Origin of the sequence: Streptomyces pseudovenezuelae, assembly GCF_001513955.1 — a bacterium.
Classification (GTDB): Bacteria; Actinomycetota; Actinomycetes; order Streptomycetales; family Streptomycetaceae; genus Streptomyces; species Streptomyces pseudovenezuelae.
Window position 1 is genome coordinate 10,532 of sequence record NZ_KQ948147.1, and the last position, 55,634, is coordinate 66,165.

Genomic DNA, 55,634 nt, shown 5'->3' on the forward strand with positions numbered 1-55,634 from the left:
ATCGCCTGAGGGCTGGGGCGGGGCTGCGGGGACAGTGGACTGTGAGCGCCTGGCGTTGGTCCGGCAGGTCTTGAGGGGGTGTGCTGCTGGACTGCGGGGGCTCAGCGTCTGCCGTGTGCGGGGTGCCCGTCCGGGGTGAGGCAGGGGCGAGGTGTTGGGCCGTGGGTGCTGGACTGCGGAGGGGGTGTACGGCTTACGGGAAGGCTCGGCCGCTGCTTTGTGGAGTCGGGGTATCCGTCCGGGGCCGGCTGGGAGTGGTCGGTTCTGGGTGGGGTTCGGCGTCTGCCTTGTGAAGGCCGGGGTGAAAGTCCGGGCGGAGTGAGGGGTCAGGCCTCCACGTCCTCTGTGCCTGCCAGTTTGCCGAAGTCCCGGTCCGGGAACGTCGGTGGGGCGGCCAGGTCGAGGCCGTAGTGGTGGTAGAGCTGGAGTTCCTGGTCGGGGGAGAGGTGGCGGCCCACGCCGAAGTCGGGGGCTTCCTTGATGAGGGTGCGGTCGAAGGGGACGTGCAGGGTGCCGTCGACCAGTTCGCTCGGCTCCAGGGGGACGAAGGCGTCCCGGGAGAAGAGGCCGGTGCGTATGGCGGCCCACTCCGGCACGCCCGTCGCGTCGTCGAGGTAGACCTCGTCGACGGTGCCGATCTTGGTGCCGTTGCGGTCGAACGCCTTGCGGCCGATCAGACTGCGCGGATCGATGTCGGTCAGCACGTGGCCCTCCACTTGGTCGCAAGTCATCCGAAGCGGTCGTAAGCACTACGAAAGAGCACTTCGGGGCGTGCGGCCACTCGAAGACCCGTGCGGTGACCTCGCTGGTAGGCTTGCGAACGGCTGCTGACCCCGCGCGGGAGAGTCCTCCGGACACCATCGGAGGCGCCGAAGGAGCAAATCCTCCCCGGAATCTCTCAGGCTCACGTACCGCACGGACGAGGTCACTCTGGAAAGCAGAGCGGGTGTCGACGGCTTCCGCTCTCACCGACGGTGAAAGCCGGCGGCCTTCGGGCGGTCTGGTGAAGCTCTCAGGTTGAGATGACAGAGGGGGAGGCCGTCGGGGTACCCGCGCCGGGGTACCCCTCGAAGGTCGCGTCAGACCAGGAGGCCTCCGCAATGACCGCCCACCGCATTCCGCTCTCCGAGCTCGAACAGGGCATCCCCTTCGAGCAGCGTCACATCGGCCCCGATCACGAGGCTCGCGCCAAGATGCTCGCGCAGGTCGGCTACGGCTCGCTGGACGAGCTCACGGCCGCCGCCGTGCCGGATGTGATCAAGAACGCCGATGCGCTGGAACTGCCCGGTGCGCGCACCGAGGCCGAGGTGCTGGCCGAGCTGCGGTCGCTGGCCGACCGCAACCAGGTCCTCGACTCCATGATCGGGCTCGGGTACTACGGCACCTTCACCCCGCCCGTCATCCTGCGCAACGTCATGGAGAACCCGGCCTGGTACACGGCCTACACGCCGTACCAGCCGGAGATCTCGCAGGGACGGCTGGAGGCGCTGCTCAACTTCCAGACGATGGTCGCCGAGCTCACCGGGCTGCCGACCTCAGGCGCCTCGCTGCTCGACGAGGGCACCGCGGCGGCCGAGGCCCTGGCGCTGTCCCGCCGCATGGGGAAGAACAAGAAGGGCCTCTTCCTCGTCGACGCCGACACCCTGCCGCAGACCATCGCCGTGATCCAGACCCGTGCCGAACCGACCGGGGTCGAGGTCGTGGTCGCCGACCTCAGCCAGGGCATCCCGGCCGAGATCGCCTCGCGCGAGATCAACGGCGTGCTCGTCCAGTACCCCGGCGCCTCCGGTGTCGTACGGGACATCAAGCCGCTCATCGACCAGGCTCACGAGCTCGGCGCGCTCGTGACCGTCGCCGCCGATCTGCTCGCGCTGACCCTGCTGAAGTCGCCGGGTGAGCTCGGGGCGGACATCGCGGTCGGAACCACGCAGCGGTTCGGTGTGCCGATGGGCTTCGGCGGGCCGCACGCCGGATACATGGCCGTGCAGGAGAAGTTCGCCAGGAGCCTGCCCGGGCGGCTCGTGGGCGTGTCCGTGGACGCCGACGGCAACAAGGCCTACCGGCTCGCGCTGCAGACGCGTGAGCAGCACATCCGCCGGGAGAAGGCGACCAGCAACATCTGCACCGCGCAGGTGCTGCTCGCGGTGATGGCAGGGATGTACGCCGTCTACCACGGCCCCGACGGGCTGAAGGGCATCGCGCGGCGGACGCACCGGTACGCGAACATCCTCGCCGCGGGGCTGACGGCCGGCGGGGTCGAGGTCGTGCACGGGTCCTACTTCGACACGCTCACCGTGCGGGTGGCCGGGAAGGCCGCGGAGATCGTCGCCGCCGCCCGGCACAACGGCGTCAACCTGCACCTCGTCGACGCCGACCACGTGTCCCTCGCGTGCGACGAGACCACCGCCCGCGCCCAGGTGGCCGCCGTGTGGAACGCGTTCGGGGTCGAGGCCGACATCGAGGCGCTGGACGCGGCCACCGGGGAGGCGCTGCCGGACGCGCTGCTGCGCGACGACGACTTCCTCACCCACCCCGTCTTCCACCAGCACCGCTCCGAGACCGCGATGCTGCGCTACCTGCGCCGGCTCGCCGACCGCGACTACGCGCTCGACCGCGGCATGATCCCGCTGGGCTCCTGCACCATGAAGCTCAACGCGACCACGGAGATGGAGCCGGTCACCTGGCCCGAGTTCGGGCAGCTGCACCCCTTCGCGCCCGCCGAGCAGGCGCAGGGCTATCTGACGCTCATCCAGGAGCTGGAGGAGCGGCTCGCCGAGGTCACCGGTTACGACAAGGTGTCCCTGCAGCCCAACGCCGGGTCGCAGGGCGAGCTGGCCGGGCTGCTCGCCGTACGCGGGTATCACCGGGCCAACGGGGACGAGCAGCGGACCGTGTGCCTGATCCCGTCGTCCGCGCACGGCACCAATGCCGCGAGCGCCGTGATGGCGGGCATGAAGGTCGTCGTCGTGAAGACCGCCGGGGACGGCGAGATCGACGTCGAGGACCTGCGGGCCAAGATCGAGCAGCACCGGGACGAGCTGGCCGTGCTGATGATCACCTACCCGTCCACGCACGGCGTGTTCGAGGAGCACGTCGCCGACATCTGCGCCCAGGTGCACGAGGCCGGCGGTCAGGTGTACGTCGACGGCGCCAACCTCAACGCGCTGGTGGGGCTGGCCAAGCCCGGCCACTTCGGCGGGGACGTCTCGCACCTGAACCTGCACAAGACCTTCTGCATCCCGCACGGCGGCGGCGGTCCGGGCGTCGGTCCGGTCGGCGTACGGGCCCACCTGGCGCCGTATCTGCCGAACCACCCGATGCAGCCCGCGGCCGGCCCGGAGACGGGCGTGGGGCCCATCTCGGCCGCTCCCTGGGGCTCCGCGGGGATCCTGCCGATCTCGTGGGCGTACGTCCGGCTCATGGGCGGTGAGGGGCTCAAGCGGGCCACGCAGGTGGCGGTGCTCTCGGCCAACTACATCGCCAAGCGGCTGGAGCCGCACTACCCCGTGCTCTACACCGGCCCCGGCGGGCTGGTCGCGCACGAGTGCATCATCGATCTGCGGCCGCTGACCAAGGCGACCGGGGTGAGCGTCGACGACGTGGCCAAGCGGCTGATCGACTACGGCTTCCACGCGCCGACCATGTCGTTCCCGGTAGCCGGGACCCTGATGATCGAGCCGACGGAGTCCGAGGACCTGATCGAACTCGACCGGTTCTGCGAGGCGATGATCGCCATTCGTGGGGAGATCGAGAAGGTCGGCACCGGGGAGTGGGCCGCCGAGGACAACCCGCTGCGGAACGCTCCGCACACCGCCGGTGCGCTGGGTGGTGCGTGGGAGCACGCCTACACGCGCGAGGAGGCCGTGTTCCCGGCCGGGGTGTCGGTGGCGGACAAGTACTGGCCGCCGGTACGACGCATCGACCAGGCCTTCGGTGACCGGAACCTGGTGTGCTCGTGCCCGCCGCTGGACGCGTACGACGACTGACCCGACGTGACGAGGGCCCCGCTTCGGCGGGGCCCTTTTTCTTTGCGCCGGTTCCTTTGCGCCGCGGACCGTTCCCTCGGGGCACTGCGTCGGGTCTGCGGGGTCAGCCGGTGTGGACGCGGGGGCGGCGGGTGCGGTCGGGTTCGGCCTCGCGGAGGACTTCTCGGGTGACGGGGGCGACTTCGCCCTGTCCGAAGAGGAAGAAGCGCAGGAAGTTGTGGAAGGGGCTGCCTTCGGTCCATTCGAAGTAGATGTGCGGGGTGCAGCCGGTCTCGTCGCGGACGTGCAGGAGGAGGGCGGCGAGGGCGTTGGGGATGGAGGAGGACTCCAGGGTCAGGACGCGGTAGCGGCCGTGGAGGACCTCGCCGCGGACGGTGAGGCTCGCCTCGAACTCGGACGGGTCCAGGACGGTGACCTCGACGAAGACGAAGTCCTCGCCGGGGATGTCGTTGTCGGCGCGGATCTGCTCGATCTTGTCGCGGTATTCGGCTTTGTCGCGGCTGTCGGGCTGGTTGGCGATGAAGCGGATCTTGCGGCTGGCGATGTCCCGGATGAATCGTTGGGCCATCGGGTCGAGGCTCACGCTGGTCACGCGGAGTTCGAAGGCGCGGGCGAGGCGGGAGAGGAGGGAGACGAGGATGATGCCGGCGATGAAGCAGGCGCCGATCTTGACGCCGTCGGGGCGTTCGATGACGTTCGCGACGGTGACGTAGAGGAAGACCGCGGAGATGACGGCGAAGCCGATGCTCCAGCCCTGTTGGCCGGCTTTGCGGGCGGCGATGGTCACCGCGATCGCCGCGGAGCTGATGAGGACGAGGACGCCGGTGGCGTAGGCGCCGCCCTGGGCGTCGACGTCGGCGTTGAAGATCCAGGTGACGAGGAAGCCGATGAGGGTGAAGACGATGACCATGGGGCGCACGGCGCGGGCCCAGTGGGGGGCCATGCCGTAGCGGGGGAGGTAGCGGGGCATCAGGTTGAGCAGGCCGGCCATCGCGGAGGCGCCGGCGAACCAGAGGATGGCGATGGTCGAGATGTCGTAGACGGTGCCGAAGGCGCCGCCGAGGTAGTGGTGGGCGAGGTAGGCCAGGGCGCGGCCGTTGGCGGGGCCGCCCGACTCGAAGTCCTTTTCCGGGATGAGCAGGGTGGTGATGAAGCTGGTGGCGATCAGGAAGACGCTCATGATCAGGGCGGCGGTGGTGAGCAGTTTCTTGGTGTCGCGGATCCGGCCGGCGGGGTTGTTTTCGGTGTCGCCCTGGTCGCCTTTGACGTGGGGCATGACGGCGACGCCGGTCTCGAAGCCGGACAGGCCGAGGGCGAGCTTGGGGAAGACCAGCAGGGCCACGCCGACCATGGCGAAGACGTTGCCGTGCTCGGCGGTCAGGGCGTGGGACCAGTCGGTGACGACATGGCCCGCGGTGACGACGTGCCACAGCCCGACGCACACGACGACCACGTTCAGGGCGAGGTAGACGCCGACCAGCGCGACCGCGACACCGATCGCTTCCAGGAAGCCCTTGAGGAAGACGGCGCCGAGGAGGGCGACCAGGACGAGGGTGATCAGCATCTGCTGGTTGTGCAGGGTGCTGGTGAGGTGGGGGTTTTCGACCAGGTGGGTGGAGGCGTCGGCCGCGGAGAGGGTGATGGTGATGAGGAAGTCGGTGGCGGCGAAGCCGAGCAGGGTCAGGACGAACAGCTTGCCCTGCCAAAAGGACAGGAGGCGTTCCAGCATGGCGATGGAGCCCTCGCCGTGGGGGCTTTCCTCGGCCACCCGGCGGTAGACGGGCAGGGCGCCGGCCAGGGTGACGAGGACGAGGACGATGGTCGCGATCGGGGAGAGCAGGCCGGCCGCCAGGGCGGCGATGCCGGGCTGGTAGCCGAGGGTGGAGAAGTAGTCCACGCCGGTCAGGCACATCACCCGGTACCAGCGCTGGCCCTTGTGCGGGGGCTCGGGTTCGGCGTGCGGGCCCACATGGCCGCCGCCCTTGCCCATGTCCGACAGACCTTCCAGCATCCAGGAGCGCAGACGACTTGGGGGAGGGTGCTCGGTGACAGCCATCGGGGGCGCTCCTAGGTACGGCTCAGCTCGGGTCCGGCCGCCCGTCCGACGGCGGGACCAGCGTAAGCGGAGAGTGACGCTTGGGCCCGCGATGGGAGGCCGCGGAGGCGTCAAACTTCCGTTAAGACTCGTCCTGTGGGGCGTCGCAGACGCGTGACGGGCCAGTTGAGAGGGTTTTCCCTCCCTGGCCCCCACGGTGGGGTGAGCGGGCCGCGGTGGACACGCAGCGTCATGCCGGGTCGGGGTGGCAGGGGCCCGCTGCGGCGCCGAGGCGCGGCGGGGAGTGCCCGATCGGCGCCCGGCGTCGTGATGCGACCGGGTGTCCTGCGCCTCGCCGTCGACCTGCTTCGTAATGTTCGCCAGTGCTACCGAATGTTTCGGCACTTCAGGGCGTCGAGCGGACACGGGGTGTCACGGCACGGTCGTGGGAGGCTACCCCCGCTCCGTGCGGTGCGATCCGCCCCGGCACGGAGCAGTTGTCCTGCGGATCCGGCGGAGGTGGCGATCGGTCCGTACCGGCCCCTCTTTCCCAGCTTCCGGGTCCGGACGGCGATGCCGTGTCCGGCCCGTCGCGGGCCGGGCCGACGGGGGATCGACAGGAGGTGCCGATGTCCCGGCGCCCCGTCGCCGGAGGGGGCCGAGCGGGGCGCTCCGGATCGGCGCCGTGGGGCGAGTGCCCGCACCGCAGGCGGTCCCTGGCTCCCGACGCGAGGCCTTTCGCGACGAGTTGGCGGTCAATCCCTGAACATTCCCCGTGCACAGGGGGTTGCCACCGTTTAGTAGCTGTCTCTAGGGTGCGGCAGCAGCGAAGCTTTCTGGATCTACTCCGAAACTTTCGGACATCAGGACGGACAAGGACGGCTCCGTCCCGTACCCAAGGAGCGCATCATGGGCGACCCGGCACTGTCCCGCCGTGGTTTTCTGGCGGCGTCCGCCGCGGCCGGTCTTGGCATGACGGCACTGACCGGTTGTGGCGGCGACTCGGACGGAGGTTCGTCCGACGGGACGACCACGGTGGAGTGGTGGAACATCTCCACCACCGAGCCGGCGAAGAGTGTCTGGGCGGCCCTCGCCAAGAAGTTCGAGGCCGCGAACCCCAAGATCAAGATAAAGATCGTCCAGCTGGAGAACGACGCCTACAAGTCGAAGATGACGGCGCTGACCGCCTCCGGGAAGCTCCCCGACATCTTCCACACCTGGGGCGGCGGCGTTCTCAAGCAGCAGGTCGACGCGGGTCTCGTCGAGGATCTGACCGACCGGACCAAGCCGTGGGCCGACGGACTGCTGAAGGTCACCAAGGAGCCGTACATCCTCGACGACAAGGTCTACGGCATTCCGTTCGACATGGGCATGATCGGCTTCTGGTACAACAAGAAGCTCTTCCAGCAGGCCGGTGTCAGCGAACCGCCCACCACCTGGGGCGGGTTCCTGGAGGCCGTGAGCAAGCTGAAGTCGAAGAACATCACGCCCATCGCCCTGGCCGGCAAGGAGAAGTGGCCCGGCATGTACTACTGGGCCTACCTCGCGATGCGCACCGCGGGCATCGACGCCCTCCAGAAGGCCAGCGAGGACAAGGACTTCACCGGCGCCGGGTTCGTCGAGGCCGGCCGGCACCTCAAGGAACTCGTGGACCTCCAGCCCTTCCAGAAGGGCTTCCTCAACGCCGCCTACTCCACCCCCACCGGCCAGGCGGCCGCCGTCGGCAACGGCAAGGCGGCCATGGAGCTCATGGGCCAGTGGGCCCCGTCCGTGGAGGCCGACTCCGGCAAGGGACTCGGCAACGACCTCGGCTTCTTCCCGTTCCCCTCGGTCGAGGGCGGCAAGGGTGCCATCACCGAGGTGTTCGGCGGCGGCGGCGGACACGCCCTGCGCCGGGGTGCCCCGCAGGCGGCCGTCGAGTTCCTGAAGTTCTTCGCCTCCGAGGCCACCGAACTGGAACTGGTCAAGAAGACCAGCATCCTTCCCGTGCTCCCGGACGCGGAGAAGGCCATGACCGACCCCAACCTCAAGCTCGTCCAGGCGCAGTTGAAGGCCGCCACCGGATTCCAGCTCTATCTCGACCAGGCGTACGCCCCCGCCGTCGGCCAGGAGGTCAACGACAGCGTGGCCGCGCTGATCGCCGGCTCCAAGTCCCCCGAGCAGGTCGCCCAGTCGATCACCCAGACCGCGAAGGAAGAGCAGTAGCCCGCGATGACCTCCACGTTCCTCGCAGACAAGCGGAGCGGTCCGGGCACCGATCTCCCGCCCCCGGAATCGGTCAGGGCCCGGGGGCGGGGCCGCCGGCGCGTACTGCACTGGCTGACCGCGGTGAGCTTCCAACTGCCCGCCCTGGTGTTGTTCATCGGTATGGTCCTGCTGCCGATGCTGTTCGCGCTGTACGCCGCCTTCTTCCGGTGGGGCGGCTTCGGCATGCCCTCCGACTACGTCGGCACCGACAACTTCACGGATCTCTTCGACAACCCGGTCTTCCTGGGCGACCTGTGGCGCTGTCTCGTCCTGGTCGTGCTCTCGCTCGCGTTCCAGCTGCCGTTCGCGCTCGCCATGGCGGTCCTGCTCAACCAGAAGTTCCGCGGCCGGGCCGTCTACCGGATGCTGTTCTTCGCGCCCTACGTCCTGTCCGAGGCGATCACGGGTGTGCTGTTCAGCATGGTCTTCGCCCCGGACTCCGGGCTGGCCGACCACATCTTCGGCGCGGTCGGGCTCGACGGCCTCGGCGGCCTGTGGTTCGCCGACCCCTCCTACGTCATGGCGACGCTCTTCCTGGTCATGATGTGGAAGTACTTCGGCTTCCACATGATGCTCTACCTGGCCGGACTCCAGTCCATCCCGCGGGAGTTGACCGAGGCGGCGCTCATCGACGGCGCCAGTGCCTGGCAGCGGTTCCGCAACGTCACCCTGCCGCTGCTCGCGCCCACCCTGCGGATCAGCGTCTTCCTGTCCGTCATCGGCTCGATCCAGCTCTTCGACCTGGTGTGGGTGGTCACCCAGGGCGGGCCCGACCACCACTCCGAGACCATGGCCGTGACCATGTTCCAGTATGGCTTCAAGCGCTACCAGGTCGGCTACGCCAGCGCGATCAGCGTGGTCATGTTCGGCATCTGCCTCGTCTTCGCCCTCGCCTACCAGCGGTTCGTGCTCCGCCGCGACCTCGAAGGGGCCACCACGACGATGAGGGGGGACGGCAAGTGACCGCCCGCAAGACCACCGCACGGACCCTGCCCCTGCACGTGATCCTCGTCGCCGTCGGCGCGGTGATGGTCGTACCCCTGGTGTACGCGGTCCTGTCCGGGTTCAAGTCCACCGACGAGCTCTCCAGCAACCCCTTCGGACTGCCGGAACACTGGCGGACCGGCAACTACACCGACATCCTGGCCGGCGGCGACTTCTGGCGGCTGCTGGGCAGCAGCACACTGATAGCGGTCGGTACGACCGTGCTGGTGGTCGCCGCGTCCGCGCTGGCCGCGTTCTCCTTCGCGCGGTTCGCCTTCCGCGGCCGGGAGGCGCTCTTCACGCTCTTCACGATGGGGCTGATGTTCCCCTTCGCGGTGGCGGTGCTCCCGCTCTTCCTGCTGTTGCGCTCGCTCGGACTGCTGGACAACCCGCTGGGCGTGATCCTGCCGCAGGCCGCCTTCGGGCTGCCGATGACGATCATCATCCTGCGCGCCTTCTTCCGGGAGATCCCCGGCGAGCTGGAGGAGGCGGCCACCCTCGACGGGTGCAGCCCCTTCGGGTTCTTCTGGCGGGTGCTGCTGCCCATGGCGCGGCCCGCGCTCGGCACGGTCTCGGTGCTCGCCGTCGTCACCAGCTGGAACAACTTCATGCTGCCGCTGCTGGTGTTCACCGACAACACCTGGTGGACGCTCCCCATCGGGGTGCAGCAGTTCCAGGGGCAGTACTCCGCGGAGTACGCCCGGGTCTTCGCCTATCTCGTCCTGGCGATGGTGCCCGCCCTCGCCTTCTACTCGGTCGCCGAGCGCCAGCTCGTCGGCGGCCTCACCGCCGGTGCCACGAAGGGCTGACGGCGGCCCGAAAAGTACGGCTCACCCACCCGCCCCCGCACGTGAGGAGTCGCCCCATGCGCAAAAACCGTCTCAGACTCGTCGGAGTCCTGGCCGCGGCGCTGGTCGTCACCGGCCTCGGCGCACCCGCCCAGGCCCACGGGAAGCCGGCCACACTGGCCGACCTAGCCCAGCGCCACGGCCGCTACTTCGGCAGCGCGACCGACAACCCCGAGCTCGTCGACGAGCCGTACAAGAAGCTCCTCGGCAGCGAGTTCGACCAGATCACGCCGGGCAACGGCATGAAGTGGTACGCCACCGAGCCCCAGCCGGGCGTCTTCGACTTCTCCCAGGGCGACGAGATCGTGAAGCTGGCCCGCTCGCACCACCAGAAGGTGCGCGGCCACACCCTTGTCTGGCACAGCCAGTTGCCCGACTGGGTCACCTCGCGCGAGTGGACGGCGGACGAGCTGAGGCCCGTGCTGAAGAAGCACATCCAGACCGAGGTACGGCACTACCGGGGCAAGGTGTTCGCCTGGGACGTCGTCAACGAGGCCTTCAACGAGGACGGCACCTACCGGGAGACCGTCTTCTACAAGACGCTCGGTCCCGGGTACATCGCCGACGCCCTGCGCTGGGCCCGCCAGGCCGACCCCAAGGTGAAGCTGTACCTCAACGACTACAACATCGAGGGGGTCGGGGCGAAGAGCGACGCCTACTACAACCTGGCCAAGGAGCTGAAGGCGCAGGGCGTTCCGCTCGACGGCATCGGCCTGCAGACCCATCTGGCGCTCCAGTACGGCTATCCGACCACCCTGGAGGACAACCTTCGCCGCTTCGCCAAGCTCGGCCTCGACACCGCGCTCACCGAGGTCGACATCCGGATGATCCTGCCCGCGACCGAGGAGAAGCTGGCCCAACAAGCCCAGTGGTACGCCGACTTGACCGACGCGTGCCTCGCGGTGCGGCGGTGTGTCGGCATCACCGTCTGGGACTACACCGACAAGTACTCCTGGATCCCGGCGTTCTTCGAGGGACAGGGAGCCGCGCTCCCCTGGGACGAGCAGCTCCAGCCGAAGCCGGCGTACTACGCGATCCGGGATGCGCTGAAGTAGGGGGCTACTGAAGCAGGGGCACGGGAGAGGGCCTCGGCGGATGCGGCGGTTTTCCGTTGCCCTGCCGGGGCCGCGGTCTTTCTTCGCCTGACGCGGCACGCTCCGGGTGACTTGGATCAGGGGTGCCGAGGGGCGGTCGGGAAGTCCGGCTGTGTTGGCGGCTCGGCCGGTCGGGCGGGCGCCGGGAGTGGGGGAGGGGGCGGGTCTGGTTGCTGTGCGGGGCGGTGCGGATGTCGGGGGGATCTCGCTGCGGCGCGACTTTGAGGTCCTGTCCGGTTGGGCCAGCGTGGGAGTTGCCCGGTCGCGCTGCATGGGAGGAGGAGGCCGGTTCAGTCGGGTTGGTGTGGCGGTTGTGCGTTCGGGCTGATTGGGCGGGTGGTCGTGCCCGGTGGGGCTGGTGTGGGCGTACCCGCTCGCACGAGCTGGCTGGGAGGGGGCGGGTTGGGTCCGGTTGGGCGGGTGTGGGAGCGGTCGTCCACTCGTACCGCCTGGGGTGGGAGGCGCTCGGGGCGGCTGCGCGGGCTGGTCGCTCGTGCCCTGGGGTGGGGGACGAGCGGTCTGGGGCGTTGTCACTCGTGCTGCCCAGGTGGGAGGGGCTGGGGTTGGTTGGCGGGTCGGGCTGCGTGGGACGAGCCGCTGGGGGGCAAGCTGCGCGGGCTGGCCGTTCGGGCCCTGGGCCGGGGACGAGCAGTCCGGCACGGCACGGCCCTGGAGGGGCCTGGCGGCGGCTCTGCCGGGGTGGGGGTGCCTGGTGAAGGGCTAAGTGGGCCGCCGGGTTGGCTGGTGAGGGGCTTTCGGGGCAGCGTTCGGTGTGTCAGGGCGTGGGTGGTGGTGCGGTGCTTGAGCGGATGACCAGGTCTGTTCCCAGCTCCACGCGTGGGGAGTCCGGGCGTTGGGCGCGGGCCAGTTCGAGGACGGTGCGGACGGCCAGTTTGCCCATGTCGGCGAGAGGTTGGCGGACGGTCGTCAGCGGGGGTGCCGACCAGCGGACTTCCGGAAGGTCGTCGAAACCCACCAGGCTCATGTCCTCCGGAACCCTCAGCCCGCGCCTCCTGAGCGCCTCGATCGCGCCGAGGGCCATCTGGTCGCTGGCCGCGAACACGGCGGTCGGCGGCTCGGGCAGGTCGAGGAGCTTCTCGCAGCCCGCGAAGCCGGACTCCGGGTGGAAGTCGCCGGGCACGACCAGCGCCTCGTCGAACACGAGCCCGGCGCCTTCGAGGGCGGCGCGGTAGCCGTCGAGACGGGCCCGCGAGCAGAGCAGCCGGGGCGGCCCGGCGATCAGGCCGATCCTGCGGTGACCGAGGGACAGCAGGTGCTCGGTGGCGGCCAGCCCCCCCGACCAGTTGGCGGCGCCGATGGTGGGGGCGTCCAGCGCGGGGGAGCCGGCCGGGTCGACGACCACCAACGGGACGCCCAGCACGCGCAGTTCGTCGTGGAGGACCATGTCCAGCGCCGAGGTGACCAGGATGACCCCGTCGGAGGCGCGGGCGCGCAGGTTGCGCATCCACTCGCGCGCGTCGCCGGAGCGGCCGTGGATCGCGGAGACCACGGTGCCGACGCCCTCCGCGTGGGCGACCTCCTCGACGCCGCGGATGATCTCCACGGCCCAGGGGCTGTCGAGGTCGTTGAAGACCAGGTCGAGCAGGGCGGCGCGGGTGCCGGGGGCCGCGGGGCGCTTGCGGTAGCCGTACCGCTGGAGCAGTTCCTCGACCCGGGCGCGGGTGTGCGGGGAGACGTCCGACCGGCCGTTGACCACCCGGGACACCGTCGGTACCGAGACCCCGGCCTGCCGGGCGATCTCCGTGATGGTGACTCTGCCCCGGGGCTCGGCTCCGGCCTCGCGTGCTGTCACTTGCCCACCTCCGCGTCGGAGCCCCGAAAGCGTCGGGCTCGAAACTTCCAGGAGTCTTCCGGAAAAGTGGGCCCATACACAAGGCGTCACAGGGAGTGATCGCCGACGGACATGCGTCGGGGCCGGTGCGCAGACGTCCGCTGCGAGCCGGCCCCTCAAGGTCCCCGGGCGGTACGGCGGCCGCCGCCCGGTCGTGCTCAGGCGGCCGTGGCCGCCGCGAGCGGGCGGTGCGGGGCGATGACCCGACCGTCGGGCAGGAGCTCACCGGTGTCCTCGAAGAGCAGAACGCCGTTGCACAGCAGGCTCCAGCCCTGTTCCGGGTGGTGCGCCACGAGGCGGGCGGATTCCCGGTCGGCGGAGTCGGCGGTGGGACACGGTGGCTGGTGCTGGCACATTGGTGGGATCTTTCGCTGTGTTGTGGTCATGACGTCCCCCGTTGCGATAACTCAGTCGGAACCCAGTGTTGCCCTACGGGCGTCAATCCGCAGGGATTTCGCATCACCACTTCTTCACAGGTTGGAGACGCATCACCCGGTCGGACGGTTCAGCCCAACTGCACTGTCCCTTCGGGTGGTTCGAGGGGGCCGGAAAGAGCTAGTCCACCCGGAACCCGTCCAGCAATCGGCTCGTCGGAGCAATTGTGTGCTCGTACGAGCAAATGCTTTCCGTGTGATCCCTGAGGATTGCGTACGACCTTAATGGTGCCCGAAACGGAGTCGTACCCCGCTACCCGGAATGCGGGGCGGGGTACGAGGATGCCGGGCCGTCGTCAGGCGGGTGAGCCGAGCAGCGGGGCCGGAGTCACCCGATGGGTCAGTACCGGAAGCAGCTCGGCGGCGCGGTGCGGGCGGTGCGCGGCGATGCCCGGCGGGGCCGGTGCCAGCGGGACGAGGAGGTCGGTGGCGGCGAGGCGGCCCGCGCCGGCGTCCGCGGCGCAGTCGCCGTGCAGCCACAGCGCGAGCATGTACAGGCCCGGGATGGACAGCAGGCGCGGCTGGTAGGGCTGCTGCATCACCTCGGCCTGACGCACCGCGCGCTCGGTGGACGCGATGTAGGGACCCTCGAAGAAATGCGAGAACGCCCAGCCGTCCGGGGTCAGCATGGTCTCGGCCGCGGCCACCGAGCGCTCGCCGCTGCGGATCAGAAACCGCCATCCGGCCAGCCGCGTGGCGGTTCCGTCCAGGACGTGCACGGGTAGCGGGAGCTCGGGTGTGACGGGCCCCTGGGCGCGCAACAGGGAAGGGGTCCGGGCCTCGCGGACCGCGGTGGGCGACGCGAGTGCGGTGAGGACGGAGCGAAGTGCTGGTGCGGGAGCCGGGGGGACATGCAGCGGCATGGTGGGTCGCCTCTCATTCGACAGGCACGGTGGCGCGAGGGCGGGGGCGGACGACGCTGTCAGCTCAGGGGGGCCAGAGAGGCGGGGGCCGGGGTCCGGTGACGCAAGTGCGGGTGAGGACTGCGATACGTCACCTGACGGCAGGATCCAGGACCGCGGGTGCCAACCCTCTGCCTTGTTCGCGGAGTTTATACGACATGTGTTCAGACGATGTTTCGTCTAGCCGTTTCCGCCGTTTCGGGCAAGGGGTCATTCGGTCGGCGATACGCGGGAATCATCCCGATATCGCGGCCACTTCGCGGCGGTGACCTCGGGGAATGCGCGGGGAGCGGTCGGCCCATTCTCGTCGGCGTTTTTCACGAGTTCTTCTGGGCACTCGAAACTGCTGACAGCTCCATGCCGAGTGAATGTGCCACCGGTCACATCCAACAGCGTAGCGGGCTCGGGGCCGCGGCGGGACGTTACCGATCGTTTCGGCTGGGCATCATCCCACCTGAGTCATGACGCTACGAGGAAGGACCCTTCGATGGGGGAGAAGGTCGTGGCAGGCCAGTTCGACCTGTCCGATCGCCAGCGCTACCGCGACAAGCTCCGCAGGTGCCTGACGGGGCTGGAGCGGCTTCTGGCGGAGCAGCGGTTCGATCGCCCCAAGAACCTGATGGGGTTGGAGATCGAATTGAATCTCGTGGGCGCCGACGGTATGCCGAAAATGTTGAATGGTGAGGTACTGGAACGGATCGCGAGCCGCGACTTCCAAACAGAACTCGCCATGTTCAACCTGGAAGTCAACATAGCCCCACACCGGCTGGGCGGGCGGGTATTCGACCGGCTCGCGGAGGAACTCCGTACCTCGCTGGCATATGCCGACCGTAAAGCGGGCGAGCTCGACGCGGGAATCGTCATGATCGGCATTCTGCCGACCCTGGACCGGGACGACCTGGTCTCCTCCAACCTGTCCGACGTCGACCGCTACACCTTGCTCAACGACCAGATCGTGGCCGCCCGCGGCGAGGACTTCGTCCTCGACATCGACGGGGTGGAGCGCCTCACCTGCACCTCGAAGTCCATCGCCCCCGAGGCCGCCTGCACCTCCGTGCAACTGCACCTCCAGGTCACCCCGGGACGCTTCGCCGACGTGTGGAACGCCGCGCAGGCGGTGGCCGGCGTGCAGATCGCCGTCGGGGCCAACTCGCCCTTCCTGTTCGGCCGCGAGCTGTGGCGCGAGTCCCGGCCGCCGCTGTTCCAGCAGTCCACGGACACCCGTCCGCCGGAGCTCCAGGCCCAGGGGGTGCGGCCGCGCACCTGGTTCGGGGAGCGGTGGATCTCCTCGGCGTACGACCTCTTCGAGGAGAACCTGCGCTACTACCCGGCCCTGCTGCCGATCTGCGACGACGAGGACCCGCTCGAGGTGCTCGACGGCGGCGGGGTGCCCTCGCTCGCCGAACTCGTCCTGCACAACGGCACGGTGTATCGCTGGAACCGGCCCGTGTACGGCATAGCCGACGGTGTCCCGCACCTGCGTGTCGAGAACCGCGTGCTGCCCGCCGGCCCCACCATCACCGACGTCATCGCCAACGCGGCCTTCTACTACGGCCTCGTCCGCGCCCTCGCCGAGGAGCCGCGCCCGGTGTGGACCCGGATGCCCTTCGAGGCGGCCGCGGCCAACTTCGACGCGGCCTGCCGGCACGGCATCGACGCGCGCCTGACCTGGCCCCGGCGCGGCCGGTACGGCGGCACCGTCGAGGTCGACGCGGTGAGCCTCGTACGGGACGAACTGCTGCCGCTGGCCGAGGCGGGCCTCGCGGCCTGGGGCATCGAGTCCGCCGACCGGGACCTGTATCTCGGGGTGATCGAGGAGCGGTGCCGGCGCCGGGCCAACGGGGCCTCCTGGCAGGCGGCGACGTTCCACCGGGCACAGGAGGCGGGACTGTCGCGGGACGCGGCGCTGGCGGCCACGACGCGGCGGTACGGCGAGCTGATGCGCACGGGAGAGCCGGTGCACACCTGGCCGGTGGGGCTGCCGGAGCCGGCGCCGCTGGGGTGAGGGACGCCGCCGGGCGAGGGGTCAGCCGCTGTTGCCCTGGGCGCCCGCGGCCACGATCGCCTTGAGGATCACCGTGTGGATCTGGGCCGGGTCGTTGACCTGCTGGCCGGAGCCGCCGGTGGCCTCGGCGAGCTGCTCGGCCTCCGCGCGGTCGGCGTCGGGTCCCACCGCGATCACGATCAGGGGGACCGGGCGGGTGGGGCTGGAGAGCTTCTCCAGCGCGGAGACCAGCGCCGCACGCGAGATGCTGCCGGGGTCCTGGTTGACGCCGTCGGTCAGCACCACCAGCGCGTTGAACTTCCCCTCGGCGTAGGAGGAGGTCGCCGCCTTGTACGCGGCGAGAGTGGTGTCGTACAGCCCCGTCGCGCCGCCCGGCACCGGCTCCAGGCCGCCGAACGCCGCCGACAGCCGCTCCCGTTGGGTGCCGCCCGCGGCCGTGCTGTCGCCCAGGCGGTCCGTCGGCACGAGGATCTTGTAGTCCTTGTCGCCGTCCAGCTCGGTGGAGAACTCCCACAGACCGATCTCGTCCTCCTGGGTGAAGGTGGCGAGGGCCTGCAGGAGGGACGCCTTGGTGACGTCCATCCGGGAGCGGCCGGTGCCCGGCACGGCCTCCGACATGGAGGAGGAGGCGTCCACGACCGTGGTGATCCGCGCGCTCTGGACGGTGATGGTCCAGGTGCCGAGGGCCTCCTGGAGCGCGGTCGCGGAGGCGGGCTCACCGGCCGCCGCCGCGTACGGCTGCGGCGCCCGGCCCCCGGCCTTCGCGACCAGGGAGGCCGACACCTGGTCGTCGGAGGTCCTGAACCCCTGGTCCGTCAGCAGCTGTTCCTGCTCGGGCTTGCGCAGATACGTCATGAAGCGGATCGCCGCCCGGCTCTCGTCCGTGCTCAGCCGGGTCTCGTCGACGAGCGCGAACGGATAGTCCAGCCGCGGTGAACCGTCCTTGGGGTAGAAGAAGTCCAGATCGTCCCCGGACTCGGCCGAGGAGTTGTGCGCGAAGGCCGCCTGCTCGGACACGACCAGTGCCTGGTTGCGCTTGGGATTGCCCTGCTCGGTGCCCGAGGAGTCCCGCGGCAGCGTCTCCACCAGCTGGCCGTCGTTGTCGGAGATGCGCTGCGAGAGCGACTTCATCATCGCCGCGGCCTGCGTCGCCCCGCCCTCGACCTGGCCCGCCGCGCTGCTGAGCTGGGTCAGGGCGAGCAGCCCGGACGCGCTGCGCGCGGGGTCGGCGGCGCCCAGCTTGAGGGAGTCGTCCCGCAGCGTGGCACCCGCCAGCTCCAGCCAGCCGTACGTCTTCTTCGGCCAGCCCAGCGACTTCGCGGCGCTCGGCACCATCGCCATCCCGACCGGACTGGAGGCCACGTTGCCCACCCGGGCCACCTTCGTCGCGCCCGCGTCCGCGGAGATCTGCTCCAGCCACACGTCCGAGTCCGGCACCCACACCTGCACCCCGGGGTCCTTGCCGGCCCCGAGGGTGTCCCTGACCTTGTACGACTCGCGCGCGGTCACCGAGATGTCGAGGCAGCGCCCGTCGGAGGTGAGGTTCTCGTCCCGGGCCCGCTCGGCCGCGGCGCGCAGCGCGGGGGCCACGTCGGGGGAGGCGGCGACCTCGATCCGTACCGCCTCGTCCCGGCAGGAGGAGCCGAAGGAGAGCAGACCGCCCTGGACGGCGGCGGCCGTGCCGCCGGCGACGGTCAGGACGAGTACGGTCGCGACGGCCACGGTGCGGCGGCGCGTGCGTGGACGGGGGTCGCTGCCGCCCGCCCCATACTGATCGGGCAAGCTGTGACGTCCCATGACGGTGGTGCCCTCCCCTGGTCCTCGTGCCGGCACAGCCTCGGCGGCAGGAAGGAGGGAGGTACGCCCCCGTACGGCGTCCGTCCCCCCGACGGCCTTGCGCACGATCTTCGTAACTTCTTTCGAAGGACCCTAGCGGGGCGGGGATACGGATGAGGCTGGATTACTCAACTGGAGGCAGGTGTGCAGGCGGAGGAAGGGGCAGTGGCCGATTCTTTTCCGCAGAAGGCGCTCTCACGGAAGTTCTTCCGTGACGAGACGCTGCTCGTTCTGGGGCTTTCGCTCGGTGCGAGCGGTGTGTCCGCGCTGATCAGTTTTGTCGGATCGGTCACCAAACCAGGCGGTCTCAAGGACCAGGCGGCGACCCTCAACGCCTCGGCCGCGCCCGGCCGTCCCTGGCTGGATCTCGCCTGGCAGCTCTTCGGGATCGCGTCGGCCCTGGTGCCCGTGGCCCTGGTCGCGCACTTCCTGCTGCGCGAGGGGCAGAGCATGCGGACCATCGGCTTCGACCGCACCCGGCCCGCATTCGACCTCGTCCGCGGGGCCGGGATCGCGGCCGTGATCGGCAGCACCGGGATCGCCTTCTACCTGGCCGCACGCGGCCTGGGCTTCAACCTCACCGTGGTGCCCGAGGCGTTGCCCGACGTGTGGTGGAAGTACCCCGTGCTGATCCTCTCGGCGATGCAGAACGCGATCCTCGAAGAGGTGATCGTCGTCGGCTATCTGCTGCGCCGGCTGAACCAGTTGGGCTGGACCCCGGGCACCGCCCTGGTGGCCAGTTCCGTACTGCGCGGCAGCTACCACCTCTACCAGGGCATCGGCGGCTTCCTCGGCAACATGGTCATGGGCGTGGTGTTCGTCTACCTGTACCGGCGGTGGGGCCGGGTGGGCCCCCTGGTGGTGGCGCATTCCCTGCTCGACATCGGGGCGTTCGTGGGTTACGCGCTGCTCGCGGGCAAGGTGGGCTGGCTGCCCACCGCGTGATCAGGCGAGCAGCTCGCCCTCGATGACCGTGACCGCGCGGCCCGTCAACAGGGTCCGCTCACCGCACAGTTGCGTGCGCACCCGGCCGGAGCGGGGCGAGGCCTGCAGCCCGGTGAGATCCGTACGGCCGAGCCGCTGCGCCCAGTGCGGCGCCAGCGCGGTGTGGGCGCTGCCGGTGACCGGGTCCTCGTCGATGCCGACGTTCGGGAAGAAGCAGCGGGAGACGAAGTCGTAGCCCAGGTCCGGGTTCTCGGCGCGGGCGGTGGCGATGATCCCGCGCTCGGAGTAGGCGGCCAGGGCCTTGAGGTCGGGGCGCAGGGCGTGGACGGTCTTCTCGTCGGCCACTTCGAGCAGCAGGTCACCGATGTTCGCCCCGGTGTCGAAGGCGGTCAGCGGCTCGGCGCCCAGCGCCTCGGCGACCCCCTCCGGAAGGGCGACCGGCGTCAGCGGAGCGGTGGGGAAGTCCAGGGTGATCGAGCCGTCCTCGCCGGGCGTGGCGACGAGGACCCCGCTGCGGGTCGCGAACCGCACCGGGCCCCGGTGGGCGCCCGTGCTGTGCAGGACGTGGGCTGTGGCGAGCGTGGCGTGTCCGCACATGTTCACTTCGGTGGCGGGCGTGAACCACCGCAGCGCCCAGTCGGCCTCGCCGCCCGCGGGGAGCCGGTGGGCGAAGGCCGTCTCGGCGTGGTTGACCTCCAGGGCGATGTTCTGGAGCCGGTCGTCGTCCGGGAAGGCGTCGTCCCGGAGCAGGACCCCGGCCGGGTTGCCGGCGAACGGGCGGTCGGTGAAGGCGTCGACGATTCGGATACGCATGCGCTGACGGTACGGCGTGGCTTCGTGGCCGGGACAAGGCCAATCCGCGGTCGCTGGACCGATTTCCCGCCTCCGGAAGTGATCTGGGTCACAGGCTGTCGCGGCGTCCGCCCACCCGGTGTCTCGAGGCCACTCTGTCGCCGACCGAGCGTGCCGTGTTCGTGCTGCGGGAGGTCTTCGACGTCGACTACGACGAGATCGCGGCCGCCGTGGAGAAGGGCCCCGACGCGGTGCGCCAGATCGCCCATCGCGCCCGCCGGCACGTGGACGCCCGGCGGCCCCGCAGGACGGCGTCCGCCGGCGAGACGCGTGCGGCGGTGGAGTCGTTCCGGCGCGCGCTCGAGACCGGGGCCTCCAGGGGCTGCTCGACGTGCTCGCGCCCGATGTCGTCCTGGTCGGCGACGGCGGCGGCGTCAAGCAGGCCGCGCCGCGCCCGATCGTCAGCGCCGACAAGGTGGCCCGCTTCATCAGGGGCGGGATCGCCAAGTTCACCGTCACCCTCACCGGCGAGGCCGCCGAGGTCAACGGCAGCCCGGCGCTCGTCCTGCGGGTGAACGGCGAGATCGACGGTGTCCTCGCGGTCCGGGTCGAGGACGGCCGTATCACCGGCATGTACTACGTCCGCAACCCGGAGAAGCTGACCCGCGTCACGGCGGAGGCTCCGCTGACGCTCCGGTCGGCGCCGACGGCGGAGTGAGGCGCCGCCCATTGCGCTCCCGGCGACGAGCATCCATCATCAGGATTCCTGTTAGTTTAATCTTGCAGCGATGGGTGCTCAGTCATGCCGCTCAGCTCCGGAATCAAGGCCAGGGGAATCCAGCTCCTGCTCGGCCGTGTGATGTCCCGTGTACACAAGGACCTGCGCTTCACCGACGTCCCGGCGCGCACCGAGACGCTCCGGGTGGAGACCGGTTCCGGGCCGGTGACGTGCACCGTCTACCGCCCGCCGGCCTCCACCGCCACCCCGGCCCCGGTGTACGTCAACTTCCACGGCGGCGGCTTCGTGGTCGCCCGTCCCGAGCAGGACGACCACATCTGCCGCCGCATCGCCGCCACGGCCGGCTGCGTCGTCATCAACGTCGACTACGCGGTCGCGCCGCAGCGGCCCTACCCCGCGGCGGTCACCCAGGCCTACGACGTCACCGCCTGGGTCGCGGCGAACGGCGCCGCCGGTGGCTGGGACGGATCGCGGCTCGCCGTGGGCGGACACAGCGCCGGGGCCAACCTGACCGCCGCGGTGTGCCGCCTGGCCAGGGAGCGCGGCACCTTCTCGCCCCGGCTCCAGATCCTCGACTCGGCACCGCTGGACCAGGTCGCCGACCCGGCCACCAAGCGGTCCCTCGTGGCCAAGCCGCTGCTCACCCCGCAGCTCATGCGGATCTTCACCGCCGCCTACGTCCCTGACCCCGCCGACCGGGCCCTTCCCCTCGTCTCGCCCGCCCTCGCCGACGATCTCGCCGGACTTCCCCCCGCCCTGGTCATCACCGCGGAGAACGACCGCCTGCGCGACGAGGGGGACGCCTACGCCAAGGCCCTGGAGGCGGCCGGCGTCCCGGTCACCCACCGCGTCTTCGAGGGGGTCGACCACTACTTCACGCACACCGGTCCGGTCGCGGCCGGAAAGGAAGCCGTCGACCTGATGGCCGGCGCGCTGCGCGACGCCCTGAGGTGACCCCGATCAAGGGGTGCGCAACCTGTTACGACAGGTTGGTCGACGCACGGGCCCCCGGCTCGTAGCCTCTCGCTGTGATCGACACGACCGAGGCCGACGGCGCTTTCCAGAACCGGTGCGCGAACGCGGCGCGCGCTCTCGCTCCGTGCGTGGGCCATGTCGTCCATCGCATCGCGTTCGACGCCTTTCCCGAGGCCGACTCGTTGGAGATCACGCTCCGCGCGGGGCCGCACAGGCCCGACGTCGTGATCTCGCTCGGCGGTGTGCGCTACGTCTCGGTCGCGAAGGACTCCGACGTCGAGGGCTTCGTCGACGAGATCTCCCTGATCCACCTTCCGAGGACACCGTGGCCCTGGCCCGCCGAAACCGCCGCGATGGTCGGACGGTTCGGCGGACTGCCGGAGCTCGCGTGGCTGAGGATCGTCGGTCCCGTCGAGGTGGACGTCGTCGCGTCGATCGTGACCGTCTACTCGGCCATGAGCGACGACGAGGCCTCGGTGGACCGGAGCGCCTGAGAGGTCCGGCGAACCGGAACGGATCAGCCGTGAGCGCCGGCATGGCCTTGATCGGTGCGCCCGGCTGTCCGGCGGACGGGCCCACGGCGACGCGAGGGGTACCTGCCCGGCCGGTCAGTTGAGCAGGGCGGCCGTGAACGTCCGGCGGTGCTCCACCAGCCAGGTCTGCATGCGGTCCCAGCGTTCCCAACCGCCGCGCTCGGCCAACGCCTGGAGGTGGACGGGGTCACCGTCGGCCACCCGGCGGGTGACGAAGTCCCGGCAGACCTCCGTGGCCTGCTCGATGACGCCGGGCAACTCGGCGCGGTCCGCCGCCGGGAGGCCGTAGCCGTCGGCGAGAATCCGCAGCCGTGCGGCCGCGTCCAGCCCGGGGGGATGGAACGCGGCCGCGGACCCCGGATCGAGCATGGGCACCCAGTAGCGGGCGGTCATGGCGACGTCCCAGAGAGCACGGCCCGGGGCCGCCAGGTCGAAATCGATCAGGGCCGCGGCGCGACCGTCGCGGAAGACGACGTTCTCCGGGCACACGTCGTTGTGGCACAACAACGTGCCCCCCTCGGGGTCGGCGAGGTCCCGGGGCCATGCGGCGCGGGTGTCGACCGCGACGGCCGCGCCGGCCTCATGGAGACGCCGCAGCAGGCTCCCCACCGATGCGAGGGCGGAACCCGTCATCGCCCAGTCCGGGAACGGCGGCAGAGGCACGTCTCCAGGTACGAAGGTCAGCTGCTCACGGCCGTCCGAGGTGAGAGCGACAGGAGTCGGCGCCGCGTCGAAGCCGTGCTGCTTCAGCGCAAGGAGATAGACATGGAGGGCGCGCGCGTTGCGCGGAGCCGGTCGCTCCACCAGGTCCCCTCGGCGGAAGACTGCCCCCGCGTTCGCCATGCCGCCGGTCAGCACCTCGTCCTCAGCCGTCATGAGGATCACGCTAACGCCCGACCGACCCCGCGCGGGCCGGGCCGCACACGACGTGGATCAGCGCGCGACGGAACGCGCGACGCGGAATCCCACGTCGTCGACCTGGAACGCCGGGTGGCTGCGGCGCCGCGCGGAGGCCCGGCAGCTCCAGTGCTCATCGAGCCGGCCACCGCCGCGGAGTGATCTGTGCGTACCACGCCTGGGTGACCGGGGATGCCGCGAGCCGGCCGAAGAGGAGGGTCTTGCCATGCGATCGGTTCCGATATATCGTTGAGGCATCGCGACAGATCAACGATGGAATGGAGTGATTGCGATGCGTTCCCACGGATTCGAGCGTGGACATGGTGGAGCCGGTCGTCGGGGCCGTGGTGCCGAGAGCCTGCGGGGTGCCTTCGGGCCCTTCGGTCCGGGCGGTCCCGGTGGCCCCGGCTTCGGAGGGCCGGGCTTCGGCCCCGGGCCCTGGGGGCCGAGGGGGCGGGGCGGACCCAGGGGAAGGGCGCGGCGCGGTGACGTGCGTGCCTCGATCCTGGCCCTGCTCAAGGACCGGCCCATGCACGGCTACGAGATGATCCAGGAGATCGCCGAGCGCAGCGGCGGCGCGTGGAAGCCCAGCCCCGGCTCGGTGTACCCCACCCTCCAGCTACTGGAGGACGAGGGGCTGATCGCCAGTGAGACCGAGGGCGGCAAGAAGCTGTTCGCGCTCACCGAGGCCGGCCGTACCGCGGCCGACGAGGGCCCCGAGGCGCCCTGGGAGGAGGCCTCCCGCGGCATCGACTTCGAGGCGCTCGGTGAGATCCGGCAGGCCGGCTTCGGTCTGATGGAGGCCTTCGGCCAGGTCTGGAAGACCGGCAGCAAGGAACAGCGCGAGAAGGCGGTGGCCGTCATCAACGAGGCCCGCAAGAAGCTGTACCTCATCCTCGCCGACGAGGACTGATCGCCGGCGTACGGCGACGACAGGCGCCCCGGGAAGGGATTCCCGGGGCGCCTTCGTGTGCGCCGGGGGTCAGGACACCAGTGCGGCCAGCTTCCGCAGCGACTCGTTCAGCGCGGCGGTCCCCGAGTCCTTCAGCTTGCCCGCCATCAGGGAGACGGCGGCGCCCGTGAACTCGCCGTCGATGCGGACCGTCGTGGCGTCCCCGTCGGGGGTCAGGGTGTAGCGGGTGGCGACACTCACCGCCATCGGACCCTTGCCCCGGATGGCGAACAGCCGGGCCGGCTCCACCTGGTCGATGGTCCACTCGACCTCGGCCGGGAAGCCCATCAGCTTCATGTTCTCCTGGAATGTCCCGCCCGGTTCGAGAGCGGTGGGACCGCCGTTGGGGAAGCTGGTGTGGGTCGTGTTCCACTCCCCGTACGCGGACCAGTCGGTGAGCTGGGCCCAGACCTTTTCCGCGGGTGCCGGGATGCGTGCCTCCGCGCTGATTTCCGCCATGCGGCCACCTCTTCGTGTCGGGCTGTGGTGTCGCGGAAAGTAGCCGCACGGGGCGCAACATTCAATACTGATGAACCGTCAGAAAGTGGGGGAGGGGCGCTCACCCCACCCGCCGTATCAGCGCCGCGTCGAACACGTCCCACGCGCGCGGGTACGCGCTCTCGTCGTGGCAGTGCCACGCCTGCCAGAACAGGTCGGCGAGCAGCGCGTTCTCCGGGGCGTACACCCGGTACACGTACTGCCTGCCGTCCACGGCCGGCAGTGCCACCAGCCAGCTCCTGCTCTCCACGCCTGTGTGGGACGAACGGCGTCGCGCGGCGGTTGCGCGAGGGGCGCACGGCAAGGCGGCGCGCGCCCACCGGGGCGGAACGGCGTGATCTCATCCGCAAGGAGGAGATCCTGGCCGCGGGGTCCGCTCTTCGTGGGACACGAAGATGCTTCCCCTCGGGGATGCCCGGATTCGGTGGGACTGATGGGGTGGGGGATGTGCACCCCCGTATCCCCCGGCAGTCGGCCCGCGAGCAGGGCGGCCCGCCACCGGTCCGCCCGGACAGCGATGTCAGGCTCAGCGAAGAACTGGCAGCGGTGGTGTCCGGTGCCCGCAGGCGGGCACTGCGGGACGGGGACCGGCAGATCGACACGGCCCATCTTCTGCACTCGCTGCTGGACGCCGACGCCGAGGCGTACGCCGTCCTGGACGCGGACCCCCAGCTGCCGCGCCTGCTCGGGTATCTCGTGCAGCGCAGCATCGGCTACGGCCTGCGCTGGCAGGGCACGGTCGAGGACTCGGGCGCGGTCCCCGTGGTGCCCGCGGCCGAGGGTTTCTCTCCGCTCGCCGCGGGCGCGATGGAATACGCCCGCGCCCGGGCCGAGCACCGTGCCGACGGGCCCGCCCGCGGGATCGACCTGCTGGCGGCGATCCTGGTGGACCCCGGGTCGCGGGCCGTCGAGGTGCTGACCCGTGCCGGAATCGATGCGCCGGCCGTGTCGGCGAGGATCGACGACCGCCTGCCCGGGGGCCTGTGGGGCGGGCCGCCGCGGTCCAGCCGCTGAGACAGGAGTCATCGGGGGTGACGCTCATGTCGTGCCCTGTCATCATGGGCCGGTGCATACGTCTGAGAGCAGCAGGGCCGGTGGCGGCAAGGGTGTCGGACTCGGTCTCGCGCTGGTGTCCGCGCTCGCCTTCGGAGGATCGGGAGTCGCGGCCAAGCCGTTGATCGAAGCGGGCCTCGATCCGCTCCACGTGGTGTGGCTGCGGGTGGCGGGCGCCGCCCTGGTGATGCTGCCGCTCGCCGTCCGCCACCGCGCGCTGCTGCGCAGCCGCCCCGCCCTGCTCGCCGGCTTCGGGCTGCTCGGCGTGGCGGGCGTCCAGGCCTTCTACTTCGCCTCGATCTCCCGCATCCCGGTCGGTGTCGCCCTGCTCGTGGAGTACCTGGCCCCCGCCCTGGTGCTGGGCTGGGTGCGTTTCGTGCAGCGGCGGCCGGTCACCCGTGCCGCCGCGCTCGGCGTGGTCCTCGCGGTCGGAGGGCTCGCCTGTGTCGTCGAGGTCTGGTCGGGCCTGAGCTTCGACGCCCTCGGGCTCCTCCTCGCGCTCGGCGCCGCCTGCTGCCAGGTCGGTTACTTCGTCCTGTCCGACCAGGGCAGCGACTCCGGCGAGGCCCCCGACCCGCTCGGCGTGATCGCCTTCGGCCTGCTCGTCGGCACCGCCGTCCTGACGGCCGTGGCCCGCCCGTGGACCATGGACTTCGCCGTCCTGACACGGGCCGCCGACATGAACGGCACCCCGGTCGCGGCCGGACTGCTGCTCGGCTGGATCGTGCTGATCGCCACGGTCCTCGCCTACGTCACCGGCGTGGTCTCGGTCCGCAGGCTCTCACCGGCGATAGCCGGGGTCGTGGCCTGCCTCGAAGCGGTCGTCGCGACCGTCCTCGCCTGGGTGCTGCTCGGCGAGCACCTCTCGGCCCCGCAGATCGTGGGCGGCACGGTCGTCCTGCTGGGCGCCTTCATCGCGCAGTCCTCGACCCCGGCCAAGGGCTCGGTGGAACCGGTCGCGGTCGGTGGCACCGAAAGTCGCTTGTCCGCCCGGGAGAACGCCGCCTAGGCTCCCGGATCATGCATACGCGCACCCTGATCGTCTCTCCGCCGGCCGCCTGAGGCGGGCCCTCCGGAGACCACGCCCGGCCTGTCGCCGGGCTGAACGGTGCTGCCCGCAGACGAAGTCCGCGGACCCCGCCCACGAGCGGGCGTCCTCTTCCGAACTTCCGCGCCTCGGCGCGACTGCGGAGAGAACACGTGTCGCATGCTTCCTCAGGCCTGCCCGTCGGGCGAGGCCTCGTCTATCTGATCGTCGCCGGTACCACCTGGGGCACCGCGGGAGCGGTCGCCTCCCTGGTCTACCGGACCAGTGACCTGGGCCCGGTGGCCCTGTCCTTCTGGCGCTGCGCGGCCGGGCTGGCGGTACTGCTCGCGGTCCGTCCCGTACGGCCACGCGCGCGTACGGCCGTCTCGGAACCGCTCGGTCGCCGGGCCCTGCGGATCGGCGCGTCGGGCGTCGGGCTCGCGGTGTTCCAGACCGCCTACTTCGCCGCCGTACGGTCCACCGGGCTCGCCGTGGCCACCGTCGTCACCCTGGGAGCGGGTCCCGTGCTCATCGCCCTCGGGGCCCGCCTCACCCTCGGGGAGCGGATCGGGCGCGGCGGAGCCGTCGCCGTCACCGGAGCGCTCGCCGGACTCGGGGTACTGACACTGGGCGGCGCGGACGCGGCGGTCCGCCCCCTGGGTGTGCTGCTCGGACTGCTCTCGGCGGCGGGCTGCTGTGTGATGACCCTGATCACGCGGGCTGCCCGGGCGGAGTCCTCCGGAACGTCGGTGGCGGTGTTCGCGGTCACCAGCCTCTGCCTGCTGCCCCTCGCGCTGGACGAGGGACTGCTGCCGCACACGGCCCGACCCGCGCTGCTCCTGGGCCTGTTGGCGTACCTGGCGATCGTCCCGACGGCTCTCGCCTACACCCTGTATTTCGCCGCCGCCGCGGTCGTCCGCTCCACCACCGTCTCCGTGATCATGCTGCTCGAACCGGTGAGCGCGGCGGTGGCGGCCGTCGTGCTCTTCGGCGAGCGCCTCACCCCGGCCGTCCTTGTCGGCACCCTGCTGATGCTGGGCGCGGTCGCGGGGCTCGCGGTGACGGAGACGCGCGTGGCCGCCTGACGAGAGAACGGGGCCCTTCTCGACGAAGGGCCCCGTTCGCCGTCTCAGGCGCGCTGCCTCCGCAGCAGGTGCTCGCGTGCCGCCGCGTCCCCGGGGCCGTCCCGGTCCGCCAGCCGGTCCGCGATCCGCTCCCGCACTTCGGCGTCCCTCTTGCCCGCGTACTTGAACTTCGCCCGCACACCGGTCACTTCCAGCCGCAGCCCGCGAATCCCCGACAGCATCCGCCCGTACGGCACCTCGCCCACCGCCACCCGTGCGGAACCGCCCTCCGGCTGGAAGTGGCCGACCTGGCGGTTCAGGAGCGCGGCCTTCTCCGCCGGGTCGTCCACCAGGTACGCCCGGCACCGCAGTTGGACCGCCGCGTAGAAACTCGTGGGCGTACCGTGCTCGGACGGTCCGTCCGGGTCGGCCTGCCACGGGCCCGGGACGTACGCGTAGTCGTCGACCACGCTCAGCAGGCAGTCCGGGTTCGCCTCCAGCGCGGCCCACAGCGGGTTGGGCCGTGCGAGATGGGTGAGGACCTCGCCCCGCGCGGGGTCGTGGACGAAGTGCAGCGGCTGCACGAACGGCGGCTCGCCGGCGGGGCCGTTGACGGCGAGCTGCCCGAAGTCGTGGACGGTGAGCCACTGGTGCCACTCGGCGTCGTCACGGGCCGCGTCCCAGGGGTGGATCAGCATCACAGCGCCGCGAGGTAGTCCGGGACCTCGGTGCCGGGGTCCAGGTGTGAGTCGGCGATCGGGGTGCCGTAGCCCTTGCGCAGCGGGAGCAGGCCGGCCCAGTGGGGGAGGGCGAGGTCCTCGGGTTCGTCGTTGACACCGCCGGTGCGGAGCTTGGCGGAGACCTCGTCGAGGTCGAGGCGGATGACGGCGGTGGCGGCCAGTTCCTTCTTGTTGGCGGGGCGGGAGTCGAGAGCCCGCCCGGGGACCACGTGGTCGACCAGGGCGTCGAGGGCGAGGCGCCTCTCCTCGGGGTCCGTCACGTCGTAGGCGAGTCCGTGCACCACCACCGAGCGGTAGTTGATCGAGTGGTGGAAGGCCGAGCGGGCCAGGACCAGGGCGTCGACATGGGTGACCGTCAGGCACACCGGCAGCCCCGGGTCCGCCTGGCCGGTCATCCGCAGCGGGCGCGAACCGGTCGAGCCGTGGACGTAAAGACGCTCGCCCACCCGGCCGTACAGCGTGGGCAGCACCACCGGGGCGCCGTCCCGCACGAAGCCGAGGTGGCAGACGTATCCCTCGTCGAGTATCGAGTGCACCAGTTCCCTGTCGTACGAGGCCCGGCCGGGGGAGCGCGTCGGGACGGTGCGGTCGGTCGGTGCGTAGGCGGTCGGCTCCGGCGTGGTCGCGGGGGGCCCCTGCATTGCGGTCTCCATTGCACTAGTGCATAATCTGCTTTGTGCTAGGAGAATATCGGATCGAAGGGCGACGCGCAGCGGAGATTGCGGCGAGCGTCGAGCAAGCGGTGGGTGCCGGGGAGCTGCGGCCGGGTCAACTGCTGCCTCCTATGCGGGAGTTGGCGAACGAGCTGGGCGTGAATCCCAACACGGTCGCGGCGGCGTACCGCACCCTGCGCGAGCGCGGGGTCATCGAGACCGCCGGCCGCAGGGGCAGCCGGGTCCGGCCGAAGCCGGCGACCACGGGCCGCGAGGACATCCGGGTGGAGGTGCCGGAGGGGGTGCGGAACGTGGCGAACGGCAACCCGGACCCCGCGCTGCTGCCCCCGCTGGCGCCCGCCTTCGCGGCGGCCGCCGAACAGGGCGACCGGGAGCCGGTCCTGTACGGGGAAGCGAGCGTCGACCCGGAGCTGGCCCGCCTGGCGCGCGAGGCGCTCGACGCGGACGGCGTCCCGGCCGGCCCGCTCGCCGTCGGCTCCGGATCGCTCGACGTGATCGAGCGTGTCCTGGCCGCCCACCTCAAGCCCGGCGACACGGTCGCCGTGGAGGACCCCGGCTGGGGCAGCCTCCTCGACCTGGTCCCGGCACTGGGGCTGCGGATCGCCCCGGTGGGCGTGGACGACGAGGGGCCGCTGCCCGACGACGTCCGCAGGGCCCTGGATGCGGGCGCCCGGGCTCTGATCGTCACCGACCGGGCCCAGAACCCGACCGGCGCCTCGGTGACCGCCACGCGCGCGCGTGCTCTCCGCGCGGTCCTCGTGGACCACCCGGACATCCTCCTCGTCGAGGACGACCACGGCCACGGCATCGTCGACCTCGCCCTGCACCCGCTGGCCGGAGACACCCGCCACTGGGCCTTCGTCCGCTCGGTGGCCAAGGCCTACGGCCCCGATCTGCGCCTCGCCGTCCTCACCGGCGACGAGGTCACCGTCGACCGCGTCCACGGCCGTCACCGCCTGGGCCCCGGCTGGGTCAGCCGCATCACCCAGCGGGCGGTGGTGCACCTGTGGGCGGACGGCGTACTGGACACCGCGAAGGTGGCGGCCGCCTACCGCGAGCGCCGCGACCGGCTGATCGACGCGCTGGCGGAACGCGGCGTCGAGGCCCACGGCCGCAGCGGCCTCAATGTGTGGATCCCGGTCCCGGACGAGACGGGCGCGGTGTCCCGTCTCCTGCACGCGGGCTGGGCGGTGGCCCCGGGTGCCCGCTTCAGGATGGGCGCACCGCAGGGCATCAGGGTGACCGTGGCCGCGCTGCGGGACGCCGAGGTCGCCCCCTTGGCGGACGCCGTCGCAAGGGCGCTGGGCCCGGCGCGACCCGCGGGCACGTACAGGTGAGTCGCCTGAGGGGCCCGCTGTGGCGCCGCCCCTCAGGCGCGTCGGCGCACCTGTGTGAGCGCGGCCCCCGCCAGCACCACCACCGCCCCCACCGGCGTGGACCAACGCAACGACTCCCCGAGCACCGCGACGCCCGCCGCCGTGGCGATGACCGGAATGAAGTACGTGACCATCTGTGCGGTGGTCGGCCCGACCTCGGCGACCAGCCCGTACTGCAGGAGCACCGCCAGTCCCGTGCCGAGCGCCCCCAGAGCGGCGACGGCGAGCAGGGGCAGCAGGTGCACGTGGGTCGGCACACCGGCGAACAGCGGGGTCACCAGCGCCAGTTGCAGGGTCACCAGCAGCAACTGCGCCCCCGTCAGGGATATGTGGGAGTGCCCGACCCCGGCCAGCGTCCGGCGCACGTAGATCCACCCGACCGGATAGCTGAGCGAGGCCAGCAGGGCCATCGCCGTCCCCCTGCCGTCCAGTCCGCTGAAGCCCTGCCATGCGCCGAGAACCGTCAGCACCCCCAGGAACCCGAGCCCGAGCCCCGCGACCCGCACGCGCGTGGGCCGGTCCTCGGACAGGGCGACGAGGGACAGGGCCATTCCCCACAACGGCGAGGTCGCGTTGCAGATCCCCGCCAGCGTGGAGGGGATCGTCAGTTCCGCGTAGGCGAAGAGCGAGAACGGCAGCGCGTTCAGCAGGAACCCGGCGACCGCCAGATGCCCCCATGTCCGCCCCCCGCGGGGGAGCCGCTCCCGCTTCACCGCCATCGCGGCGGCGAGCACCAGCGTCCCGAACACCAGGCGCCCGAGCGTCACCTGGAAGGGGGCGTACCCCTCGGTGCCCACCTTGATGAGGAGAAAGCTGAACCCCCAGATCAGCGAGAGCACACCGAAGCGCAGACGCCAGTCGAGGGCGGGACGGCGGGCGGCCAGGACGGGGGCCTCGGTGGCGGTCGCGGTGGTCATACCGGCCACGATCCGGCAAGCGATCTCGTAGCACAAGCGAGTATTTCCGCGAGATATCTCGTAGTATTGCTTACATGTTGAACCTGGAGCGCCTGCGCACCCTCGACGCCCTCGCCCGGCACGGCTCGGTCAGCGGCGCCGCCGAGGGTCTGCACATCACCACCTCGGCCGTCTCGCAGCAGATGTCCAAGCTGGAGCGCGAGGTGGGCCAGCAGCTCCTCGCCAAGAACGGCAGGGGAGTGCGGCTCACCGACGCCGGCCGGCTCCTCGCCGACCACGCGGCGCGCATCCTGTCCCAGGTCGAGCTCGCGCAGTCCGATCTGGAGGCCCAACGTGGGCAGGTGGTGGGGGAGTTGCGGCTCGCCGCGTTCCCGACGGCGGCGCGGGGGCTGTTCCCGGCCGCGATCGCCGGGCTGCGTGCGGCGCATCCCGGGCTGCGGATCGGCTCGCGCGAGATGGAGCCGGAATCCGCGGTCCAGGCGGTGATCCGCGGGGACTTCGACCTCGCGGTCGTCCTGGACTGGTACAACAAGCCGCTGCCGATGCCGGACGGACTGGTGAAGGCCTCGATCGTCGACGACACCGCCGACGTGGCGATGCCCGCGACCCACCGCCACGCGCACCGCGACGAGGTCGACCTGGAGGACTTCGCCGACGACGACTGGGTCACCTGGGGCGAGAGCGAGTTCTGCGACGAGTGGCTGATGCACACCCTGCGCTCCAAGGGGATCGAACCCCGAGTCGCGCACCGCGCGGAGGAGCATCCGACCCAACTCGCCCTGGTCGGGGCCGGACTGGGCGTGTGCGTGGCGCCCCGGCTCGGACGCGGGCCGGTCCCGGAGGGGGTGCGGACCGTGCCCGTGCGGCAGTCGGTCAGCCGGCACATCTACGCCGTGTGGCGCGCGGACGCCGACCGCCGCCCGTCGATCCGGGCGGCGGTGGAGGCGCTGAAGTCGGCGGCGGAACAGGCCGTCTGAGTCAGGCGGAGCCCAGCTTGCGGAAGTCCCAGGAGACGATCTTCTCGGGGGTCAGCCGTATCCACGCGTGCCGTCCGTCGTGCGGCATCTCCTCCAGGCGGAAGTTCTTGCGGGCGAACAGCGTCTCGGGGACGTCGAGTTCGGCGCGGAGCTCGCCGGTGCGCGGGGCCTCGCCCACGAAGTCCACGGTCCCCGACAGCTCCACGCCGCGCAGTTCGTCGTACTCCTCACCCGTGTCCACCACGATCGCGACCCGCGGATCCCGCCGGAGATCCGTCCAGCGCTTGCTGCGCACCACGGAGTACAGCCACATCGAGGTGCCGTCCCAGGCGAACCAGAGCGTGCTGACATGCGGAGCGCCGTCGGTGGACACCGTGGCGACCCGGCAGGTGCGCTGACTGGTGAGGAACTCGTCCAGTTCACCCGGCGTCATCATGATCTTCCGGCCCCGGCGCTGTGTGACGGTCATGCGTCCCCCTCTTTCTCTCACGTCGTGTCAGAGGAGAGATCCTCTGACATCACGTCAGAAAAGGATGGGTCGTCTTCCGTCCGCACGCAATGGTGGCTACTGTCACCGGCTCCGGGCCGTCGGCGACGAGGGGGAACCGTGCCGTCGTACGAACAACTCAGCGAGCTGATCGATCCCGAGAGCACCGTCCTGCTCACCGTCGAGTGCCAGCAGGGCGTGGTCGGACCCGAGAGCGCCCTGCCCGAACTCGCCCGTGCGGCACGGACCTCGGGCGCTCTCGCCAACATCGCCCGGCTGGTCGCCGCCGCGCACGGGAGCGGGGTCCAGGTGATCCACGCGATCGCCGAACGCCGTCCGGACGGACGCGGCGCGAACCGCAACGCCCGCCTCTTCCACGCCGCCGAGCGCCTGCCCGTCCAGCAGCTGACCGGGACCACCGCCGTGCGGGTGGCGGCCCCCATCGAGGTGGGCGAGGAGGACATCGTCGTACGACGGCTGCACGGCCTCTCGCCCATCCAGGGCACCGAGGTCGACGCGCTGCTGCGCAACCTCGGCTGCCGCACCCTCCTCGTCACCGGGGTCTCCGCCAACGTGGCGGTGCCCAACGCCGTCTTCGACGCGGTGAACCGCGGCTACCACGCCCTGGTGGTGACGGACGCCGTCGCCGGAGTGCCCATCGACTACACCCCGGCGATGATCCGCCATACGCTCGCCCTCGTCGCCACCCTCGCGACCACGGACGAGGTCCTGGGCTGTCTCCGACGGCCCCGCCGCGCCTGACATCTCATGCCAGGGTGATCGAGTCGCCGCTGACGGTGATCTTCTCCTCGGGCAGCGGCTGGGTCGCCGGCCCCTTCTTCACGCTGCCGTCGGCCACCGAGAACTCGCTCTTGTGGCACGGACAGGTGATGACCCCGTTGGCGATGCCCGACACCGCACACCCCTGGTGGGTGCACTTCGACGAGAACGCCTTGAACTCGCCCGCCGTGGGCTGGGTGACCACCACGCCCGAGTCCTTGAAGATCTTGCCGCCGCCCTCGGGGATGTCCGAGGTCTTGGCGAGCGCACTGCCGGCTCCGGCTCCGGCTCCGGCCGCGTCCGACGCGGCCGGAGAGGGGTCGTCCTCGGACCCGCACGCGTTCAGGGTGAGGGCGAGCCCCGCCGCGCCGACCGCCGCCACGACGACCCTGCGACTGGGGGCCGATGCGGGATGAATCGATTCGCTGGCCATGCTGACGTCCCCTTCCACGGATTCTCCGAACTGCCCTGAGGTACGGCCCCGGAGTGCCCGTTGTTCAGACACCCCCCAGTAACCTGGGGCGATGCTCAAGGAAGCCATCGCGACCCGCTTCATCACGCCCCTGCGTGAGGGCGGCTCGCTGCCGGGGCTCGTCGAGGCCGACGACCACGGGACGTACGTCATCAAGTTCACCGGCGCCGGACAGGGCCGCAAGACGCTGGTCGCCGAGGTGGTGGCCGGGGAACTCGCCCGCCGGCTCGGTTTCCGGGTGCCGCGGCTCCTGACGCTCGACCTCGACCCGGACCTGGGGCTCGGCGAGCCCGACGAGCGGGTGCAGGGGCTTCTCAAGTCCAGCGGCGGCACCAACCTCGGCATGGACTTCCTCTCCGGAGCGCTCGGCTTCGACCCGCTCGCCTTCCCGGTGAGCCGCGAGGAGGCCGGCCGGATCGTCTGGTTCGACGCGCTGGTCAACAACGTCGACCGCTCCTGGCGCAACCCCAACCTGCTGTGGTGGCAGCGCGAGGTGTGGCTCATCGACCACGGCGCGACGATGATCTGGCAGCACAACTGGCCCGGCGCGGAGAAGTCCGCCGCCCGTCCCTACGACGCCTCGGACCACGTCCTGAAGCCCTTCGCGCCGGATCTCGCCGGCGCCGCCGCCGACCTGGCTCCCCGCGTCACCGAGGACCTCCTCGCCGAGGTCACCGCCGAGATCCCGGACGCCTGGCTGGCGGACGAGCCCGGCTTCGAGTCGCCGGACGCCCTCCGGCGGACCTACGCACGGCCGCTGCTCGCCCGCGCGGCCGTCGTTCACGAGCGGATCGAGGGGATCAAGTGACCGAGCGCCACATCATCAGGGGCGGACGCACCGACGACCGCGAGGTCTTCGAGTACGCCCTGCTGCGGGTCGTTCCCCGGATCGAGCGCGGCGAGGGCATCAACGCCGGGGTGCTCGTGTACTGCCGTGCCAAGGCGTACGTCGGGGTGCGCACCCACCTCGACGAGGGCCGGCTGCGGGCGCTCGACCCGGACGCGGACGTGGCCGGCGTCCGGGCCGCGCTGCAGGCCGTCGAAGGGGTGTGCGCCGGTGGCGAGGCGGCCGGGCAGGCCGCGCACGACGACGCCGGGCGGCGCTTTCGCTGGCTGATCGCGCCCCGCTCCACCGTCGTCCAGCCGGGCCCCGTGCACACCGGGCTCACCACCGATCCGGCCGCCGAACCGGAGCGTCTGCTCGACCTGCTGGTCAGGTAATGGATCACACCCGGCTCGTGTGGCGTTGACACCGCGTGCCATGGCTTCTAGCGTCACGTCTGCTGAAGGTACTAAGCGGTCGCTCACCACACGGGCCGTGCAACCCAGGTCGATTTCCCCAGGGCGATTTCTCAAGGGCGAGGAGAACCAGCAATGTCCACCACTGAGCAGCGGGTAGCCGTGGTCACGGGTGCCGCGCGCGGCATCGGCGCCGCCACCGCCGTACGACTGGCGGCCGAGGGCCGTGCGGTCGCCGTGATCGATCTCGACGAGGCCGCCTGCAAGGACACCGTGGAGAAGATCACCGCGGCCGGCGGCCGGGCGATCGCGGTCGGCGCGGACGTCTCCGACGAGGCCCAGGTGCAGGCCGCCGTCGCGCGCGTGGCCGAGGAGCTCGGCGCGCCGACCATCCTCGTGAACAACGCGGGCGTGCTCCGCGACAACCTGCTGTTCAAGATGAGCGTCTCCGACTGGGACACCGTCCTGAACGTGCACCTGCGCGGGTCCTTCCTGATGACCAAGGCCGTCCAGAAGCACATGGTCGACGCCGGCTTCGGCCGGGTGGTCAACCTGTCCTCCTCCTCGGCGCTCGGCAACCGCGGCCAGGCCAACTACTCCGCCGCCAAGGCCGGTCTGCAGGGCTTCACCAAGACCCTCGCCATCGAGCTCGGCAAGTTCGGCATCACCGCCAACGCCGTGGCCCCCGGCTTCATCGCCACCGACATGACCGCCGCCACCGCCGAGCGCGTCGGCATGGGCTTCGAGGAGTTCAAGGCCGCGGCCGCCACCCAGATCCCGGTCGCGCGCGTCGGCGAGCCCGACGACATCGCCAACGCCATCGCCTTCTTCACCGGCGAGGCGGCCGGATTCGTCTCCGGCCAGGTGCTGTACGTCGCCGGCGGACCGCTCGACTAGGGAAACGGGACCATGACTTCGCAACTCCCCGAGCTTTCGGGCAAGGTCGCGCTCATCACGGGCGCCAGCCGCGGTATCGGTTACGGCGTCGCCGAGGCGCTCGTCGCGCGCGGTGACCGGGTGGTCATCACCGGCCGCACCGAGGACGCGCTCAAGGAGGCCGTCGAGCAGCTCGGCGCCGAGCGTGCTGTCTACGTCGCCGGCAAGGCGCACGACGAGGAGCACCAGAGGGTCGCCGTCGAGCGCGCCATGGACGCCTTCGGCCGCATCGACTACCTGGTCAACAACGCCGGCACCAACCCGGTGTTCGGGCCCATCGCCGACCTCGACCTCAACGTGGCCCGCAAGGTCTTCGAGACCAACGTGATCTCCGCGCTCGGCTTCGCCCAGCGGACCTGGCACGCCTGGCAGAAGGACAACGGCGGCGCGATCGTCAACATCGCCTCCGTCGCGGGCATCGCGCCCTCGCCCTTCATCGCCGCCTACGGCGTCAGCAAGGCCGCGCTGATCAACCTCACCCAGCAGCTCGCCCACGAGTTCGCGCCGGGGGTGCGGGTCAACGCGATCGCCCCGGCCGTCGTGAAGACCAAGTTCGCGCAGGCCCTGTACGAGGGCCGCGAGGCCGAGGCCGCCGCGTCCTACCCGCTGGCCCGGCTCGGCGTCCCCTCCGACATCGGCGGCGCCGCGGCCTTCCTCACCTCCTCGCAGTCCGACTGGGTCACCGGCCAGACGCTCGTCGTGGACGGCGGCATCTTCCTCAACGCCGGCGTGGGCTGATCCTCGTCACCTCGGCACGGGCGTCCGTTGACAGCGACGGCGCCCGTGTCGACGCACAAAAGCCTCACAGGTGCACTACAGGGTCATCACCGATGAGACGATCAAACAGCCTGTGACCGAACCGGTTGAGTGTGCGTGGCGCTGCGGTATGTTTTGCCGACTCTCGGCACGGCATTTCGAGGAGCAAGCGCGTGTTCAAGCGGAACCGATACCTGCCACCTCTCGCGGCACTCGTGTCCATATCCACGGTGGCCGGATGCGGTGTGTTCTCCTCGGACTCCTCCGACAGCGGGAAGCCGATCGTCGTGGGGACCACCAGCGCCCCCGCCACGCTGGACCCGGCGGCCTCCTGGGACAACTCCTGGGAGCTGTTCCGCAACGTCTACCAGACGCTCCTCAACTACTCCCCGGGTGTGTCCGACCCCGAACCCGACGCCGCCGAGCGCTGTGAGTTCACGGACGCGCAGAGCACCGTGTACAGCTGCACGCTGCGCGAGGGCCTGAAGTTCTCCAACGGGCACACCCTGGACGCCAAGGCCGTCAAGTACTCGTTCGACCGCATCAAGAAGATCAACGTCAACGGCGGCCCCGCGGGCCTGCTGGGAACGCTGTCCCGGGTGCAGGTGAAGGGCGACCGCGAGGTGGTCTTCCACCTCAGCCAGCCCGACGCCACCTTCCCGCTGGTGCTCACCACGCCGGCCATGTCGATCGTGGACCCCGAGGAGTACTCCGCGACCTCGATCCGCAAGGACGGCAAGATCAGCGGTTCGGGGCCCTACAGCCTGGACTCCTACCAGGAGGGCGAGAAGGCCGAGCTCGTCCGCAACGACAACTACAAGGGCATAGCGGACCTCAAGAACAAGGCCGTCACCATCCGCTACTTCCAGCAGTCGGACGAGTTGGTCAAGGCCCTCAAGGACAAGGAGATCTCGGTCGTGTACCGGGGTCTGGGCGCAGCCGACACCGTGGACATCGAGGTCAACCAGCAGAAGGAGGGGCTCCAGCTCATCGAGAACCCCACCACCGAGATCAGTTACCTCGTGTTCAACCCCAGCGACCCGTGGTCCGCGAAGCCCGCGGTCCGCAAGGCCGTCGCCCAGATCGTCGACCGCCCGGCGCTGGTGCACTACGTCTACAAGGACACCGTCGAGCCGCTGTACTCCATGGTCCCGGCCGGACTCACCGGCCACACCACCGGCTTCTTCGACGACTTCGGGGACCCCAGCGTCGCCAAGGCCAAGAAGTACCTCACCGAAGCGGGGATCACCGAGCGCGTCCCGCTGACCCTCTGGTACACCAGCGACCGCTACGGCTCCACGACCAAGCCCGCCTTCCAGGAGCTGAAGCGTCAGCTGGAGGCCTCCGGCCTCTTCACGATCACGCTCAAGAGCCGTCCCTGGAAGACCTACGTCGAGGGCTACCAGAAGGGCGAGTACCCGGTGTTCGGGCGCGGCTGGTTCCCCGACTTCCACGACGCCGACAACTTCATCGCGCCCTTCGTGGGCAAGCAGAACGCGCTGGGCACCCCGTACGACGCCCCCGAGATCACCGGCAAGCTGCTCCCCGAGTCCCGCGCGGAGAGCGACCGCGGGGCTGTGGCGCCGCAGATCAAGGAAGCCCAGCAGGTCTTCGTGGACGACGCCCGGCTGGTGCCGCTGTGGCAGGGCAAGCAGTACGTGGCCGCGAACGAGGAGATCGCGGGCCTGGAGAAGGTCATCGACCCGGCGACCATGATGACGATGTGGGAGCTGTACTGGAAGACCAGCTGGTAGGTCGCCTCGCGGCAGCGATTGTCAGTGGGCGCCTGTAGGTTCTGAAGCCTGCAAGTGACCGCACATCGTGAGGAATTGACGTGACCGACACCGCCATGCTGCCCGAGTCCTGGCGCGGGGTTCTGGGCGACGAGCTGCAGCAGCCCTACTTCAAGGAGCTGACGGAGTTCGTCGAGGAGGAGCGGGCGAAGGGTCCCGTCTACCCGCCCCGCGAGGAGGTCTTCGCCGCCCTCGACGCGACGCCCTACGACCAGGTCAAGGTCCTGATCCTCGGCCAGGACCCGTACCACGGCGAGGGCCAGGGACACGGCCTGTGCTTCTCGGTCCGCCCGGGTGTGAAGACCCCGCCCTCCCTCCGGAACATCTACAAGGAGATGAAGGAGGAGCTGGGTCTGGAGATCCCGGACAACGGCTACCTCATGCCGTGGGCCCGGCAGGGCGTCCTGCTGCTCAACGCCGTGCTCACGGTCCGCTCCGGCGAGGCCAACTCGCACAAGGGCAAGGGCTGGGAGAAGTTCACCGACGCGGTGATCCGCGCGGTGGCCGAGCGGCCCGACCCGGCCGTCTTCGTCCTGTGGGGCAATTACGCGCAGAAGAAGCTCCCCCTGATCGACGAGAGCCGCCATGTGGTGGTCAAGGGCGCGCACCCCTCCCCGCTGTCCGCGAAGAAGTTCTTCGGCTCCCGCCCGTTCACGCAGATCAACGAGGCGGTCGCCCAGCAGGGCCACGAGCCGGTCGACTGGACGATCCCGAACCTCGGCTGACCTCTCCACCGGGCCGGTGCCGCACCGACCGGCCCGGTCCCGCCCGTCCGGATTGGTGCCCGGCGTCCACGCGGGTCGAACCGGCACCCGACGACGGCGCCGCAGATGGGCGTACCCGGCCACGCGCCGCCGACACGATCCGCCGGACAGGCCCTAGCGTCGGGGGGACAGCGACGAACGCCGACGAAGGCCCGGAGGACGCTTTGACGGAGCGACAGGAGCAGACGGCGCCGGATGCCGTGATGACACGGATCGGGCAGGTCGTCATGCTGTGTCACGCGGGGGACCGCGAGGAGGCCCGGCACCGCTTCCTGGAGCTGTGGGCGGAGATCGGCGAGGACGGCGACCCGCTGCACCGCTGCACCCTGGCCCACTACATGGCCGACGCCCAGGACGACCCCTGCGACGAACTCGCCTGGGACCTCAGGGCGTTGACGGCCGCCGAGGAGCTCACCGACGACCGGCCGGCCCGGCACGCGAGCGCGCTCGCCGTGCGCGCCCTGTATCCCTCGCTGCACCTCAATCTGGCCGCCGACTATGTGCGTCTCGCCCGCTCGGACGCCGCCCGCACCCATCTGCGCCGGGCCCGCCGGGCGGCGGACGCCCTGGGGGAGGACAGCTACAGCGACGGGGTGCGGGCGGCGATCAGCAGACTGGAGCTGCGGCTCGGCGAGGGCGGATCCGCCGGAGACGGAAGGTGGGGGCCGCCGCGGCAGCGGCCCTGAGCGCAGGTCGCCTCACCGCCCGTAGTTCTGGTCGCAGATGACCGACTCGGGGCTGCCCTCCTGCCAGCGGCCGTACTTCCTGCCCAGCGCGCAGACGTCCTTGGGGCCCTTGGGAACCGACTGGGGGACCGATCCGGCCACGTCCGGGATCTCGACACGCGGCTTGCGGTGGCGCGGGACGTCCGGGTGCCACGGCTCCGGACGGGCCGGACGCTCCGGGTGCTCCGGGTGCGCCGGATGCGCGTGGGCCGGCTGTCGGTGCTGCGGCCGCACGGGAGCCCCGGCGGCCCCCGGGGCCCTGCCGTGCGGCGCGGTTCCCCCGGGCTTCGCGGACGGGGACGGGTCGATCATGGACAGCGCCTCCTGGGCCGGAGCCTGCACGATCTGCGGCTCCGCCTGACCGTCCGGACGGGCGTCGGCCGGTCCCGGCAGCCGCGACGGTGCCGTCGCCGGCGGCCCGGACACGGGGGGACGCTGGACCGTCACACAGCCGGTGAGGGCCGAGACAGCCACGGTGACCAGGAGCGTTGCGGTAGTCGTGGTTCGATGCACCCGCGTCACTCTGCTGGTTCGGGCGACCCCGGCGACAGCGGACGAGCGGAGGTTGCCCCGCACGGGTGATCTCCGCCCCCGTACGGCGTGCTCAGGTCACCCGGTGCTGACGTCAGTCGCCCGCGGCGCCGTCGATGCGCTCGCGGATCAGGTCGGCGTGGCCGTTGTGGCGGGCGTACTCCTCGATCATGTGGGTGTAGAGCCAGCGCAGGTTGTACCGCTCGCCGGTCCGGCGGTGCTTGCCCACGGTCAGGTCGTCCAGGCCGAAGCGGGCGGTGTTCTCCCGGGCCCTGGTGATCTCGGCCTGCCAGGTGCTGTACGCCTCCTGCCAGGTGTCCGCCTCGGTGAGACGGAACTCGCCGTCCGGGTCGGCCTCGCTGTAGTAGATCGGCCCCGCGTCCTCGTCGGCGAGGACCCGGCGGAACCAGCTGCGCTCCACCTCCGCCATGTGCCGCACCAGGCCCATCAGGGAGAGCGTGGAGGGTTCCACCGAGGCCGTCCTGAGCTGGGCGTCGGTCAGGCCCTCGCACTTCCAGGCGAGGGTCTGCCGGTGGTAGTCCAGCCAGCCCTCCAGCATGCTGCGTTCGTCGGCGGTGGTCGAGGGTTCGGAGCGCTGCGTCGTCATGCTCGCATCCTGACCCACCTCGCCCCTGACCACCAGCGAGTTCCCGGCCGCCGGCCGGGGCCCGTCGCAGCCGCCGTATGCTTCCGGCAAGGCCCTGGCCAGACAACTGAGGAGTCCACGTGAAGGTCGGCTGCATCGGACTCGGTGACATCGCGCAGAAGGCGTATCTGCCGGTGCTCGGCGGTCGGCCCGGCGTCGAACTGCATGTGCAGACGCGGACCCCGGCCACGCTGACCCGGGTGGCCGACGGTCTCCACCTGCCCGCAGGACAGCGGCACCGGGACCTCGACTCGCTGCTCGCCGCGGACCTCGACGCCGCCTTCGTGCACGCGCCGACGATCGCGCACCCCGAGATCGTCGGCCGGTTGCTGGAGGCGGGCGTCCCGACCTACGTCGACAAGCCGCTGGCCTACGAGCTCGCCGACTCCGAACGGCTGGTGGCGCTCGCCGAGCAGCGGAACCTGAGCCTGGCCGTCGGCTTCAACCGGCGGTTCGCGCCCGGCTACGCGCAGTGCGTCGAGCATCCGCGCGAGCTGATCCTCATGCAGAAGAACCGGATCGGGCTCCCGGAGGAGCCGCGCGCGATGATCCTCGACGACTTCATCCACGTCGTCGACACCCTGCGATTCCTGGTGCCGGGGCCGGTCGACGACGTGACGGTACGCGCGCGCGTGGAGGACGGCCTGCTGCATCACGTCGTGCTCCAGCTCGCCGGGGAAGGCTTCACCGCGCTCGGGGTGATGAACCGGCTCAGCGGCTCGGCGGAGGAGATCCTCGAGGTCTCCGGGCAGGACACCAAGCGGCAGGTCCTCAACCTCGCCGAGGTCGTCGACCACAAGGGCCAGCCGACCGTGCGACGGCGCGGCGACTGGGTGCCGGTGGCCCGGCAGCGCGGCATCGAGCAGGCGGTGCTCGCCTTCCTCGACGCCGTGCGCGCGGGAAAGGTGCTCAGCGCCCGGGACGCGCTGGCGACTCATGAGCTGTGCGAGCGGGTGGTACGCGCGGTGCGGGAGCGGACCGCCTGAACCGCCGGCCCAGCAGGCCGGCGCACCACACGGCGAGGACCAGCAGGGACGCGTGCACCGGCCAGTCGCCGAAGCGGACATAGAGGGTCGTCCCGGTCGCCAGCGGTACGTCGTACACGCGGGAGGTGCTGGCATCGGTGCCGACCCACGGTCCGACACGCTGTCCGCTCGCGTCGTAGACGGCGGAGACACCGGTCAGGGTCGAGTGCACCATCGGTCGGCCCGTCTCGGCGGCGCGCAGGGCGGCGAGCGAGGCGTGCTGCTCGGGGGCCCAGCTCTGCTGGAAGGACGAGGTCGCCGACTGGGCGATCAGCACCTGGGAGCCGTCCTCGGCGAGATGACGGCTCATGTCGGGGAACGCCGACTCGAAGCACACCATGGGACCGATCTTCAGCCCGTGGCCGACGTCCATCACGACCTGCTCGGAGCCGTGCCGGCGGTTCTCGGCCGCCGCCTTGCCCACCGAGGTGGCCCAGCCGAGCAGCGAGCGGGCCGGGATGTACTCGCCGAAGGGGACCAGGCGCATCTTGTCGTAGCGGTCGCCGGTGAGCCCGCCGGGGCCGACGAGCACCGAACTCTTGTAGATGCCGGGCTTGTCGGAGCGGCGGGCGTCCACGTTGACGAGGATGTCGGCGCCGGTCTCGGCGGAGAGCGCCGCGATCCGCTGCGACAGGTCCGGCCGGTCCCCGAGGTCGAAACCGACACTGCTCTCGCCCCAGACGATCAGGTCGACGTCCTGCCCGGCGAGGTCGCGGGTCAGCTGCTCCTCACGGGCGAAGCGCCGGTCGGGGCCGTCGATCACACCGGGCTGGACGACGGCGATCCGTGTGCCTCCGTCCGTGTCGGGACGCGGCGACCACATCCAGGCCGCCGAGGTCACGGCGGCCGTGGCGACCAGGCCCGCCACCGCGGGGACCCGGGACCCGCGGACCGTCACCAGCACGGCGAGCGCCACATTGACGGCCACGATCAGGAAGCTGACCAGCCACACCCCGCCCACCGAGGCCAGCCGCAGCGCCGGCGCGACCTCCCACTGGCTGGCGCCCAGCACGCCCCAGGGGCCGCCGAGCCCCTGCCAGGAGCGCACGAGTTCGATGCCGAGCCAGCCCGAGGGCAGCACGGCCAGGGCGGCGGCGATCCGGCCGCGCGAGGGCGTCCCGGCCAGGAAGTGCCGTACCAGCGCGCCCCAGGGGGCCCACAGCGCGCCGAGCAGGGCGCCGATGACGAAGATGAACACGCTCAGGCTCGGCAGCAGCCAGTGGTGCATCCCCACCATGAACCCGAAACCGCCTGCCCAGCCGTCGTACGCCGCCCGTTTCGCCGTCGGGGCCGAGCGGATCAGCGCGATCCAGGGCACGAGGGCGACGTAGGCGAGCCACCACAGGGACGGCGCGGGGAACGCGAGGACGGGGAGGGCGCCTGCCAGCACGGCGACGGTCGAGCGCCGCCACGGGGAGGCGAGCCAGTGGCCGAACGAGTTCATACGGCGCCTCCTACCCCGTGCGGGTGACCAGTGTGCGTGTGTTGACCACCCGAGGGTGTCCGATCAGTTGATCACACGAGTGGGCCGGGGGTCGGGCAGACGCCGCCACTTCTCCCGTACGACGACCTCGCGCAGCCGCCAGCCCTCGTCCGTGCGCAGCAGGGCGAAGGCGTAGCGCCCGCCGCAGACGAAGTCGGGGGCGGTGGAAGGGGCCTCGTCGGCCAGACGCATGGGGTTGATGTAGTCGGCCTGGACGCGGGCCGTGTCACCGGTGTCCTGGTCCAGGGTGCCGAACCGGACGCGCCGGTTGACGATCAGATGCTGGCGCATCGAGAACAGCCGCAGGCTCTCCGCGAGCCATGCGGCCACGTGGTGCGCGTCCCCCTCGATCCCTCCCGCGGAGCGGTAGTCGGCCCGCCCGTCCGAGGTGAACAGACCTCGGTACGCCTCCCAGTCGCCGTCGTCCACGGCCACGGCGTAATCGGTGACGAGTGCGTCCACGGTCAGCCGGTCCATCACGGTCGCGAGCTCCACACGCTGCGTCATCGGCTCAGTGTTGGGCATGGGGCGGGCCGAGCCAAGGGGCGTGCGGGGACATTCGGAGGGCGGGGCGGGGGACGGCCGGGACGGCCGGTGAGTGGGGCGGGCAATCAGTTGCGGACGTCTGTCGCGGGGCCGTCCGGTATGGGGTAGTCGTCGGCGGGGGCGGAGGTCGCGTGCACGGTGGTGGGCGGGGTGGGGACGATCGGCACGGCCGGTGAGTGGGGGCGGGCGGTCAGCCGTCGGCCAGGACGTCGAGGGGCCAGGCGGCCGAGTGCGGGCCGAACCGGTTCTCGGCCGCGAGGGCGACCATGCGGGCGTTGCGGGCGTCCGCCTCGGGGCCGTCCGGCAGGTGGTAGTCATCGCCGGCGCGGGCGGAGCTCCGCTGCACGGTCGTGGCCGCCGGGGCCCGCCGGCGGACGTACCGGTCCAGCGCGTCGGGCACCTCGTCCGGTGCCCGGTCGGTGAGGCACTCGCCGAGGACGGCCGCGTCCATGACGGCCTGAGCCGCCCCCTGGGCCTGGAACGGCACCATCGCGTGCGCGCTGTCCCCGAGCAGCGTGACCCGGCCGAGGTTCCAGCGCGGGAGCGGGGCGCGCGTGTGGATGCCGTAGCGGAAGACCTGGCCGGCGCGGTCGAGGACGGTCAGCAGCCGGGGGTCCCAGCCGGCGAAGGCGCGCAGCGGCTCACCGGGTTCCGCCTGCACCGTCCACGACTCCTGGGCCAGTTGGTCCGTCGCGAACACGGCCACCATGTTGAGGAGTTCGCCGCGGCGCAGCCAGTAGTGCACGACATGGCGGCCGGGGCCGAGCCAGCCGGCGTACTCCGGGAGGTCCAGGTCGGCCACCTCGGCGGCGGGGAGGAGGGCCCGGTAGGCGGCGGTGTGCGAGAACACCGCCTCGTCCGCGCCGAAGAGCCACTGGCGGGCGGCTGAGCGGATGCCGTCGGCGGCCACGACGAGGTCGGCGGCCAGGCGTTCACCGCTCGCCGTGGTGACATGGGCCGCCTTGTCGTCCTGGTCGATCCCGACGACGGCGGTGGCCGGGCGCAGCACCTCGGGCGGTACGGCGGCCACCAGGGCGCGTTGGAGATCGGCCCGGTGGAGCTGGAGGTACGGCGCCCCGAACTCCTCCTCCGCCTCGCGGCCGATGACGTAACGGCAGATCTCGGAGCCGTCGGACCAGGTGCGGAAGCTCATGTGGGCCGGGCGCGTGGAGTGTTCGGCGACGGTGTCGAGCAGCCCCAGCCGGCGCAGTACGCGGGTGGCGTTGGGGGCGAGCTGGATGCCGGCGCCGATCTCGGTGAGCCGCCGCGACCGTTCGACGAGGGTCACGTCGTGGCCGGCCCGGCGCAGGCTCAGTGCCGCGGTCAGTCCGCCGATGCCCGCGCCCACGACGATCGCTCTCATGGCCTGACCTCACTTCGAGGGATGTGCCATTTCCGGGCGGGGCTCAGGCCGCCCTGATGACGTCACTGCGGATCGCGGCCGCCCATTCGACCACCAACAGCTCGTACTCCGCGCGCTCCTGTGCCGACAGTGTGCCGCCGGCGCGCATCCAGAGCGCCCTGATCTGCTCGTTCACTTCAGCAGCAGACCGCACGGAACCACGGGTCACGGAATCGGGGGACATGCGCACAAGCCTAGGCGCAAGCACTGACAGTGCGCTACCGGACGGCTACGCACAACGTATGTGATGGGTCACGGATTCCGGGGCGGGCGCCCTGTTGCGGGGCCGGGGCCGGCGGATTCCGTGCGTCAGCCCGCCGACTCCGCCGCGTGCGGGCTCAGAACGCCCATCGTGACCAGGGCGATGATGACGATGCCGAGGGCGATGCGGTACCAGACGAAGGGCATGAAGCTTTTGGTCGAGATGAACTTCATGAACCAGGCGATGACCGCGTACCCGACGACGAAGGCGATCGCCGTGGCGAAGATCGTGGGGCCCCAGGAGACGTGGTCGCTCTCCAGGGCGTCCTTCAACTCGAAGAGCCCGGAGGCGAGTACGGCCGGGATGGCGAGCAGGAAGGAGTAACGGGCCGCGGACTCGCGTCGGTAGCCCATGAAGAGGCCGCCGCTGATGGTGGCGCCGGAGCGCGAGACGCCGGGGACGAGGGCCATGGCCTGGCACAGGCCGAAGATCAGCCCGTCCTTGACGCCGAGGTCCTCAAGTCCCTTGCGCTGCTTGGGGGCGCGGTGGCGCCCGCCGGTCTCGTCGCGTGCCGCCAGCCGGTCGGCGACACCGATGATGATGCCGACGACGATCAACATCGTGGCGGTGATGCGCAGATCGCGGAACGGCCCCTCGATCTGGTCCTTGAACAGCAGCCCCAGCACGCCGATGGGGATGGACCCGACGATCACCAGCCAGCCCATCTGGGCGTCGTGGTCGGCGCGCAGCTCCTTCTTGACCAGGGAACGGCTCCAGGTCGAGACGATCCGCCCGATGTCCTTGCGGAAGTAGATCAGCACGGCGGCCTCGGTGCCGATCTGGGTGATCGCGGTGAAGGCCGCCCCGGGGTCCTTCCAGCCCGAGAAGGCGGCCGTCAGGCGCAGATGCGCGCTGGAGGAGACGGGAAGGAACTCGGTCAGCCCCTGGACGAGTCCGAGGATGAGTGATTCGAACCAAGACATGAAGTTACGGCGTCCAAGTGCTGGTCGTGTGACGGGAGTCGGGCGCGCCGCCTCACCGGGCGCGGTGATCGGGGTGCGAGGGCAGCGTAACGCCCCGCGGTGACGGCCCGGCCACAGGGGCGGTCAGGCCGCCGTCGGTCCGGTCACCGTCCAGCCGGGGGCCTGGGGGTGAGCTGTCAGGTCGTCGTGGTGGACCGTGTCCCCACAGGCGGAGCAGGTGACCACGGGCAGCAGTTCGTTGCCGCAGCTGTGCTCGACGACCATGGGCCGGTCCTCGTCCCCCCGCACGTGCCGGTCCCCCCAGGCCATGAGGGTCAGCAGCACGGGTTCCAGTTCGAGTCCCGCCTGCGTGGGCCGGTACTCGAAGCGCTGCGGCCGCTCGCTGTAGATCCGCTTGGTCAGGATCCCGGCGTCGACGAGCCGGCGCAGCCGGGTGGCCAGGATGTCGCGCGGGGCCCCGATGTTGCGCACGAGCTGGTCGAAGCGGCCGTTGCCCAGACAGGCCTCCCGCAACACCAGGAGCGAGTACTTCTCACCGACGAGAGCCAGAGTGTCGGCGATCGAGCAGGGGCGCGGGTCTTTGGTGGCGGCCATGAAAGTCAGTCTAGGTCAGGGTTGGATTTTCCAACGTACCGAACTATGGTGAGTTCAGATTTCCTACTCACCGGTAATCTCCCGCACTGATGGAGGCCCGCACCATGCGTGACGCAGTCATCGTCGAAGCCGTACGCACCCCCGTGGGCAAGGGCAAGCCGAACGGCGCCCTCGCGCACGTGCACCCCGTCGAACTCCTCGCCCACACCCTGCGCACCCTCGTCGAGCGCTCCGGCGTCGACCCCGGGCTCATCGACGACGTCATCGGCGGCACCGTCGACCAGGTCGGCGAGCAGGCCATGAACACCACCCGCTACGCCGCCCTGTCGGCCGGGTTCCCGGAGACGGTCCCGGCGACCACCGTGGACCGCCAGTGCGGTTCCTCCCAGCAGGCCGTGCACTTCGCCGCGCAGGGCGTGATCGCGGGCGCGTACGACGTCGTCGTCGCCTGCGGGGTCGAGTCGATGAGCCGTGTGCCGATGTGGTCGAACGTCCCCGAGGGCAAGGACCCCTTCGGCCCCGGGGTCGCCGCACGCTACAAGGAGGGCCTGGTCCCGCAGGGCATCAGCGCCGAGCTCATCGCGGCCAAGTGGTCGATCGGCCGCGAGCAGATGGACGCGTTCGCCGTCTCCTCGCACCACAAGGCCGCGGCGGCCTGGGAGAAGGGTCTCTTCGAGGCCGAGGTCGCTCCCCTGGAGGGCGTCTCGCGCGACGAGTGCGTCCGCCCGGGCAGCACCCCCGAGATCCTCGCCGGCCTCAAGCCCGCCTATTACGACCCGAACTTCGCCGAACGCTTCCCGCAGATCGAGTGGAACGTCACGGCGGGCAACGCCAGCCCGATCAACGACGGCGCCTCGGCCGTCCTCGTCATGTCCGGCGAGACCGCCGCACGCCTGGGGCTGCGCCCCCTGGCCCGCCTGCACAGCTTCGCCGTCACCGGTTCCGACCCGGTCCTCATGCTCACCGGCGTCATCCCGGCCACGGAGCAGGTCCTGCGCCGGGCCCACCTCACCCTCGACGACATCGACCTCTTCGAGGTCAACGAGGCGTTCTCCAGCGTGGTCCTGGCCTGGCAGCAGGAGACGGGAGCGGACCTGTCCAAGGTCAACGTCCACGGGGGCGCGATCGCCATAGGCCACCCCCTGGGCGCGAGCGGCACTCGTCTGACGACGACGCTGGTGCACGCGATGCGGGAACGCGGGGCCCGTTACGCCCTGCAGACGATGTGCGAGGCGGGCGGCCTGGCCAACGCGATGATCCTCGAGAGGGTGTGACGAGGGCCCTCCAGGGGCGGGCGCGATCGGCGGCCCCGCCCGGTCACACGTTCAACGGCGGCGCAGATGATGCCGCTTGCGCCACGCCACGATCGCTCCCGCCAACCCGGGCAGGGCGATCGCCGCCATGGCGATCAGGAAAGCGGGCGACGTCGGCGCCGAGGCCCGCGCCCCGGCGACCACGTACGCGGCGGTGTTCGGGATCGACCCGAGCGCCGTCGCCACCAGGAAAGGGACGTACCCCATCCGGGAGACCGCGGCACAGTAGTTCGCGGCCCAGAACGGCACTCCGGGGAACAGCCGGGCCGCCAGCATCGACCGGAAACCGTGCCGGCTGAGCTGTCCGTCCGCCGCCTTCAGCCACCGCCCCCGAAGCAGCGGCCGCAGCGCCTCCTGCCCGAGCACCCGGCCCAGGCCGAACGCGATCCCCGCGCCGAGCACCGTGCCGGCGAGCGCCGAGGCCAGCCCGAGCTGCGAGCCGAAGAGGGCGCCGGCGGCGAGGTTCAGCAGCGGCCGCGGCACGAACGCCACCGTGCACAGCCCGTACGCCACCCCGAAGACGACCGCGGCCGCCACCCCGCCGAGCTGGGGCGGCCAGCCGTCCGAGAGCAGTCTCTGCGGCTCGAACAGCAGGACCGTGGACGCGGCGCCCGCGAGCAGCGCGACGAGCAGGGAGAGCCGGGACCACGGCGACAGCAGCACTCTCGTGCAGCGGGCGGTGAGACCCGCCGGAGCGGGGGCGGGGAGAGCGAAGTCCGTGGCGATGGCCGGGGGAGTGGCCGTGGCGGTGCCCCCAGAGCGGGTGGTGGCATCGAGCATCCTGTGACGGTAACCGACACCGATGTGTGATCGCCGTACGGGTGCCGTCCGTTGTGCGGGCCGGCGGCGGCGGGCGGCCACAAAAAACCGTTCGACGTGGGACGACGCGTCGGACATGATCTGCGTCATGTTCCGGTACGCCTTCGCTCTCGCAGCATCCGCAGTCGCGGATGCGCCGAAGGCTGCCGTTCCCGTGTTCCTGGCCGCCGCAGACGGCGCCCGAAGCTGACCCTTCCCGGACAGTCCGGCGGACCCCGCAGGGGGAGGGTCGGCGAGTCCTTGGGGTCCCCGTTCTTCCACGAACACGAAGAGGCTTCGAGGTACAGCCATGTCCAAGACCGCTTACGTGCGCACCAAGCCGCACCTGAACATCGGCACGATGGGGCACGTCGACCACGGCAAGACCACCCTGACCGCCGCCATCACCAAGGTGCTGTCCGAGCGCGGCAGCGGCACGTTCGTGCCGTTCGACCGCATCGACCGCGCCCCGGAGGAGGCCGCGCGCGGGATCACCATCAACATCGCGCACGTCGAGTACGAGACCGACACCCGGCACTACGCGCACGTGGACATGCCGGGCCACGCCGACTACGTCAAGAACATGGTCACCGGGGCCGCACAGCTCGACGGGGCGATCCTCGTCGTCTCCGCGCTCGACGGGATCATGCCGCAGACCGCCGAACACGTGCTGCTCGCGCGGCAGGTGGGCGTCGACCACGTGGTGGTCGCCCTCAACAAGGCGGACGCGGCCGACGAGGAACTGGTCGAGCTCGTCGAGCTGGAGGTCCGCGAGCTGCTCACCGCGCACGGTTACGGCGGCGACGCCGTGCCCGTCGTACGGGTCTCCGGGCTGAAGGCGCTGGAGGGGGACCCGCGGTGGACGGCGTCGATCGAGGCGCTGCTCGACGCGGTGGACACCTACGTGCCCATCCCCGAGCGGTATCTGGACGCGCCGTTCCTGATGCCCGTCGAGAACGTGCTGACCATCACCGGCCGGGGGACCGTGGTGACCGGAGCGGTCGAGCGGGGCACCGTGCGGGTCGGCGACCGGGTCGACGTGCTCGGGGCCGCCGTGGAGACGGTGGTGACCGGGGTCGAGACCTTCGGCAAGCCGATGGAGGAGGCGCAGGCCGGGGACAACGTGGCCTTGCTGCTGCGGGGCGTCCCCCGGGACGCGGTCCGGCGGGGTCATGTCGTGGCCGCGCCCGGCAGTGTGGTGCCCAGCCGTCGCTTCACCGCGCAGGTGTACGTGCTGTCGGCGCGGGAGGGCGGGCGTACCACGCCTGTCTCGACCGGGTACCGGCCGCAGTTCTACATCCGTACGGCGGATGTCGTGGGGGATGTCGACCTCGGTGAGGTCGCTGTCGCCCGGCCGGGGGAGCGGGTGGTCATGACCGTGGAGCTGGGTCGGGACGTGCCGCTCGAGGCCGGGCTCGGGTTCGCCATCCGTGAGGGCGGGCGGACCGTGGGGGCGGGGACCGTGACTGCCGTCGTGTGAGGGTGGTCGCGGTGTGCGGGGGACTGCGGGCCGGTTGTGGTCGGCCGCGCGGTTCCCCGCGCCCCCGAGTCGGCACACTGGGCGTGTGAATGACTCGATACCCGTCGCCAGGGCCACCGACTTCGGCTTCGCCAAGCTCATGCCCGACGTCGACCGCGAGCGGGCCTGGCTGCTGACCGTGGACGGGGCTCCGCAGTCGTACGTCGATCTCGACGAGCCGACGCATCTGGAGTTCGAGTACGCCCAGCGGCTCGGGCACGTCCTCGACGGCATCGGGGAGGCGGGGCGGGCCCTGGACGTGGTCCACCTCGGCGGGGGTGCTCTGACACTGCCGCGCTATCTGGCCGCCACCCGGCCCGGGTCCCGGCAGGACGTCGTCGAGGCGGACCGGGCCCTGCTGGAGCTGGTCGTCGAGCAGCTGCCGCTCCCCGAGGGGGCCGGGGTCGCCCTGCACGCGGCCGATGCGCGGGCGTGGCTGGAAAGCGCCCCCGCGGACTGTGCCGATGTGCTGGTCGCCGACGTCTTCGGCGGGTCGCGGGTGCCGGCGCACCTGACCTCCCTGGAGTACGCCCACGAGGCCGCGCGGGTGCTCCGGGGCGACGGGGTCTATCTCGCGAACCTCGCCGACGGGGCGCCCTTCGCCTTCCTGCGGTCCCAACTCGCCAACTTCGCCCAGGCGTTCGAGGAGCTCGTGCTGGTCGCCGAGCCCGGTGTGCTGCGCGGACGGCGGTTCGGGAACGCGGTGCTCGTCGCCGCGCGTCAGCCCCTCGACACGGCGGCCCTGGCCCGGCGTACGGCGGCCGACGCCTTCCCCGCCCGGGTCGAACACGGCCCCGGGCTGCGGAAGTTCATGAGTGGGGCGCTGCCGGTGCGGGACGCGGAGGCCGTGGCGTCACCCGAGCCCCCCGACGGGGCGTTCGGCATCGGCTGACCCGGGCACCGCGACCTGGGCCACCCGCCTGCTGCCCCGGCGCAGATTGCGGACGTCCGGTACGCACAGGACGGCCGCTGTGACCGCAACGATCAGGCCCGAACAGCCCCACAGGGCGGCGGAGCGTCCGAACGCCGACTCCGCGGGGCCCGCCAGCGCCGCCGCGAGCGGCATGAGGGCGACCGAGCCGAACCAGTCGTAGGCCGAGACCCGGGAGAGCTTGTCCTCCGGTATCTCCTGGTGCAGGGCGGTCATCCAGGAGACGCCGAACACCTCGACCGTCGCGCCGGCCACGAACATCGCCGTGCACAGGAGGGGCACCGGGACCGGTACCGCGAGTGCGGCGGAGGGCAGGGCCATCGGGAACACGCAGAGGATGCCCACGAACAGCAGGCGGCGCGGCTTCCAGCGGGTCATGAGGAGGGCGCCGACGACGGTGCCCGCGCCGAAGAAACCGAGGGCCACGCCCCAGGGGCCCGCACCGCCCAGGTGGTCCCGGGCGACGAGCGGGCCGTAGACCGCGTCGGCGGCGCCCAGGACCGCGTTGGCCACGGAGAACTGGACGACGATGCCCCACAGCCACGGCCGGCCCGCGACCTCCCGCCAGCCCTCCCGCAGGTCGGCGAGCATGCCGGCGCCCGGCTCGCGGGCCGGGACGTGACCGACGTCGAGGAAGCAACGCAGCGAACCGGCGACCGCGAACGCGAGGGCGTCGCCCGCGAGCACCCAGCCGGGGCCCACCGCGGCGACCATCGCACCGCCGAGGGCGGCACCGCCCAGTGCGGCGCCCTGCATCGCCATCCGGAACACCGCGAAGGCCCGGCCGGCCTGTTCGCCGCTCACCGAGGACAGCAGCATGCCCTCGGCGGCCGGGCTGAAGAACGCGTGGCCCGTTCCGCCGAGCGCGGTCAGCAGCATCATCTGCCACAGCCGGGGTTCGCCGGTCAGGACGAGGACGGCGAAGGCGCCCTGCGAGAGGCAGTTGAGGGTGTTGGCCGCGACCATCACACGGTGCCGGGGGAGGCGGTCCGCGACGGCGCCGCCGATCAGCAGGAACACCACCAGCGGGAGGGTGCGGGCGGCGGCCACCAGGCCCACGTCGCCGCTGTCGCCGCCCGCCTCCAGCACGGCGAACGCGGCGGCGATCAGGGCGCCGTTGCTGCCGAGGTTGGTCACGAAGGCGGCGGCGGTCAGCAGGCCGTAGTTGCGGCTCGCCCAGGCGGGTCGGCGCCCGCGGGAGGTGTCGGCGGAGGGGGTCACCGGCCGACTATCGCCGCCCGGGTGCCGCCTTGCCAAACGGTTTGCAGGCCCGATCGGGAGGGCGTCGGCCGGTGCCGGCTGCTGCCGGGTCTGTCTCCGCGGCTGCGTCCGCCTCTTCGTCAAGGAGACGCCGGTCACTGGTGCCGGGCCTGGTCAGCGCGATCTACTCGTGGGTAACCTCGCGGGTATGAGCGCAGACCAGATGTCCGTCGGCGAGATGCTCGCCGCCACCGTGCCCATGGTGCGGACCCTGAACCTCGAGTTCCTGGAGACCGGCCCGGAGCGGGTCGTGGTCGCCCTGCCCGATCAGGGGGAGTTCCACAACCACGTGGGCGGACCGCACGCCGGGGCGATGTTCACGCTCGCCGAGTCGGCCAGCGGCGCGGTCGTCCTGGCCGCGTTCGGCGACCAGCTCTCGCGTGCGGTACCGCTGGCCGTCAACGCGGAGATCGCCTACCGCAAGCTCGCGATGGGCCCGGTGACCGCCACGGCGACCCTGGGCCGCCCGGCCTCCGAGGTGGTCGCCCAGCTCGACGCCGGGGAGCGCCCCGAGTTCCCGGTGTCGATCGAGATCCGCCGCGGGGACGGGGCGGTCACGGGCGAGATGACGGTGGTGTGGACGCTGCGGCCCAACAGCTGAGTCCGGCGACGGCCCGGGCGTCCGGGCCGGAGGCCGCCCCCGCAGGGTGTCCGTGCTGCGGGATGCCGACCGGCTGCCTCGGGGGCGCGCTTCTCAGGCCGCCAACCCCCGCCCCCGTCCGGCCTCTTCGCCGCTCTCCAGAGTCGCCACGAACCCCTTGAGCCAGTCGGTGAACTCCGGGCCCAGGTCAGGGCGGGCGCAGGCCAGGCGGACCACCGTGCGCAGGTAGTCCGCCTTGTCGCCGGTGTCGTAGCGGAGGCCGTCGAAGACGACGCCGTGGACCGTCCCGTCGGCCGCGAGGGTCTGGAGGGCGTCGGTGAGCTGGATCTCGCCGCCGCGGCCCGGCGCGGTGCGGTCCAGGACATCGAAGACCGCCGGGTCGAGGACGTAGCGGCCGATGACCGCGTAGGCGCTCGGGGCGGTGTCGGGGGCGGGCTTCTCCACGAGGCCGGTCACGCGGACCACGCCCTGCTCCTCGCCCGGCTCCACCGCCGCGCAGCCGTAGAGGTGGATCTGCTCGCGCGGCACCTCCATGAGGGCGACGACGCTGCCCGCGTACCGTTCGCGGACGTCGAGCATCGTGCTGAGCAGGGTCTCGCGCGGGTCGATCAGGTCGTCGCCGAGGAGGACGGCGAAGGGCTGGTCGCCGATGTGGCGGCGGGCGCACAGCACCGCGTGGCCGAGGCCGAGCGGCTCGCCCTGGCGGATGTGGTGGATGGCGGCCAGCCGCGCGGGGTCGCGCACGGCGTCGAGCCGTACCGCGTCTCCCTTGGCGGCGAGAGCCTGCTCCAGCTCGAAGGCGTTGTCGAAGTGGTCCTCGATGGCCCGCTTGTGGCGGCCGGTGACCATCAGGACGTCGTCGAGCCCGGCCGCGGCGGCCTCCTCGACGACGTACTGGATGGCCGGCTTGTCGACGACGGGGAGCATCTCCTTCGGTGTCGCCTTGGTCGCCGGCAGGAACCGGGTGCCGAGTCCGGCGGCCGGGACGACCGCCTTGCGGACCGTGCGGGCGGGTGCGGTGGTGTCGGTCGTGTGGGGGACGATCATGCGGTTCATGCTGCGGCACGGGCATGAGAGCACACCGGGAGATGCCTGAGAGCCGGCTGTGGACCGGTCCGGGGCCGGGAGATTTCGTGTGCCAAGCATCCGGCTGCCGGACACCACCGACGCTCTTGTCCCGCTTATTTCGAATGCGGGTACGGATACCGGCGGTAACTTTTCTGAACTTGCCTCTTTTTGAACATCGGTCACTCCACCTTCTTGTTTGCTGTCTGCCAATTGTGCGAAGGTGAGCGCCGCTGCGACGACCGGATCACATCTGACGCGGCATAGGTATGCACCAATCAGGCGCCTGCTTTCCGAGGACGCGCATATTACGTGCGGTCCTGCGGCTTGGAAGGAATTGGTCCCGTGCAATCCGCTTACCCCCCACGACCCCCTTACCCGCCACGCCCCGGATCAGGCCC

General features: G+C 71.2%; 55 protein-coding genes, 1 pseudogene and 1 riboswitch. Of the genes and pseudogenes, 29 read left to right on the forward strand and 27 right to left on the reverse strand.

Annotated features, from left to right (window positions below; translation table 11 throughout):
• Positions 1-326 precede the first annotated feature (326 nt).
• Positions 327-704: a PRC-barrel domain-containing protein gene (locus AQI94_RS16455; RefSeq protein ID WP_031037129.1), complete on the reverse strand. Its 378-nt coding sequence runs from the start codon at positions 702-704 to the stop codon at positions 327-329.
• A 124-nt stretch (positions 705-828) separates the two neighbouring features.
• A riboswitch (glycine riboswitch) is annotated at positions 829-924 on the forward strand.
• A gap of 176 nt (positions 925-1,100) precedes the next feature.
• Here AQI94_RS16455 and gcvP point away from each other — a divergent pair.
• Positions 1,101-3,986, forward strand: coding sequence for an aminomethyl-transferring glycine dehydrogenase (gene gcvP, locus AQI94_RS16460; protein ID WP_031037127.1), 2,886 nt, complete (start codon positions 1,101-1,103; stop codon positions 3,984-3,986).
• A 103-nt stretch (positions 3,987-4,089) separates the two neighbouring features.
• On the opposite strand, the gene AQI94_RS16465 is transcribed toward gcvP, so the two are convergent.
• Positions 4,090-6,042: an APC family permease gene (locus tag AQI94_RS16465; RefSeq protein ID WP_031037126.1), complete on the reverse strand. Its 1,953-nt coding sequence runs from the start codon at positions 6,040-6,042 to the stop codon at positions 4,090-4,092.
• Between the two features lie 888 nt (positions 6,043-6,930).
• Here AQI94_RS16465 and AQI94_RS16470 point away from each other — a divergent pair.
• The 4 genes from AQI94_RS16470 to AQI94_RS16485 all read left to right on the forward strand — a co-directional run bounded on the left by AQI94_RS16470 (position 6,931) and on the right by AQI94_RS16485 (position 11,155).
• Positions 6,931-8,226, forward strand: a complete 1,296-nt coding sequence (locus AQI94_RS16470; protein ID WP_031037124.1) for an extracellular solute-binding protein — start codon at positions 6,931-6,933, stop codon at positions 8,224-8,226.
• Positions 8,227-8,232: 6 nt separating this feature from the next.
• A complete protein-coding gene (locus tag AQI94_RS16475; RefSeq protein WP_031037122.1) occupies positions 8,233-9,231 on the forward strand; it encodes a carbohydrate ABC transporter permease in 999 nt (332 codons plus the stop codon).
• Between the two features lie 65 nt (positions 9,232-9,296).
• Positions 9,297-10,061: a carbohydrate ABC transporter permease gene (locus AQI94_RS16480; RefSeq protein WP_387727365.1), complete on the forward strand. Its 765-nt coding sequence runs from the start codon at positions 9,297-9,299 to the stop codon at positions 10,059-10,061.
• Positions 10,062-10,117: 56 nt separating this feature from the next.
• Positions 10,118-11,155: an endo-1,4-beta-xylanase gene (locus tag AQI94_RS16485; RefSeq protein WP_031037118.1), complete on the forward strand. Its 1,038-nt coding sequence runs from the start codon at positions 10,118-10,120 to the stop codon at positions 11,153-11,155.
• Positions 11,156-11,969: 814 nt separating this feature from the next.
• On the opposite strand, the gene AQI94_RS16490 is transcribed toward AQI94_RS16485, so the two are convergent.
• From AQI94_RS16490 to AQI94_RS16500, 3 genes are all read right to left on the reverse strand, one after another.
• Entirely contained in the window at positions 11,970-13,007 is a 1,038-nt protein-coding gene (locus tag AQI94_RS16490; RefSeq protein WP_031037116.1) for a LacI family DNA-binding transcriptional regulator, read from the reverse strand.
• A gap of 197 nt (positions 13,008-13,204) precedes the next feature.
• The gene (locus AQI94_RS16495) at positions 13,205-13,402 is read right to left on the reverse strand and encodes a DUF5999 family protein (protein WP_020123464.1); all 198 of its coding nucleotides are present in this window, start codon (positions 13,400-13,402) and stop codon (positions 13,205-13,207) included.
• A gap of 374 nt (positions 13,403-13,776) precedes the next feature.
• Positions 13,777-14,343, reverse strand: coding sequence for a hypothetical protein (locus tag AQI94_RS16500; RefSeq protein ID WP_031037111.1), 567 nt, complete (start codon positions 14,341-14,343; stop codon positions 13,777-13,779).
• A gap of 526 nt (positions 14,344-14,869) precedes the next feature.
• Between AQI94_RS16500 and AQI94_RS16505 the strand changes: the two genes are divergently transcribed.
• Entirely contained in the window at positions 14,870-16,387 is a 1,518-nt protein-coding gene (locus AQI94_RS16505; protein WP_031037109.1) for a glutamate-cysteine ligase family protein, read from the forward strand.
• A 21-nt stretch (positions 16,388-16,408) separates the two neighbouring features.
• On the opposite strand, the gene AQI94_RS16510 is transcribed toward AQI94_RS16505, so the two are convergent.
• Positions 16,409-18,184 (reverse strand): substrate-binding and VWA domain-containing protein, encoded by a 1,776-nt coding sequence (locus tag AQI94_RS16510; protein ID WP_031037107.1) that lies wholly within the window; start codon positions 18,182-18,184, stop codon positions 16,409-16,411.
• 183 nt (positions 18,185-18,367) lie between these two features.
• On the opposite strand from AQI94_RS16510, the gene AQI94_RS16515 reads away from it, so the two are divergent.
• Positions 18,368-19,168, forward strand: coding sequence for a CPBP family intramembrane glutamic endopeptidase (locus AQI94_RS16515; protein ID WP_031037104.1), 801 nt, complete (start codon positions 18,368-18,370; stop codon positions 19,166-19,168).
• On the opposite strand, the gene AQI94_RS16520 is transcribed toward AQI94_RS16515, so the two are convergent.
• The gene (locus AQI94_RS16520; RefSeq protein WP_031037101.1) at positions 19,169-19,981 is read right to left on the reverse strand and encodes a PhzF family phenazine biosynthesis protein; all 813 of its coding nucleotides are present in this window, start codon (positions 19,979-19,981) and stop codon (positions 19,169-19,171) included.
• Positions 19,982-20,112: 131 nt separating this feature from the next.
• Here AQI94_RS16520 and AQI94_RS16525 point away from each other — a divergent pair.
• From AQI94_RS16525 to AQI94_RS16535, 3 genes and pseudogenes are all read left to right on the forward strand, one after another.
• A pseudogene (locus AQI94_RS16525) lies at positions 20,113-20,678 on the forward strand (sigma factor-like helix-turn-helix DNA-binding protein); the annotation flags it as partial.
• An 84-nt stretch (positions 20,679-20,762) separates the two neighbouring features.
• Positions 20,763-21,653 (forward strand): alpha/beta hydrolase, encoded by an 891-nt coding sequence (locus AQI94_RS16530; protein ID WP_031037098.1) that lies wholly within the window; start codon positions 20,763-20,765, stop codon positions 21,651-21,653.
• Positions 21,654-21,727: 74 nt separating this feature from the next.
• Positions 21,728-22,168: a hypothetical protein gene (locus AQI94_RS16535; protein ID WP_031037096.1), complete on the forward strand. Its 441-nt coding sequence runs from the start codon at positions 21,728-21,730 to the stop codon at positions 22,166-22,168.
• 114 nt (positions 22,169-22,282) lie between these two features.
• On the opposite strand, the gene AQI94_RS16540 is transcribed toward AQI94_RS16535, so the two are convergent.
• Both AQI94_RS16540 and AQI94_RS45600 read right to left on the reverse strand, forming a co-directional pair.
• Positions 22,283-23,083 carry a phosphotransferase gene (locus AQI94_RS16540; protein WP_031037093.1) on the reverse strand — a complete coding sequence of 267 codons (801 nt, stop codon included), beginning with the start codon at positions 23,081-23,083 and terminating at the stop codon, positions 22,283-22,285.
• A 57-nt stretch (positions 23,084-23,140) separates the two neighbouring features.
• The gene (locus AQI94_RS45600) at positions 23,141-23,332 is read right to left on the reverse strand and encodes an SUMF1/EgtB/PvdO family nonheme iron enzyme (protein ID WP_324607555.1); all 192 of its coding nucleotides are present in this window, start codon (positions 23,330-23,332) and stop codon (positions 23,141-23,143) included.
• A gap of 64 nt (positions 23,333-23,396) precedes the next feature.
• Between AQI94_RS45600 and AQI94_RS16545 the strand changes: the two genes are divergently transcribed.
• Positions 23,397-24,017 carry a PadR family transcriptional regulator gene (locus AQI94_RS16545; protein WP_031037090.1) on the forward strand — a complete coding sequence of 207 codons (621 nt, stop codon included), beginning with the start codon at positions 23,397-23,399 and terminating at the stop codon, positions 24,015-24,017.
• 69 nt (positions 24,018-24,086) lie between these two features.
• Here AQI94_RS16545 and AQI94_RS16550 read toward each other — a convergent pair whose 3' ends face one another.
• Together AQI94_RS16550 and AQI94_RS43975 are read right to left on the reverse strand one after the other, a co-directional pair.
• On the reverse strand, positions 24,087-24,515 hold the full coding sequence (locus tag AQI94_RS16550) for a type II toxin-antitoxin system Rv0910 family toxin (protein WP_031037086.1): 429 nt from the start codon (positions 24,513-24,515) through the stop codon (positions 24,087-24,089).
• Positions 24,516-24,615: 100 nt separating this feature from the next.
• A complete protein-coding gene (locus tag AQI94_RS43975) occupies positions 24,616-24,783 on the reverse strand; it encodes a hypothetical protein (protein WP_107064189.1) in 168 nt (55 codons plus the stop codon).
• Between the two features lie 218 nt (positions 24,784-25,001).
• On the opposite strand from AQI94_RS43975, the gene AQI94_RS16555 reads away from it, so the two are divergent.
• From AQI94_RS16555 to AQI94_RS16565, 3 genes are all read left to right on the forward strand, one after another.
• On the forward strand, positions 25,002-25,568 hold the full coding sequence (locus AQI94_RS16555; RefSeq protein ID WP_037941011.1) for a Clp protease N-terminal domain-containing protein: 567 nt from the start codon (positions 25,002-25,004) through the stop codon (positions 25,566-25,568).
• A gap of 52 nt (positions 25,569-25,620) precedes the next feature.
• On the forward strand, positions 25,621-26,616 hold the full coding sequence (locus AQI94_RS16560; RefSeq protein WP_031037080.1) for an EamA family transporter: 996 nt from the start codon (positions 25,621-25,623) through the stop codon (positions 26,614-26,616).
• A gap of 191 nt (positions 26,617-26,807) precedes the next feature.
• Entirely contained in the window at positions 26,808-27,719 is a 912-nt protein-coding gene (locus AQI94_RS16565) for a DMT family transporter (protein WP_031037078.1), read from the forward strand.
• Between the two features lie 44 nt (positions 27,720-27,763).
• On the opposite strand, the gene AQI94_RS16570 is transcribed toward AQI94_RS16565, so the two are convergent.
• Positions 27,764-28,396 (reverse strand): FMN-binding negative transcriptional regulator, encoded by a 633-nt coding sequence (locus AQI94_RS16570; RefSeq protein ID WP_031037075.1) that lies wholly within the window; start codon positions 28,394-28,396, stop codon positions 27,764-27,766.
• Positions 28,396-29,079 (reverse strand): pyridoxamine 5'-phosphate oxidase family protein, encoded by a 684-nt coding sequence (locus AQI94_RS16575; RefSeq protein ID WP_031037072.1) that lies wholly within the window; start codon positions 29,077-29,079, stop codon positions 28,396-28,398. Before AQI94_RS16575 ends, AQI94_RS16570 begins: the two co-directional genes overlap by 1 nt.
• A 35-nt stretch (positions 29,080-29,114) precedes the next feature.
• Here AQI94_RS16575 and AQI94_RS16580 point away from each other — a divergent pair, with 35 nt between their 5' ends.
• Complete coding sequence (locus AQI94_RS16580) at positions 29,115-30,449, forward strand: aminotransferase class I/II-fold pyridoxal phosphate-dependent enzyme (RefSeq protein ID WP_078902573.1); 1,335 nt, start codon at positions 29,115-29,117, stop codon at positions 30,447-30,449.
• Positions 30,450-30,481: 32 nt separating this feature from the next.
• Here AQI94_RS16580 and AQI94_RS16585 read toward each other — a convergent pair whose 3' ends face one another.
• Entirely contained in the window at positions 30,482-31,441 is a 960-nt protein-coding gene (locus tag AQI94_RS16585; protein ID WP_031037066.1) for a DMT family transporter, read from the reverse strand.
• Between the two features lie 38 nt (positions 31,442-31,479).
• Between AQI94_RS16585 and AQI94_RS16590 the strand changes: the two genes are divergently transcribed.
• A complete protein-coding gene (locus AQI94_RS16590) occupies positions 31,480-32,382 on the forward strand; it encodes a LysR family transcriptional regulator (protein ID WP_031037063.1) in 903 nt (300 codons plus the stop codon).
• A 1-nt stretch (position 32,383) separates the two neighbouring features.
• Here AQI94_RS16590 and AQI94_RS16595 read toward each other — a convergent pair whose 3' ends face one another.
• Complete coding sequence (locus AQI94_RS16595) at positions 32,384-32,851, reverse strand: pyridoxamine 5'-phosphate oxidase family protein (RefSeq protein WP_031037059.1); 468 nt, start codon at positions 32,849-32,851, stop codon at positions 32,384-32,386.
• A 138-nt stretch (positions 32,852-32,989) separates the two neighbouring features.
• Here AQI94_RS16595 and AQI94_RS16600 point away from each other — a divergent pair, with 138 nt between their 5' ends.
• Positions 32,990-33,631: a cysteine hydrolase family protein gene (locus AQI94_RS16600; RefSeq protein ID WP_031037056.1), complete on the forward strand. Its 642-nt coding sequence runs from the start codon at positions 32,990-32,992 to the stop codon at positions 33,629-33,631.
• A 4-nt stretch (positions 33,632-33,635) separates the two neighbouring features.
• On the opposite strand, the gene AQI94_RS16605 is transcribed toward AQI94_RS16600, so the two are convergent.
• A complete protein-coding gene (locus AQI94_RS16605; protein WP_031037053.1) occupies positions 33,636-34,082 on the reverse strand; it encodes a Rieske (2Fe-2S) protein in 447 nt (148 codons plus the stop codon).
• A 91-nt stretch (positions 34,083-34,173) separates the two neighbouring features.
• Here AQI94_RS16605 and AQI94_RS16610 point away from each other — a divergent pair, with 91 nt between their 5' ends.
• The 7 genes from AQI94_RS16610 (at position 34,174) to AQI94_RS16640 (ending at position 40,295) form a co-directional block, all read left to right on the forward strand.
• Entirely contained in the window at positions 34,174-34,929 is a 756-nt protein-coding gene (locus tag AQI94_RS16610; protein ID WP_031037050.1) for a HipA family kinase, read from the forward strand.
• Positions 34,926-35,342 (forward strand): DUF3037 domain-containing protein, encoded by a 417-nt coding sequence (locus AQI94_RS16615; RefSeq protein ID WP_062229790.1) that lies wholly within the window; start codon positions 34,926-34,928, stop codon positions 35,340-35,342. Before AQI94_RS16610 ends, AQI94_RS16615 begins: the two co-directional genes overlap by 4 nt.
• Positions 35,343-35,495: 153 nt before the next feature.
• On the forward strand, positions 35,496-36,257 hold the full coding sequence (fabG, locus tag AQI94_RS16620) for a 3-oxoacyl-ACP reductase FabG (RefSeq protein ID WP_031037046.1): 762 nt from the start codon (positions 35,496-35,498) through the stop codon (positions 36,255-36,257).
• A 12-nt stretch (positions 36,258-36,269) separates the two neighbouring features.
• Entirely contained in the window at positions 36,270-37,034 is a 765-nt protein-coding gene (locus tag AQI94_RS16625; protein ID WP_031037044.1) for an SDR family oxidoreductase, read from the forward strand.
• A gap of 191 nt (positions 37,035-37,225) precedes the next feature.
• Positions 37,226-38,806 carry an ABC transporter substrate-binding protein gene (locus AQI94_RS16630; RefSeq protein WP_031037042.1) on the forward strand — a complete coding sequence of 527 codons (1,581 nt, stop codon included), beginning with the start codon at positions 37,226-37,228 and terminating at the stop codon, positions 38,804-38,806.
• 80 nt (positions 38,807-38,886) lie between these two features.
• A complete protein-coding gene (locus AQI94_RS16635; RefSeq protein ID WP_031037040.1) occupies positions 38,887-39,570 on the forward strand; it encodes a uracil-DNA glycosylase in 684 nt (227 codons plus the stop codon).
• A gap of 203 nt (positions 39,571-39,773) precedes the next feature.
• Complete coding sequence (locus tag AQI94_RS16640; protein WP_031037036.1) at positions 39,774-40,295, forward strand: hypothetical protein; 522 nt, start codon at positions 39,774-39,776, stop codon at positions 40,293-40,295.
• A 12-nt stretch (positions 40,296-40,307) separates the two neighbouring features.
• Here the strand turns inward: AQI94_RS16640 and AQI94_RS16645 are convergent, their stop codons facing one another.
• Positions 40,308-40,760 carry a hypothetical protein gene (locus AQI94_RS16645; RefSeq protein WP_225890205.1) on the reverse strand — a complete coding sequence of 151 codons (453 nt, stop codon included), beginning with the start codon at positions 40,758-40,760 and terminating at the stop codon, positions 40,308-40,310.
• Positions 40,761-40,959: 199 nt separating this feature from the next.
• Positions 40,960-41,472 (reverse strand): DinB family protein, encoded by a 513-nt coding sequence (locus AQI94_RS16650; RefSeq protein WP_031059333.1) that lies wholly within the window; start codon positions 41,470-41,472, stop codon positions 40,960-40,962.
• A 119-nt stretch (positions 41,473-41,591) separates the two neighbouring features.
• On the opposite strand from AQI94_RS16650, the gene AQI94_RS16655 reads away from it, so the two are divergent.
• Positions 41,592-42,497, forward strand: coding sequence for a Gfo/Idh/MocA family protein (locus AQI94_RS16655; RefSeq protein WP_031059331.1), 906 nt, complete (start codon positions 41,592-41,594; stop codon positions 42,495-42,497).
• On the opposite strand, the gene lnt is transcribed toward AQI94_RS16655, so the two are convergent.
• From lnt to AQI94_RS16680, 6 genes are all read right to left on the reverse strand, one after another.
• Positions 42,421-43,980: an apolipoprotein N-acyltransferase gene (gene lnt, locus AQI94_RS16660; RefSeq protein ID WP_031059329.1), complete on the reverse strand. Its 1,560-nt coding sequence runs from the start codon at positions 43,978-43,980 to the stop codon at positions 42,421-42,423. The genes AQI94_RS16655 and lnt overlap by 77 nt on opposite strands.
• A 63-nt stretch (positions 43,981-44,043) precedes the next feature.
• Positions 44,044-44,526, reverse strand: coding sequence for a nuclear transport factor 2 family protein (locus AQI94_RS16665; protein WP_037945311.1), 483 nt, complete (start codon positions 44,524-44,526; stop codon positions 44,044-44,046).
• A gap of 229 nt (positions 44,527-44,755) precedes the next feature.
• Positions 44,756-45,928 (reverse strand): FAD-dependent monooxygenase, encoded by a 1,173-nt coding sequence (locus AQI94_RS16670; protein WP_031059326.1) that lies wholly within the window; start codon positions 45,926-45,928, stop codon positions 44,756-44,758.
• Between the two features lie 43 nt (positions 45,929-45,971).
• A complete protein-coding gene (locus AQI94_RS42810; protein WP_031059324.1) occupies positions 45,972-46,151 on the reverse strand; it encodes a hypothetical protein in 180 nt (59 codons plus the stop codon).
• Positions 46,152-46,276: 125 nt separating this feature from the next.
• Complete coding sequence (locus tag AQI94_RS16675; RefSeq protein WP_031059321.1) at positions 46,277-47,152, reverse strand: undecaprenyl-diphosphate phosphatase; 876 nt, start codon at positions 47,150-47,152, stop codon at positions 46,277-46,279.
• Between the two features lie 123 nt (positions 47,153-47,275).
• Positions 47,276-47,746, reverse strand: coding sequence for a winged helix-turn-helix transcriptional regulator (locus tag AQI94_RS16680; RefSeq protein WP_031059319.1), 471 nt, complete (start codon positions 47,744-47,746; stop codon positions 47,276-47,278).
• Positions 47,747-47,850: 104 nt separating this feature from the next.
• Here AQI94_RS16680 and AQI94_RS16685 point away from each other — a divergent pair, with 104 nt between their 5' ends.
• A complete protein-coding gene (locus AQI94_RS16685) occupies positions 47,851-49,020 on the forward strand; it encodes a thiolase family protein (protein WP_031059316.1) in 1,170 nt (389 codons plus the stop codon).
• 51 nt (positions 49,021-49,071) lie between these two features.
• On the opposite strand, the gene AQI94_RS16690 is transcribed toward AQI94_RS16685, so the two are convergent.
• Positions 49,072-49,839: a TVP38/TMEM64 family protein gene (locus AQI94_RS16690; RefSeq protein ID WP_031059314.1), complete on the reverse strand. Its 768-nt coding sequence runs from the start codon at positions 49,837-49,839 to the stop codon at positions 49,072-49,074.
• 328 nt (positions 49,840-50,167) lie between these two features.
• Here AQI94_RS16690 and tuf point away from each other — a divergent pair, with 328 nt between their 5' ends.
• Together tuf and AQI94_RS16700 are read left to right on the forward strand one after the other, a co-directional pair.
• A complete protein-coding gene (tuf, locus tag AQI94_RS16695) occupies positions 50,168-51,337 on the forward strand; it encodes an elongation factor Tu (RefSeq protein WP_031059312.1) in 1,170 nt (389 codons plus the stop codon).
• A gap of 85 nt (positions 51,338-51,422) precedes the next feature.
• Complete coding sequence (locus AQI94_RS16700; protein WP_031059311.1) at positions 51,423-52,268, forward strand: spermidine synthase; 846 nt, start codon at positions 51,423-51,425, stop codon at positions 52,266-52,268.
• Here AQI94_RS16700 and AQI94_RS16705 read toward each other — a convergent pair.
• Complete coding sequence (locus AQI94_RS16705) at positions 52,230-53,528, reverse strand: MFS transporter (RefSeq protein WP_031059308.1); 1,299 nt, start codon at positions 53,526-53,528, stop codon at positions 52,230-52,232. The genes AQI94_RS16700 and AQI94_RS16705 overlap by 39 nt on opposite strands.
• 202 nt (positions 53,529-53,730) lie before the next feature.
• Between AQI94_RS16705 and AQI94_RS16710 the strand changes: the two genes are divergently transcribed.
• Entirely contained in the window at positions 53,731-54,168 is a 438-nt protein-coding gene (locus AQI94_RS16710; RefSeq protein WP_031059306.1) for a DUF4442 domain-containing protein, read from the forward strand.
• A gap of 93 nt (positions 54,169-54,261) precedes the next feature.
• On the opposite strand, the gene galU is transcribed toward AQI94_RS16710, so the two are convergent.
• Complete coding sequence (galU, locus tag AQI94_RS16715; RefSeq protein ID WP_031059304.1) at positions 54,262-55,215, reverse strand: UTP--glucose-1-phosphate uridylyltransferase GalU; 954 nt, start codon at positions 55,213-55,215, stop codon at positions 54,262-54,264.
• Between the last annotated feature and the right edge of the window lie 419 nt (positions 55,216-55,634).

Coding starts and splice junctions, on each gene's coding strand:
- gcvP (WP_031037127.1), top strand. CDS start 1,101: ATGACCGCCCACCGCATTCCGCTCTCCGAGCTCGAACAGGGCATCCCC.
- AQI94_RS16465 (WP_031037126.1), bottom strand. CDS start 6,042: ATGGCTGTCACCGAGCACCCTCCCCCAAGTCGTCTGCGCTCCTGGATG.
- AQI94_RS16470 (WP_031037124.1), top strand. CDS start 6,931: ATGGGCGACCCGGCACTGTCCCGCCGTGGTTTTCTGGCGGCGTCCGCC.
- AQI94_RS16475 (WP_031037122.1), top strand. CDS start 8,233: ATGACCTCCACGTTCCTCGCAGACAAGCGGAGCGGTCCGGGCACCGAT.
- AQI94_RS16480 (WP_387727365.1), top strand. CDS start 9,297: ATGGTCGTACCCCTGGTGTACGCGGTCCTGTCCGGGTTCAAGTCCACC.
- AQI94_RS16485 (WP_031037118.1), top strand. CDS start 10,118: ATGCGCAAAAACCGTCTCAGACTCGTCGGAGTCCTGGCCGCGGCGCTG.
- AQI94_RS16495 (WP_020123464.1), bottom strand. CDS start 13,402: ATGTGCCAGCACCAGCCACCGTGTCCCACCGCCGACTCCGCCGACCGG.
- AQI94_RS16500 (WP_031037111.1), bottom strand. CDS start 14,343: ATGCCGCTGCATGTCCCCCCGGCTCCCGCACCAGCACTTCGCTCCGTC.
- AQI94_RS16505 (WP_031037109.1), top strand. CDS start 14,870: ATGGGGGAGAAGGTCGTGGCAGGCCAGTTCGACCTGTCCGATCGCCAG.
- AQI94_RS16510 (WP_031037107.1), bottom strand. CDS start 18,184: ATGGGACGTCACAGCTTGCCCGATCAGTATGGGGCGGGCGGCAGCGAC.
- AQI94_RS16520 (WP_031037101.1), bottom strand. CDS start 19,981: ATGCGTATCCGAATCGTCGACGCCTTCACCGACCGCCCGTTCGCCGGC.
- AQI94_RS16530 (WP_031037098.1), top strand. CDS start 20,763: ATGCCGCTCAGCTCCGGAATCAAGGCCAGGGGAATCCAGCTCCTGCTC.
- AQI94_RS16540 (WP_031037093.1), bottom strand. CDS start 23,083: ATGACGGCTGAGGACGAGGTGCTGACCGGCGGCATGGCGAACGCGGGG.
- AQI94_RS45600 (WP_324607555.1), bottom strand. CDS start 23,332: ATGGCAAGACCCTCCTCTTCGGCCGGCTCGCGGCATCCCCGGTCACCC.
- AQI94_RS16545 (WP_031037090.1), top strand. CDS start 23,397: ATGCGTTCCCACGGATTCGAGCGTGGACATGGTGGAGCCGGTCGTCGG.
- AQI94_RS16550 (WP_031037086.1), bottom strand. CDS start 24,515: ATGGCGGAAATCAGCGCGGAGGCACGCATCCCGGCACCCGCGGAAAAG.
- AQI94_RS16570 (WP_031037075.1), bottom strand. CDS start 28,396: ATGCTGATCCACCCCTGGGACGCGGCCCGTGACGACGCCGAGTGGCAC.
- AQI94_RS16575 (WP_031037072.1), bottom strand. CDS start 29,079: ATGCAGGGGCCCCCCGCGACCACGCCGGAGCCGACCGCCTACGCACCG.
- AQI94_RS16590 (WP_031037063.1), top strand. CDS start 31,480: ATGTTGAACCTGGAGCGCCTGCGCACCCTCGACGCCCTCGCCCGGCAC.
- AQI94_RS16595 (WP_031037059.1), bottom strand. CDS start 32,851: ATGACCGTCACACAGCGCCGGGGCCGGAAGATCATGATGACGCCGGGT.
- AQI94_RS16605 (WP_031037053.1), bottom strand. CDS start 34,082: ATGGCCAGCGAATCGATTCATCCCGCATCGGCCCCCAGTCGCAGGGTC.
- AQI94_RS16610 (WP_031037050.1), top strand. CDS start 34,174: ATGCTCAAGGAAGCCATCGCGACCCGCTTCATCACGCCCCTGCGTGAG.
- fabG (WP_031037046.1), top strand. CDS start 35,496: ATGTCCACCACTGAGCAGCGGGTAGCCGTGGTCACGGGTGCCGCGCGC.
- AQI94_RS16625 (WP_031037044.1), top strand. CDS start 36,270: ATGACTTCGCAACTCCCCGAGCTTTCGGGCAAGGTCGCGCTCATCACG.
- AQI94_RS16650 (WP_031059333.1), bottom strand. CDS start 41,472: ATGACGACGCAGCGCTCCGAACCCTCGACCACCGCCGACGAACGCAGC.
- lnt (WP_031059329.1), bottom strand. CDS start 43,980: ATGAACTCGTTCGGCCACTGGCTCGCCTCCCCGTGGCGGCGCTCGACC.
- AQI94_RS16665 (WP_037945311.1), bottom strand. CDS start 44,526: ATGACGCAGCGTGTGGAGCTCGCGACCGTGATGGACCGGCTGACCGTG.
- AQI94_RS16670 (WP_031059326.1), bottom strand. CDS start 45,928: ATGAGAGCGATCGTCGTGGGCGCGGGCATCGGCGGACTGACCGCGGCA.
- AQI94_RS42810 (WP_031059324.1), bottom strand. CDS start 46,151: ATGTCCCCCGATTCCGTGACCCGTGGTTCCGTGCGGTCTGCTGCTGAA.
- AQI94_RS16675 (WP_031059321.1), bottom strand. CDS start 47,152: ATGTCTTGGTTCGAATCACTCATCCTCGGACTCGTCCAGGGGCTGACC.
- AQI94_RS16680 (WP_031059319.1), bottom strand. CDS start 47,746: ATGGCCGCCACCAAAGACCCGCGCCCCTGCTCGATCGCCGACACTCTG.
- AQI94_RS16685 (WP_031059316.1), top strand. CDS start 47,851: ATGCGTGACGCAGTCATCGTCGAAGCCGTACGCACCCCCGTGGGCAAG.
- AQI94_RS16690 (WP_031059314.1), bottom strand. CDS start 49,839: ATGCTCGATGCCACCACCCGCTCTGGGGGCACCGCCACGGCCACTCCC.
- tuf (WP_031059312.1), top strand. CDS start 50,168: ATGTCCAAGACCGCTTACGTGCGCACCAAGCCGCACCTGAACATCGGC.
- AQI94_RS16710 (WP_031059306.1), top strand. CDS start 53,731: ATGTCCGTCGGCGAGATGCTCGCCGCCACCGTGCCCATGGTGCGGACC.
- galU (WP_031059304.1), bottom strand. CDS start 55,215: ATGATCGTCCCCCACACGACCGACACCACCGCACCCGCCCGCACGGTC.